General features: G+C 23.4%; 51 protein-coding genes, 3 tRNA genes and 1 pseudogene (2 of these 55 cut by a window edge). 36 read left to right on the forward strand and 19 right to left on the reverse strand.

Going from position 1 to position 57,671, the window contains the following annotated elements; genetic code table 11:
- On the forward strand, positions 1–1,416 hold the 3' portion of the coding sequence (gene aspS / locus D9V59_RS01585; RefSeq protein ID WP_158364452.1) for an aspartate--tRNA ligase. The gene continues 351 nt to the left of window position 1, outside the view; 1,416 of the gene's 1,767 nt are visible here — the last part of the coding sequence; its start codon lies off the left edge, out of view; it ends in the stop codon at positions 1,414–1,416.
- A gap of 10 nt (positions 1,417–1,426) precedes the next feature.
- On the opposite strand, the gene znuB is transcribed toward aspS, so the two are convergent.
- From znuB to pyk, 3 genes are all read right to left on the reverse strand, one after another.
- Positions 1,427–2,218 (reverse strand): zinc ABC transporter permease subunit ZnuB, encoded by a 792-nt coding sequence (znuB, locus tag D9V59_RS01590; protein ID WP_158364455.1) that lies wholly within the window; start codon positions 2,216–2,218, stop codon positions 1,427–1,429.
- Between the two features lie 34 nt (positions 2,219–2,252).
- Positions 2,253–2,969, reverse strand: coding sequence for a zinc ABC transporter ATP-binding protein ZnuC (znuC, locus tag D9V59_RS01595; protein WP_158364457.1), 717 nt, complete (start codon positions 2,967–2,969; stop codon positions 2,253–2,255).
- A gap of 1,104 nt (positions 2,970–4,073) precedes the next feature.
- Positions 4,074–5,516 (reverse strand): pyruvate kinase, encoded by a 1,443-nt coding sequence (gene pyk, locus D9V59_RS01600; protein ID WP_158364459.1) that lies wholly within the window; start codon positions 5,514–5,516, stop codon positions 4,074–4,076.
- Positions 5,517–5,752: 236 nt separating this feature from the next.
- Here pyk and zwf point away from each other — a divergent pair, with 236 nt between their 5' ends.
- The 4 genes from zwf (at position 5,753) to tsaB (ending at position 11,161) form a co-directional block, all read left to right on the forward strand.
- The gene (gene zwf / locus D9V59_RS01605) at positions 5,753–7,228 is read left to right on the forward strand and encodes a glucose-6-phosphate dehydrogenase (protein ID WP_158364461.1); all 1,476 of its coding nucleotides are present in this window, start codon (positions 5,753–5,755) and stop codon (positions 7,226–7,228) included.
- 195 nt (positions 7,229–7,423) lie between these two features.
- A complete protein-coding gene (gene htpX / locus D9V59_RS01610; RefSeq protein ID WP_158364463.1) occupies positions 7,424–8,305 on the forward strand; it encodes a protease HtpX in 882 nt (293 codons plus the stop codon).
- Between the two features lie 559 nt (positions 8,306–8,864).
- Positions 8,865–10,436, forward strand: a complete 1,572-nt coding sequence (locus D9V59_RS01615; RefSeq protein ID WP_158364465.1) for a TerC family protein — start codon at positions 8,865–8,867, stop codon at positions 10,434–10,436.
- 59 nt (positions 10,437–10,495) lie between these two features.
- A complete protein-coding gene (tsaB, locus tag D9V59_RS01620) occupies positions 10,496–11,161 on the forward strand; it encodes a tRNA (adenosine(37)-N6)-threonylcarbamoyltransferase complex dimerization subunit type 1 TsaB (protein ID WP_158364467.1) in 666 nt (221 codons plus the stop codon).
- A 180-nt stretch (positions 11,162–11,341) separates the two neighbouring features.
- Here tsaB and minE read toward each other — a convergent pair whose 3' ends face one another.
- Genes minE through minC form a run of 3 tightly spaced genes read right to left on the reverse strand, consistent with a single transcriptional unit; the run spans position 11,342 to position 13,148 of the window.
- Positions 11,342–11,593, reverse strand: coding sequence for a cell division topological specificity factor MinE (gene minE, locus D9V59_RS01625; RefSeq protein WP_158364469.1), 252 nt, complete (start codon positions 11,591–11,593; stop codon positions 11,342–11,344).
- A gap of 2 nt (positions 11,594–11,595) precedes the next feature.
- Positions 11,596–12,408, reverse strand: a complete 813-nt coding sequence (gene minD, locus D9V59_RS01630) for a septum site-determining protein MinD (RefSeq protein WP_158364472.1) — start codon at positions 12,406–12,408, stop codon at positions 11,596–11,598.
- Between the two features lie 26 nt (positions 12,409–12,434).
- On the reverse strand, positions 12,435–13,148 hold the full coding sequence (minC, locus tag D9V59_RS01635; protein WP_158364474.1) for a septum site-determining protein MinC: 714 nt from the start codon (positions 13,146–13,148) through the stop codon (positions 12,435–12,437).
- Positions 13,149–13,507: 359 nt separating this feature from the next.
- Here minC and D9V59_RS03155 point away from each other — a divergent pair, with 359 nt between their 5' ends.
- The 3 genes from D9V59_RS03155 to D9V59_RS03165 are packed head-to-tail and all read left to right on the forward strand — an operon-like array spanning position 13,508 to position 14,377.
- Positions 13,508–13,753: a hypothetical protein gene (locus tag D9V59_RS03155; RefSeq protein ID WP_315984423.1), complete on the forward strand. Its 246-nt coding sequence runs from the start codon at positions 13,508–13,510 to the stop codon at positions 13,751–13,753.
- Between the two features lie 36 nt (positions 13,754–13,789).
- Complete coding sequence (locus D9V59_RS03160) at positions 13,790–13,981, forward strand: hypothetical protein (RefSeq protein WP_158364480.1); 192 nt, start codon at positions 13,790–13,792, stop codon at positions 13,979–13,981.
- Between the two features lie 21 nt (positions 13,982–14,002).
- Complete coding sequence (locus tag D9V59_RS03165; protein WP_158364482.1) at positions 14,003–14,377, forward strand: methyltransferase; 375 nt, start codon at positions 14,003–14,005, stop codon at positions 14,375–14,377.
- Positions 14,378–14,382: 5 nt separating this feature from the next.
- On the opposite strand, the gene D9V59_RS01660 is transcribed toward D9V59_RS03165, so the two are convergent.
- Together D9V59_RS01660 and D9V59_RS01665 are read right to left on the reverse strand one after the other, a co-directional pair.
- Positions 14,383–14,469: transfer RNA gene (locus D9V59_RS01660), tRNA-Leu, on the reverse strand.
- A gap of 15 nt (positions 14,470–14,484) precedes the next feature.
- A tRNA-Cys gene (locus D9V59_RS01665) sits at positions 14,485–14,555 on the reverse strand.
- Positions 14,556–14,717: 162 nt separating this feature from the next.
- Here D9V59_RS01665 and D9V59_RS01670 point away from each other — a divergent pair.
- Positions 14,718–14,802, forward strand: a tRNA-Ser gene (locus D9V59_RS01670).
- Positions 14,803–14,894: 92 nt separating this feature from the next.
- On the opposite strand, the gene D9V59_RS01675 is transcribed toward D9V59_RS01670, so the two are convergent.
- Together D9V59_RS01675 and murJ are read right to left on the reverse strand one after the other, a co-directional pair.
- Positions 14,895–15,938: an OmpA family protein gene (locus tag D9V59_RS01675; RefSeq protein WP_158364484.1), complete on the reverse strand. Its 1,044-nt coding sequence runs from the start codon at positions 15,936–15,938 to the stop codon at positions 14,895–14,897.
- A 185-nt stretch (positions 15,939–16,123) separates the two neighbouring features.
- Positions 16,124–17,665 (reverse strand): murein biosynthesis integral membrane protein MurJ, encoded by a 1,542-nt coding sequence (murJ, locus tag D9V59_RS01680; protein WP_158364487.1) that lies wholly within the window; start codon positions 17,663–17,665, stop codon positions 16,124–16,126.
- Positions 17,666–17,813: 148 nt separating this feature from the next.
- Here murJ and pyrC point away from each other — a divergent pair, with 148 nt between their 5' ends.
- Positions 17,814–18,863, forward strand: coding sequence for a dihydroorotase (gene pyrC, locus D9V59_RS01685; protein ID WP_158364489.1), 1,050 nt, complete (start codon positions 17,814–17,816; stop codon positions 18,861–18,863).
- A gap of 15 nt (positions 18,864–18,878) precedes the next feature.
- Here pyrC and flgN read toward each other — a convergent pair whose 3' ends face one another.
- Both flgN and flgA read right to left on the reverse strand, forming a co-directional pair.
- On the reverse strand, positions 18,879–19,280 hold the full coding sequence (gene flgN, locus D9V59_RS01690; protein ID WP_158364491.1) for a flagellar export chaperone FlgN: 402 nt from the start codon (positions 19,278–19,280) through the stop codon (positions 18,879–18,881).
- Positions 19,281–19,358: 78 nt separating this feature from the next.
- Complete coding sequence (gene flgA / locus D9V59_RS01695) at positions 19,359–20,018, reverse strand: flagellar basal body P-ring formation chaperone FlgA (protein ID WP_261979382.1); 660 nt, start codon at positions 20,016–20,018, stop codon at positions 19,359–19,361.
- Between the two features lie 196 nt (positions 20,019–20,214).
- Between flgA and flgB the strand changes: the two genes are divergently transcribed.
- The 10 genes from flgB (at position 20,215) to D9V59_RS01745 (ending at position 28,675) form a co-directional block, all read left to right on the forward strand.
- Entirely contained in the window at positions 20,215–20,613 is a 399-nt protein-coding gene (gene flgB / locus D9V59_RS01700) for a flagellar basal body rod protein FlgB (RefSeq protein ID WP_158364493.1), read from the forward strand.
- A gap of 8 nt (positions 20,614–20,621) precedes the next feature.
- Positions 20,622–21,035: a flagellar basal body rod protein FlgC gene (gene flgC / locus D9V59_RS01705; protein WP_158364495.1), complete on the forward strand. Its 414-nt coding sequence runs from the start codon at positions 20,622–20,624 to the stop codon at positions 21,033–21,035.
- Between the two features lie 17 nt (positions 21,036–21,052).
- The gene (locus D9V59_RS01710) at positions 21,053–21,727 is read left to right on the forward strand and encodes a flagellar hook assembly protein FlgD (RefSeq protein ID WP_158364497.1); all 675 of its coding nucleotides are present in this window, start codon (positions 21,053–21,055) and stop codon (positions 21,725–21,727) included.
- Positions 21,728–21,764: 37 nt separating this feature from the next.
- Entirely contained in the window at positions 21,765–22,976 is a 1,212-nt protein-coding gene (locus D9V59_RS01715; RefSeq protein WP_158364499.1) for a flagellar hook protein FlgE, read from the forward strand.
- Between the two features lie 18 nt (positions 22,977–22,994).
- Complete coding sequence (gene flgF, locus D9V59_RS01720) at positions 22,995–23,735, forward strand: flagellar basal-body rod protein FlgF (protein WP_158364501.1); 741 nt, start codon at positions 22,995–22,997, stop codon at positions 23,733–23,735.
- A gap of 23 nt (positions 23,736–23,758) precedes the next feature.
- Complete coding sequence (gene flgG / locus D9V59_RS01725; protein ID WP_158364503.1) at positions 23,759–24,541, forward strand: flagellar basal-body rod protein FlgG; 783 nt, start codon at positions 23,759–23,761, stop codon at positions 24,539–24,541.
- Positions 24,542–24,620: 79 nt separating this feature from the next.
- The gene (locus tag D9V59_RS01730) at positions 24,621–25,337 is read left to right on the forward strand and encodes a flagellar basal body L-ring protein FlgH (RefSeq protein WP_158364505.1); all 717 of its coding nucleotides are present in this window, start codon (positions 24,621–24,623) and stop codon (positions 25,335–25,337) included.
- 168 nt (positions 25,338–25,505) lie between these two features.
- Positions 25,506–26,621 carry a flagellar basal body P-ring protein FlgI gene (locus D9V59_RS01735; RefSeq protein WP_158364507.1) on the forward strand — a complete coding sequence of 372 codons (1,116 nt, stop codon included), beginning with the start codon at positions 25,506–25,508 and terminating at the stop codon, positions 26,619–26,621.
- On the forward strand, positions 26,621–26,932 hold the full coding sequence (locus D9V59_RS01740; RefSeq protein ID WP_158364509.1) for a rod-binding protein: 312 nt from the start codon (positions 26,621–26,623) through the stop codon (positions 26,930–26,932). The genes D9V59_RS01735 and D9V59_RS01740 overlap by 1 nt, the downstream gene beginning before the upstream one ends.
- A gap of 111 nt (positions 26,933–27,043) precedes the next feature.
- Positions 27,044–28,675, forward strand: a complete 1,632-nt coding sequence (locus D9V59_RS01745) for a FlgK family flagellar hook-associated protein (protein ID WP_158364511.1) — start codon at positions 27,044–27,046, stop codon at positions 28,673–28,675.
- Positions 28,676–28,799: 124 nt separating this feature from the next.
- On the opposite strand, the gene rne is transcribed toward D9V59_RS01745, so the two are convergent.
- Complete coding sequence (gene rne / locus D9V59_RS01750; RefSeq protein WP_158364513.1) at positions 28,800–31,694, reverse strand: ribonuclease E; 2,895 nt, start codon at positions 31,692–31,694, stop codon at positions 28,800–28,802.
- A gap of 338 nt (positions 31,695–32,032) precedes the next feature.
- On the opposite strand from rne, the gene rluC reads away from it, so the two are divergent.
- The 11 genes from rluC to D9V59_RS01805 all read left to right on the forward strand — a co-directional run bounded on the left by rluC (position 32,033) and on the right by D9V59_RS01805 (position 39,837).
- Positions 32,033–32,983 carry a 23S rRNA pseudouridine(955/2504/2580) synthase RluC gene (rluC, locus tag D9V59_RS01755; RefSeq protein WP_158364515.1) on the forward strand — a complete coding sequence of 317 codons (951 nt, stop codon included), beginning with the start codon at positions 32,033–32,035 and terminating at the stop codon, positions 32,981–32,983.
- A gap of 78 nt (positions 32,984–33,061) precedes the next feature.
- Positions 33,062–33,226, forward strand: coding sequence for a 50S ribosomal protein L32 (gene rpmF / locus D9V59_RS01760; protein WP_158364517.1), 165 nt, complete (start codon positions 33,062–33,064; stop codon positions 33,224–33,226).
- 129 nt (positions 33,227–33,355) lie between these two features.
- Positions 33,356–33,826 carry an ACP S-malonyltransferase gene (locus D9V59_RS01765; protein WP_158364519.1) on the forward strand — a complete coding sequence of 157 codons (471 nt, stop codon included), beginning with the start codon at positions 33,356–33,358 and terminating at the stop codon, positions 33,824–33,826.
- Entirely contained in the window at positions 33,796–34,311 is a 516-nt protein-coding gene (locus tag D9V59_RS01770; protein WP_158364521.1) for an acyltransferase domain-containing protein, read from the forward strand. The genes D9V59_RS01765 and D9V59_RS01770 overlap by 31 nt, the downstream gene beginning before the upstream one ends.
- Positions 34,301–35,035 (forward strand): 3-oxoacyl-[acyl-carrier-protein] reductase, encoded by a 735-nt coding sequence (gene fabG, locus D9V59_RS01775; RefSeq protein ID WP_158364523.1) that lies wholly within the window; start codon positions 34,301–34,303, stop codon positions 35,033–35,035. Before D9V59_RS01770 ends, fabG begins: the two co-directional genes overlap by 11 nt.
- A gap of 90 nt (positions 35,036–35,125) precedes the next feature.
- Positions 35,126–35,368 (forward strand): acyl carrier protein, encoded by a 243-nt coding sequence (gene acpP, locus D9V59_RS01780; protein ID WP_158364525.1) that lies wholly within the window; start codon positions 35,126–35,128, stop codon positions 35,366–35,368.
- Between the two features lie 34 nt (positions 35,369–35,402).
- Positions 35,403–36,041 (forward strand): dTMP kinase, encoded by a 639-nt coding sequence (gene tmk, locus D9V59_RS01785; RefSeq protein WP_158364527.1) that lies wholly within the window; start codon positions 35,403–35,405, stop codon positions 36,039–36,041.
- On the forward strand, positions 36,038–37,027 hold the full coding sequence (locus D9V59_RS01790; RefSeq protein ID WP_158364529.1) for a DNA polymerase III subunit delta' C-terminal domain-containing protein: 990 nt from the start codon (positions 36,038–36,040) through the stop codon (positions 37,025–37,027). Before tmk ends, D9V59_RS01790 begins: the two co-directional genes overlap by 4 nt.
- A 20-nt stretch (positions 37,028–37,047) precedes the next feature.
- Entirely contained in the window at positions 37,048–37,830 is a 783-nt protein-coding gene (locus tag D9V59_RS01795) for a TatD family hydrolase (RefSeq protein WP_158364531.1), read from the forward strand.
- 156 nt (positions 37,831–37,986) lie between these two features.
- Positions 37,987–39,420, forward strand: a complete 1,434-nt coding sequence (ptsG, locus tag D9V59_RS01800; protein WP_158364533.1) for a PTS glucose transporter subunit IIBC — start codon at positions 37,987–37,989, stop codon at positions 39,418–39,420.
- 72 nt (positions 39,421–39,492) lie between these two features.
- The gene (locus D9V59_RS01805; protein WP_158364992.1) at positions 39,493–39,837 is read left to right on the forward strand and encodes a histidine triad nucleotide-binding protein; all 345 of its coding nucleotides are present in this window, start codon (positions 39,493–39,495) and stop codon (positions 39,835–39,837) included.
- A gap of 772 nt (positions 39,838–40,609) precedes the next feature.
- Here D9V59_RS01805 and D9V59_RS01810 read toward each other — a convergent pair.
- The 3 genes from D9V59_RS01810 to pncB form a co-directional block, all read right to left on the reverse strand.
- On the reverse strand, positions 40,610–41,752 hold the full coding sequence (locus D9V59_RS01810) for a porin (protein WP_158364535.1): 1,143 nt from the start codon (positions 41,750–41,752) through the stop codon (positions 40,610–40,612).
- 134 nt (positions 41,753–41,886) lie between these two features.
- Complete coding sequence (gene asnS, locus D9V59_RS01815; protein WP_158364537.1) at positions 41,887–43,287, reverse strand: asparagine--tRNA ligase; 1,401 nt, start codon at positions 43,285–43,287, stop codon at positions 41,887–41,889.
- A 97-nt stretch (positions 43,288–43,384) separates the two neighbouring features.
- Positions 43,385–44,584 carry a nicotinate phosphoribosyltransferase gene (gene pncB / locus D9V59_RS01820; protein WP_158364539.1) on the reverse strand — a complete coding sequence of 400 codons (1,200 nt, stop codon included), beginning with the start codon at positions 44,582–44,584 and terminating at the stop codon, positions 43,385–43,387.
- A gap of 242 nt (positions 44,585–44,826) precedes the next feature.
- Here pncB and pyrD point away from each other — a divergent pair.
- The 3 genes and pseudogenes from pyrD to D9V59_RS01840 all read left to right on the forward strand — a co-directional run bounded on the left by pyrD (position 44,827) and on the right by D9V59_RS01840 (position 49,855).
- Positions 44,827–45,839 (forward strand): annotated as a pseudogene (pyrD, locus tag D9V59_RS01830) (quinone-dependent dihydroorotate dehydrogenase).
- A gap of 83 nt (positions 45,840–45,922) precedes the next feature.
- Positions 45,923–48,025 carry a bifunctional 23S rRNA (guanine(2069)-N(7))-methyltransferase RlmK/23S rRNA (guanine(2445)-N(2))-methyltransferase RlmL gene (gene rlmKL, locus D9V59_RS01835; RefSeq protein ID WP_158364545.1) on the forward strand — a complete coding sequence of 701 codons (2,103 nt, stop codon included), beginning with the start codon at positions 45,923–45,925 and terminating at the stop codon, positions 48,023–48,025.
- A 39-nt stretch (positions 48,026–48,064) separates the two neighbouring features.
- On the forward strand, positions 48,065–49,855 hold the full coding sequence (locus D9V59_RS01840) for an ATP-binding cassette domain-containing protein (protein WP_158364547.1): 1,791 nt from the start codon (positions 48,065–48,067) through the stop codon (positions 49,853–49,855).
- A 42-nt stretch (positions 49,856–49,897) separates the two neighbouring features.
- On the opposite strand, the gene D9V59_RS01845 is transcribed toward D9V59_RS01840, so the two are convergent.
- From D9V59_RS01845 to D9V59_RS01855, 3 genes are all read right to left on the reverse strand, one after another.
- A complete protein-coding gene (locus D9V59_RS01845) occupies positions 49,898–50,836 on the reverse strand; it encodes a rhodanese-related sulfurtransferase (protein ID WP_158364549.1) in 939 nt (312 codons plus the stop codon).
- Positions 50,837–50,902: 66 nt separating this feature from the next.
- Positions 50,903–53,764 (reverse strand): valine--tRNA ligase, encoded by a 2,862-nt coding sequence (locus D9V59_RS01850; RefSeq protein ID WP_158364551.1) that lies wholly within the window; start codon positions 53,762–53,764, stop codon positions 50,903–50,905.
- A gap of 96 nt (positions 53,765–53,860) precedes the next feature.
- Positions 53,861–55,369, reverse strand: a complete 1,509-nt coding sequence (locus tag D9V59_RS01855; RefSeq protein ID WP_158364553.1) for a leucyl aminopeptidase — start codon at positions 55,367–55,369, stop codon at positions 53,861–53,863.
- Positions 55,370–55,613: 244 nt separating this feature from the next.
- Here D9V59_RS01855 and argF point away from each other — a divergent pair, with 244 nt between their 5' ends.
- Both argF and pyrB read left to right on the forward strand, forming a co-directional pair.
- Positions 55,614–56,630, forward strand: coding sequence for an ornithine carbamoyltransferase (gene argF, locus D9V59_RS01860; protein WP_158364555.1), 1,017 nt, complete (start codon positions 55,614–55,616; stop codon positions 56,628–56,630).
- Between the two features lie 140 nt (positions 56,631–56,770).
- Positions 56,771–57,671, forward strand: partial view of an aspartate carbamoyltransferase gene (gene pyrB, locus D9V59_RS01865; protein ID WP_158364557.1) — the 5' portion only. Its footprint extends 32 nt past the window's final position; 901 of the gene's 933 nt are visible here — the first part of the coding sequence; the start codon lies at positions 56,771–56,773; its stop codon lies beyond the right edge, outside the window.

Consider the following 57,671-nt stretch of genomic DNA (forward strand, 5'->3'; position numbering starts at 1 on the left):
GATGATTCGAGATTAAAGTATCGATATTTAGATTTACGTCGTTTCAATATTTTAAAAAATCTCAAAGTAAGAAATCAAGTAACTTATTTAATAAGAAAATTTATGACAAAAAAAAATTTTCTAGATATTGAAACACCTATTTTGACAAAATCTACACCGGAAGGTGCAAGAGATTATATAGTACCTAGTCGTAATTATCATGGAAAATTTTATGCATTACCTCAATCTCCACAATTGTTTAAACAAATATTAATGATTTCTGGTGTTGATAGATATTATCAAATAGTCAAATGTTTTCGTGATGAAGATTTACGTTCAGATCGACAACCAGAATTTACGCAAATTGATATTGAAGCTTCTTTTATGAACGCTAACAAAATTCGAAATTTAACAGAAACATTAATAAAAAAAATTTGGTCAAAAATTTCTAATGTCAAGTTAAATAAATTTCCTATAATATCTTTTGATGAATCTATAAAAAAATATGGATCAGATAAACCGGATTTAAGAAATCCAATAGAAATTATTGATGTATCTAAAATATTTCAAAATAAAGAATTTATTTCATATTTTGATATGAATTGTAACGAAAATAATAGAGTAGGATTACTATGCATTCCAAAAGGAGCAAAAATAAGTCGGAAAAACATTAAAGTTTACAATGAATATGTAAAACAATATAATTCTAAAAAACTATTTTACATAAAAATAATTGAGTCAAATAATAATATATATAATACATATAGCTCAATAAAAAATATTTTAAGTAAAAAAATTATAGAGCAAGTAATTAAAAAAAGTAATGCTAAAGAAGGAGATATACTTTTTTTAATTGCCGATCAAGAACATATTGTTAATAAATCTCTTGGTATGCTTAGAATAAAAATAGGAAATGATCTAAATATTACTGAAAAAAACAATTGGAAACCTATATGGATAATTAATTTCCCTATGTTCAAACAAGATATAAATGGAAATTTTTCTTCTGTTCATCATCCATTTACTTCTATGAAGAAAAATCATGAAAAAAAATTTCAAAAGTCACCTGCACTTGCTATTTCAGAAAGCTATGATCTTGTAATCAATGGTTATGAAATTGGAGGAGGTTCTGTACGAATTAATAACGCTGATATACAAAAAAAAGTATTTGATATTATTGGAATAGAGAAATCAATACAAAATGAAAAATTCGGTTTTTTAATAGAAGCATTAGAATATGGCGCTCCCCCACATGCAGGAATAGCTTTAGGATTAGATAGAATAGTAATGCTTTTAACTAAAAGTGATAATATTAGAGATGTTATTGCTTTTCCTAAAACAACGTCTGCAACTTGTTTAATGACAAATACTCCGAGTACATTAGACTCAGAAACATTAAAGGAACTGGGTATAAAAAATATAAAAAATAATAAATAAAATATTTTATTTATGAAAATATATGGTTTTTAATATTGCTTAATATACAGAGACAAGAAGCACACAATACAATAGATGGACTAGCTGGTGTACTAAATAAAATAGACATAAATATTCCTCCTGTAACAGATATAATACTAATAATTATAGCAATGATAATCATTTTTTCTGGAGAACCTGAAAAATGTTGTGCAGTTGCAGGTGGAATAATAAGTAAAGAAGTTATTAATAGCGCCCCTACAAATTTAATGGCTATAGAAATAGTTAGGGCACTCATTAACATAATAGTTAAACGAGCATAAAAAATATTTACACCATCTATTTTAGCTAATTCTTCATTAATAGTTGCTAATAAAATATTTTCCCAATGAAAAAACAAAATAGTTAACACAAGTATACTGCTTATTGCCATAATAATTAGATCAGATTTTTTTACAGATAACAAATCGCCAAATAAATAATTAGTAATATGTACTTGATCATTAGAAGACATCAAACTTATAACAATTATTCCTAAGGATAATGCACTATGTGATGTTATACTTAAAATAGTATTCAATGAACAAGGTAATAATTCTTCCAACCATGCTATAACTATTGCAAGAAAGCTCATTAAACAAAAGAGAACATAAAAAGAATTAATATTAAATATTGTAGATATAGCTATTCCTAATAAAGAAGAATGTGATAAAGTATCACCAAAAGATGACATTCGACGCCAAACTATAAATGAACCTAGTGGACCAGTGGTAAAAGCTATTATGATGCCTGCTAACCATCCTGAAAAAATTGTTTCAAACATAAAATTTACTCTATCGTTTTATTTTAATATATTTTTAAAAATGGTGAGTATGATTATGACGATGATGATAAATAGCCATATCTTGTACACGTTCTAATCCAAACATAGAAATAAATTCTGAATTGTTACAAACAGTTTCTGGAGTTCCAGAACAACAAATATGGTTATTTAAACAAATTACATCATCTGTTTTAGCCATAACAAAATTCAAATCATGAGAAACTATTAAAATAGAACATTTTAGTTCATGTTGAATTTGATTGATTAATTTATATAAATCCAATTGTCCTATTACGTCAACTCCTTGTGTTGGTTCATCTAAAATAAGCAGATTAGGATTATTTAACAATGCTTTAGCCAAAAGAATTCTTTGCATTTCTCCACCAGATAACTTTTGTAATTGACAATCTTTTAAAGATTCTGCTTTTACACGTTTTAATATTTCTAATATTTTGGCATTATTATTTCTTTTAGACAATTTTATAAATCTTTCTACTGTGATTGGTAATAGTGTATTAAGTGATAATTTTTGAGGTACATAACCAATAGATAATTTATAAAAACGTATAATTGTTCCAGAACTAGGTTTTATTAAACCTAAAATAATACGGACTAAAGTAGACTTGCCAGCTCCATTAGGTCCAATTAACGTAAGAACACGATTAGGAATTAAAGATAATGATATATTAGAAAGGATAGAACGATTAGATAAATTTACAAAAACATTTTTTAACTGAATAAGTTTTGACATAAATTGATAAATAATTTTTATTAATTATAATATATAAAATTTGTTTTTATATAATGATTATATAGCAATCAATTATAAAGTGAAATTGTAAATTATTTTTTAAAATTATACAAGATTAGTTTATTGAAAAAAATTTTATTTTTTTAAATTTTTCTATATAAAAATATATATATTTTTATATTGTTAGATTCTTGAAATGTTTAAAACATATTAAGAAAAATTTATTTCAAAATATTTTTAAAATAATATTTTTATATTATCGCGATATACTTCTTTTTAATAAATTTATTTTCTTACTACTTTATAGTACTATATAATATGCTTATTTGTCACTTTGCTGCTTTTTTTTAAAATTTTGATAACATAATAACATAATAATAAAATTTAAATAATACATAAAATTATAAATAATAAAAATAAAAATATAAAAAATCATAATAATTTAATTAATAAACAAAATTATTATCTATTTTTATCTTCAAAAATAAATAAAACTAGTTAACTATTAACATTAATACGAAATATTTCTAATTACCATAAAAAAAATATTTTAAAAATAATCACTTTTTAAGTAAAAAAACATTAATTCAAAAAAACTCTATTTTTTTTAAAGCTCATTACAATCAAGATTAAATTAATATAACTTAATGACAAGTAGATTTTTAAAAACTAAATAACAAAGTAGTTTTACTTTAGCTTTTTTTATATATTTTATTAAATAATAAAAATGTATTACTAGGTATAAGATTTAATAACTTTAAAAAAAATTATTTTATACTTTATTTTAATAATAATTTTTACAATATTTATAGATTTAATATACATAATAAATTTATTAAGTGTTTATTTCTTAAAAAGATTTTAGTTAAAATAGGGTATATTATAAAGATAGGACAAAGAATTACTTTATTAGGAAATACAGGTTGTACTACTAGTTGACATCTACGTTATTAAATTTAAATAAAATAATTAAACAATTAATCCTTTAAGATTAAAATCTTGTTAAGATCTGAAAAGAAACAACGAAACAAAAAAATAATAAAATATTTAAAATAAAATACATTCACTATAATACATATAATTTTTATTTATAATTTATAAAGACTATGTTACTGTTAAAATTCTACTAGTATTAGTTTTTCCTATTTTTCCCATAATATCACCTTGAGTTATAATAACTAAATCACCAGAAGATAAAAAACCTTTTGCACATAAAAGAATAATTGCTTCATTAGCAGCTTCAAATCCATTTTTTGTGCTATTAAAATATATAGGAATAACGCCTCTATAAAGAGTTGCTAAATTTAACGTTTTCTTATGTTTTGATAAAGCAAAAATAGGCAATCCAGATGTAATTCTAGATGTCATTAAAGCTGTGTTTCCTGACTCTGTCATTGTAATAATTGCTGTAATACCTTTTAAATGATTAGCAACATACATAGCTGACATAGCAATTGCTTCTTCAATATTGTTAAATTTTACATTAAGACGATGTCTAGATACATTAATACTTGGTACTTTTTCTGCTCCTTGACAAATTTTTGCCATTTTTACAATAGTTTCAGATGGATATTTACCGGATGCAGTTTCAGCTGAAAGCATAACTGCATCACTGCCATCTAAAACAGCATTAGCTACGTCCATTACTTCTGCACGAGTAGGTAAGGGATTTAAAATCATTGATTCCATCATTTGTGTTGCAGTAATAACTACTCTATTTAACTGTCTAGCAGTTCTTATTAATTTTTTTTGAATACCTGCCAGTTCAGAATCTCCAATTTCTACACCTAAATCTCCTCTTGCTATCATGATCGCATCAGATGCCAAGATGATATCTTCTATAATATTTTGATTCATAACAGCTTCAGCACGTTCTATTTTAGCAATAATTTTAGCATTGCTACCAGATTCTTGTGCTAATATTCTAGCTTTGTTTATATCATTACTACATCTTGGAAATGAAACTGCTAAATAATCCACCTCAATTTCAGCTGCAAGTATAATATCTCTTTTGTCTTTTTCGGTTAATGCATTAGCAGATAAACCTCCTCCTAGTTTATTAATGCCTTTATTGTTAGACAGAATACCTCCTATAATTACTTTAGTAAATATTTCATTATGAGTTACTTTTAAAACTCTTAATTGTATTCTTCCATCATCTAATAATAATATATCATTAACTTTTAGATCATATGGTAATTTCTTATAATCTATACCTACTCTATTTTGATCGCCATCATTTTCTTCTAAAATTGAATCTAATATAAAAAAATCATCTTTATTTAAAAAAATACTATTCTTTTTGAATTTAGCTATTCGAATTTTAGGCCCTTGTAAATCACCAAGCAAAGCGATATGGTAATTTAAATAATTCATTATTTCTTTTGCTTTTTTTGCTCTTAATTTATGTTCTTTTTCTGTACCATGAGAAAAATTCAATCGTAAAACATTAGCTCCAGAACGAATTATTTTTTCTAAATTATTATCAATATCTGTAGAAGGACCTAAAGTAGCTACAATTTTTGTTCTTCTTAATCTATTTAACATGAAGTATACCTTTTTAGAAATTTACATAAAATTATTTTTTTGAATCTTGCAAATAAATATCAACAATAAAAAATATTTGTTTGTATTTATTTAGTTATTTAGTAAAATTAGTAAAATTTTTACTAATATAAATAGTATATTATAAAAAATAATAATCTAAAAATAATAGTATAATTTTTATCAAAATTTTTATAGTAAAATTTTTCTATATAAATCTAAAAGAAAAAGAGATAATTATGATTATAGAAACGAATCAAGCTTGCGATTTAGTAATTTTTGGTGCTAAAGGAGATTTAACAAAAAGAAAATTATTACCTGCTTTATATAGATTAGAAAAACATAAAAAAATACATAAAAATACACGTATAATTGGTTCAGGTCGAGCTAATTGGAATAAAAAAGATTACGTAAAAATAGTAAAAACAGCAATAAAAAACTTTTTAAATGAAGAAATGGATCAAAATGTTTGGGAAAAACTTAGCTCTCGTTTGACATTTTGTAATATTGATGTCTATGAACCACTGCATTTTTTAGAACTAAAAAAAATATTACAACATAAAAAAAATGTAATTATTTATTATTGTGCTGTTCCTCCTGATACATTGAATTCTATTTTTATAGGTTTAGGAAATGCTAATTTAAATCTCATTCCAGCACGCATAGTTTTAGAAAAACCATTAGGAATCTCTTTAGAAACATCAAAAAAAATTAATAATCAAATTTCTAAATATTTTTTAGAATCTCAAATTTTCCGTATTGATCATTATTTAGGAAAAGAATCTATACTTAATCTTTTTGCTTTACGATTTTCTAATTCATATTTTTTTCAAAATTGGAATAGTCATACGATTGATCATGTTCAGATTACAGTTTCTGAAGAAGTAGGAATTGAAGGTCGATGGAATTATTTTGATGCTATGGGACAAATGAAAGATATGGTTCAAAATCATCTTTTACAGATATTAACAATTCTTACTATGGACGCACCTAAAAATATTACTTCTAAAAGCATTCAATACGAAAAAGTTAAAATACTACGTTCTCTAAAACCTATTGACATCAACAATATAAACAAAAGAACAGTACGAGGACAATATTGTTCTGGAACAATTAAAGGGAAAAAAGTTCTTTCTTATTTAAACGAATATGGTGCTAATGAAAATAGTCAAACTGAAACTTTTGTTGCCATTAAAGTTCATCTTAATAATGATAAATGGTTAGGTGTTCCATTTTATTTAAGAACAGGAAAACGATTAGCACAAAAATATTCTGAAATAGTAGTAGTTTTTAAAAAAAATATAGTAAATTTATTTCAAAATTTAAAGTTAGAATCTTCACAAAATAAATTGATTTTACGTTTAGAACCAGATACAAACATTAAATTTAATTTTATTCATAAAACACCAGGATTAGATCAAGAATATAAACTAGATAATTCTTACTTAGAATCTATTGATTTACATCAAAAATATTCAGAAAATTTAATTGACGCTTATGAAAGATTATTATTAGAAAGTATGAGAGGAATTCAATCTTTATTTGTATGTCGAGATGAAGTAGAAGAAGCATGGCGATGGATTGATCCAATTATAGATGCATGGAAAAAAACAAAAAAAAATACTCTTCAAAAATATACATCCGGTACTTGGGGGCCAAAAAATTCAGATTTACTGCTTATTCGTGATAATCGCTATTGGCATTCCTTTAATTAAAATGATTATAAAAATTTATCTGTCTTGACTTAATTAAGTTAATTATGTTAGCTTAAAATTTAATTTTTTAATATTGATATAAATATAATTATATTATATTAGTCAAATTATATATTAAAAAATTTTAATTTTATAAATATTTATGTTATTTATTTTATAAACATTTATTTTGCTAATCGAGGAAGATAATATCTTATGATACGTATTATTCTTTTCTTATTAACTAATTTAGCAGTTATGTTAATATTTAGTCTCATTCTGAGCTTAACAGGCATTCATTCTAATAGTATATATGGTTTATTAATCATATCGAGTTTATTTGGTTTTAGTGGTTCTATATTATCTTTAATTCTATCAAAATGGATTGCATTGCGATCTGTCAATGGGAAAATTATTACTCATCCTAGTAATGAAATGGAAAATTGGTTAATTAATACTATTCGTGAACAGTCTATTAAAAAAGGCATCATCATGCCTCAAATAGCAATATATGATGCAATTGATATTAATGCATTTGCAACAGGTGCACGTCGTAATTCGGCTTTAATTGCTATTTCTACAGGATTATTAAAAAACATGACTCGTCATGAAGCAGAAGCTGTAATCGCTCATGAAATTAGTCATATTTCTAATGGTGATATGATCACCATGACATTGGTTCAAGGTGTAGTCAATACTTTTGTAATTTTTATATCTCGTATTCTTTCACAAATAATTAGTAGTATACTACTATCTAATCGAAATGAAGAGAACAATACAGCAGAACGAAATCCATTTGTATATTTTTTAATTTCTACATTTTTAGAATTAATTTTTGGTGTTTTAGCTAGCATTATTACTATGTGGTTTTCTAGACATCGTGAGTTTTATGCTGATGCTAGTTCTGCAAAATTAGTAGGTAGTGAAAAAATGATTGCTGCATTAAATCGTTTAAAAACTAGCCAAGAACCTCAAGAATCTGATAGTATGATTGCATTATGTATTAATGGAAAATCGAATTCTTTTTTAAAATTATTTTCATCTCATCCTTCCTTAGAACAACGAATTCAAGCTTTACATAATAAAGAATATATATAATTAAATATACTTCTCTTAATAGAAAATATCTACTCTTTCTATTAAGAGAGATAAATATTTTAATATAACAAAAAATATTTTTATATAATCAATTAAACTTGATTTTTATATATAAATACTTTACTATAATAAAGTATTATAAACTTCATTAAGTTGTTGCTATTTATCAAAATAAATACAAATTTAAATAAATCTAAAACTTATATCTCAAAAAATAATATATCTTTTTAATACATTAATTTATAATGCAATATAGAAAAAAACTTTTAATATAATGATCTTTTTTATTTAAAAAATAATTCTAATTAAGGAAAAATTTTTAAAAGCTATTTTCAATCAAGAAACTTAAAAAAAATTATTTTTTACAAAACTAAAACAATAAATTACTAATTATTTATAATGTAAAATAGTAACTTCAAAAATGAATTCTCTCAAAATCTTTTCATTCGAATGGTCTTTTATCTAAAAAAACTGTTTTAATTCTTTAGATATAATCTATTATATATCTTATACTTATCAAACATTATGCTGTCCTATTTTTTTTTATGGAGTTTTTCTGATGGAGTTTTTTTTAGACCCGTCAACCTGGGCCGGCTTATTAACACTAGTTATCCTAGAAGTAGTATTAGGAATTGATAATTTAATATTTGTAGCAATTTTATCAGAAAAATTACCTCCTCATCAAAGAGATAAAGCACGTTTAATTGGTTTAGGATTAGCCCTAATAATGCGTTTAGCATTGTTAACATTAATATCTTGGGTTGTAACACTCACTTCTCCGATTATTCATAATAAATTTTTTTCTTTATCAATACGTGATGTTATTCTTTTATTTGGCGGTTTTTTTTTATTATTTAAAACTACAATGGAACTACATGAAAGATTAGAAAATAATTATCATGAAAATTCAGAAAATAAAAATTATGCTGGATTTTGGGCTGTAGTAATTCAAATAGTTGTATTAGATGCAGTGTTTTCATTAGATGCAATAATAACTGCTGTTGGAATGGTTAATCAATTATTAATTATGATGATAGCTGTTGTGCTAGCAACTATATTGATGTTGTTAGCATCAAAAAAATTAACTAATTTTATTAATTTACATCAAACAGTAGTAGTACTGTGTCTTAGTTTTTTATTGATGATTGGTTTTAGCCTAGTAACAGAAGCATTACAATTTCGTATTCCAAAAGGATATTTATATGCTGCAATAGGATTTTCTATTTTAATTGAAATTTTTAATCAAATAGCTCGTCATAATTTTATGAAAAATCAATCTAGACGACCTATGAGACAAAGAGCAGCTGAAGCTATTTTACGCATGATGATAGGAGAAAAAAACAAAAAAAAACAAACAAAAAAAATAGAAAATAATAATAAAAAAACAGAATCTATTGAATCTTCTACAGAAATAGAAACGTTTAAAGATGAAGAAAGATATATGATTAACGGTGTTTTAACTTTAGCTGGACGATCTATCAGAAGCATTATGACGCCACGAGGAAATATTTCTTGGGTAAATACAGAAAAAAATACTGATGAAATCCGTATGCAATTATTAGACACTCCGCATAGTTTATTTCCAGTATGTAAAGGCGAATTAGATGAAATAATAGGAATAGTACGTGCTAAAGAATTACTCGTTGCTATTGAAAAAAAAATAGATGTATCAAATTTTGCAAGTAAAATATCACCAATTATTATACCAGACACTTTAGATCCTATTAATCTTCTTGGTGTACTTCGTCGCGCCCAAGGCAGTTTTGTAATTGTTAGCAATGAATTTGGGGTAGTACAAGGATTAATTACTCCATTAGATGTTTTAGAAGCAATAGCAGGAGAATTTCCAGATGCTGATGAAACACCTGATATTATACAAGAAAATAATAGTTGGTTGGTAAAAGGTGAAACTGATCTGCATTCTTTACAACAATTGCTTAATACTGAACAATTAATTAAAGAAAAAAATTACGCTTCTTTAGGCGGTTTGTTAATTGCTCAAAAAGGCCAACTCCCTCTTCCAGGAGAAATTATCGATATTGATCCTTTTCATTTTCACATTATACAGGCAACAAAATATCGTATTGATTTAGTAAGAATTACAAAAAATCAAGATGAAAATTTTAAATAATATTTTATTAAAAAAATAAAATATTTTTTTAAATTATAAAATTAGTTACTGAGAAAAGCATGTCTAAAATAATTTTAGCAATTGATAGTTCAATAGACTGTTGTTCAGTTGCTTTATATAAAAATAAAAAAATTTTTTCTATATCAGAAATATGTAAAAAAAAACACACAATACAAATATTACCAATGATTCAAAAAATATTAAATCAAAATCAAATAACATGTAAAGAATTAAATTATATATCTTTTTCTAAAGGACCTGGAAATTTTACAGGAATACGTATTGCAGCTAGTGTTGCACATAGCTTATCTATAAGTTTAAAAATTCCTATAATTGCTATATCTACTTTAGCAATTATGGCTGAAAAAGCATGGCGAAAATATAAAAAAAAATATATTATAGTTGCAATTAATGCAAAAAAAACAGAAGTATATTGGGCTAAATATATAAGAACTAGTCAATCTACTTGGATAGGAGAAGATACAGAATCTTTAATAAATATAAATCTGATTAAAAACCAGATTAATAATTTAAAAAAAAATTGGACTTTTATTGGAAATGGATGGGAAAATATTAAAAATCAAAATATTTTAGATATAAATAAATTTAAATTTTTTTTTCCTAATGCAAAAGATATTATTCCCTTTGTTTTATTAAAAATAAAAACGCTTCAAATATCTTGTTTGAAAAATAGTCAAATAAATTATTTATATAATAATTTTTAGAAAATTTAAACATTTCTAAAAACTATAAAACAATCTATACTGAAATATTAAATATACTTCAGTATTGATTGTGCTTAATTAGTATAAAAATATAAAATATATATTAAAATATTAATTTTTTAAAAATCAAATAATTAATTTAATTTTATATATTTAAATTTAAAATATTTATTTAGTAATTTAATCAGGTAAAATAATATTTAATTCTAATATAGAAATATCTTCTTTTTTTTGTTCTAATTGTACTGTTACCATATTTGGCTCTATATTAATATATTTACAAATTACAGATAATATTTCTCGTTTTAATTGAGGAAAATAATCTGGTTCGCCTTTATATTTTCTTTGTTCTGCAACAATTATTTGCAATCTTTCTTTTGCAACATTAGCTGTATTTTTGTTCCGGGATAAAAAAAAATCTAATAAAGCCATATCTATCTCCCGAATAAACGTTGTAAAAAACTTTTTTTTGTTTCTTCGATAAAACGAAACTTACATTCTTGGCCTAATAATCTACTAACAGTATCATGATAAGCACAACCGGCATAAGAATTAATATCTAATATAATAGATTCTCCTTGATTAGAAGCGCGAAGAACAGATGCATCTTCAGGAATTACACCTATAATAGGTATACGAAGAATATCTAAAACATCTGTCATACTTAACATTTCTCCCTTTTTAACACGTGCAGGATTATATCGAGTTAATAAAAGATGTTCTTTTATAGGAGTTTTGTTCTGTTCAGCTCTTTTTGACTTAGATGCAATAATTCCTAGTATTCGATCAGAATCTCGAACTGAAGAAACTTCAGGATTAGTAGTAATAATAGCTTCATCTGCAAAATATATTGCTAAAATAGCACCAGTTTCAATTCCTGCTGGTGAATCACAAATAATAAAGTCGAATTCCATTTCTTCAAGTTTTTTTAACACTTTCTCAACTCCAATATGTGTTAAAGAATCTTTATCTCTAGTTTGCGATGCAGGAAGAATGAATAAATTTTTTGTTTGTTTATCTTTTATTAATGCTTGATTAAGTGTTGCATCACCTTGTATGACATTAATAAAATCATATACAACTCTACGTTCACATCCCATTATTAAATCTAAATTTCTTAATCCTATATCAAAATCTATAACAATGGTTTTTTTACCTTTTTGTGCTAAACCAGTCGCAATAGCTGCACTTGAAGTAGTTTTGCCTACACCTCCCTTCCCTGAAGTTACTACAATAATCCGTGTCATATAAAAATATCCTTAAAAAAATATACTTAACTGAGAGAATTTATAGTTAAAAATTTATTTTTTAAGTAAATTTGAGCTGATTTTCCAATAAATTTTTCTGGAATTTGATCTGATAACCAATATTCTCCAGATATAGAAACTAATTCAGCAAAAAGAACTGTACAAAATATTTTTCTTGTTGTATCCCCATCAGCGCCAGCAAGAACTCTGCCACGAACTATGCCATATACATGAATATTACCATCTGCTACTAATTCAGCTCCGGCACTAACGTTATTAACAACTATCAGATCAGCATGTTTTGCGTAAATTTTTTGACCTGAACGTACAGGTAAATCTATAATATGAGTTTTTTCAATTTTTTTTATTATATCTTTTTTTGTATTTTCTTGAGAAATATTAAAAATATCATCAATAATGTTTTTATTCTTTCTTTGACTTTCTGATAAAACAGGCACACCTGAATTAATAATAATTTTTTTTAATTTTTTATCTTTACAACCACTAACTCCTACCACAAAAAAACCATAAGAAATAATAATTTCTTGTATTTTTTTCCAGTCTGCTTTATTACATAAACTTGATATATTAACAATAACAGGTGCATTTTTAAAAAATTTTGGACATTCTTGAATTTTTTTATATATTGATTCACTAATTAAATTTATATCATGATCATACAAATACATTACTAGTAGTGTAAAATTACTACCTTTTAGTTCAATAGATGTTTTTGACATATTGATTACTCAATAATATATATTTATATGTATATCAAAAATATATAATTTTATATTTTTTTGAACATTTAAAATTTTAAAAAAATACATATAATTAAATTATAGTATAAATACTATTCGATAACAAATTCTATTTATTATTAAAAATAAAAAATATTTTTATAATTTTAAAAAAAATTAAATCATTTTATAGGAAAAACATTATTTTGTTATTCTCTCAAAATAGTAAACTTATATTACGTCAAAACGAAATATTTAAAACAAAAAAAGTATTTTTTTTAGGAAATATAAATAATGATTTTCCTTTATATCTTTCTACTATTAGTACAAAAATAAATTTATAAAAATATAATATATATATAAATTTTAAAAAACATATCAAAAATAGAAAAAATATTTATATTTATAATAATTTATTAATTTCAAAAGAAATGATTAAAAATTGCAATACAATAATTTTTTATTGGCCTAAAAATAAATCTGAAGCGCAATTTCAATTTTTTAATCTTATTGCAAATGCATCCATTCAAACTACAATATTTATTGTAGGAGAAAATTCTAGTGGAGTAAAAAGTCCACCATTAATGTTAACAAATTGGATTTAATTAGAAAAATTAGACAATGCCAAACATTCTATATTAATGTCAGGTTTGTTAACAAAACAAAAAAAATTTATATTAAAAGATTTTTTTAAAACACATTGTTGGAAAAATTTTTCTATTAAGTCTTTGCCAGGTGTTTTTGATCATAAAAAAATAGACGAAGGCAGTAAAGTTACTTGCATCTACTTTTTCAAAAAATATAACTGGAAGAGTTTTAGATGTAGGTTGTAGAACAGGTTTTTATCAGTATCAGTGCTTTATAGATCTCCTAAAGCAAAAATTACACTCATAGATAATGACATAGCTGCATTGAATTGTAGTCAATATATATTAAATAAAAACTCATTAAAAGGAACATTAATATTAAGTAATGTTTATTCAAACGTATTTCAAAAATTTGATTTAATTATTTCTAATCCACCTTTTCATGATAATTTATACATTAATTTTAGCATAATAAAAGAGATAATCTATAATTCTAAAAAATATTTAACGTCACAAGGAGAATTAAGATTTGTAGTTAATACTTGCTTTAATTATAATTTTTTATTATCTAAGACATTTAAAAAATATGGCATACTAAAAAAAACAGAAAAATATAAAATTTATCAAGATTTTCTAAAATAAATCAATGGTACCCGGAGCGGGACTTGAACCCGCAAAGCTCTAAAGCCGAGGGATTTTAAGTCCCTTGTGTCTACCAATTTCACCATCCGGGCTAAAATATTTTTTAGAGGCGTATCCCGGAATCGAACCGGGTTATACGGATTTGCAATCCGCTACATATCCAATCTGTCAATACGCCTTTCATATACATTATAGAAAAAAAAAATAAAAATTACAAATAAAAAAAAATTTTTTTAAAATTAATTTATAAAAGCAAAATTATCTTTGCAATAAATAAAATAATGATTTATCATTAAAATTATTTTAATTTTTTATTTTTTAATTTATTATTATTATTATTGGAGAGGTGGCCGAGTGGTTTAAGGCAGCGGTCTTGAAAACCGCCGACGAGTAATCGTCCGAGAGTTCGAATCTCTCTCTCTCCGAAAACTAAAAAATTAAAATATACATAAAAATTCAATCATTAAATCTTCCTTATGTAAAAAAATTAGTAACATAGTTAATATTACAAAAAATTTTACTGAATATCAGATAAAACTTCAATTTCTACACGACGATCTGGAGCCAAACAACTAATTAATAGAGATCGATTTTCTATATCTTTACATACTTGATTAGTTAATGGATAAGAATCTCCCATACCTTGAACAGTGATATTTTCTCGAGAAAAACCACGAGATGCTAAATAATTTTTAATACTATAAGCTCGATCTTCAGATAGTTTTTGATTGTATTCTTTATTGCCTATCTTATCTGCATGTCCTAAAAGAATAATAGAAACGTTTTTCAATTTCATTTTCTTAATATCAGCATCTAATTGATCAAGTTTATCATAAGAATTTGGTTTTAATTCTGAACTATTAAAAGAAAAATTAATATTTTCATTTAGAATGCTATACTTAGTATTGGATTCTTCAGAATCATAAGTTGCAAAAGCATCATCTAAATAAGGTTTTCCAAATTTCCACCCAAAAGACAGAACAGCATCTCCTAAAGAAGGCTTAATAGATGAATCAATCATATTTTTAATGCTATTATTCCAAGTATAGTCTAATCTAGTAATAAATTTTTCATTAAAAATATATTCAGCACCCAAAGAAAAGCTAGGTAATAATGGGCTTTCTTTGTTAAAAATGTTTTTTAAATCATTTTTAGAAACAAGTTTTTCCCAAGATAATATTCCACCTAACTTTGTATAAAGATGAAAATCATCTGTTATTGGATATGATAATTTTGTTACTAATTGCAAATTATTATGCTGTTCTTCTTTGCTATCTTTTTGGAACATTAAATGAGGAGAAAAACCATTAGTATAATTTTCTATTTCTAGACTAAAATAAGGATTGAATTCATATCCTAAAAATAACCCTAAAATTGGTGCGCTAAATTTTTCTTGTAAATTATCATTTTGAGTTTTTTTATTATTAGTGATATGTTTTAAAGGATCAAATTGAGACCATCCCATTTTTGTACCTAGATACCATCCATTTTTCTCTTCAGCTTGCACAGACGCAACTAAACTTGCTAATAAAAAAGCGATAGCAAGAGCTCGTTTTTTCATTTGAAACCCCATGATTTTAGATGAATGATAAATTATATAAAAAAATTATATTATACATATAATATAATTCAAAAAATAACTAATTAACTTTAAATGTTGTTTATGTAAAAATATTATATAATAAATATTATACTAATCATATAACAATGATTATAAAACATTTATATATCTTTGATATAATATTATTATGCACGATAATTTTTATAAGAAAAATTTAATACATGTATTCCTAAAAAATGCAACATAAATAAATATCCAATTCCGGATATAAATAAAACAAAAAATAAACGAAGTATTTTATAAAAAAAAGATCCTATATTCCAAAAAGGCATAAAATATAGTATACAAAATAAAATTAACATCATAAATAATGTTGATAAAATAATATTTATAATAAAAATTAACTTTTTATATTGAAAATATATAACTTTTTTTTGATTTAACTTTCGATAAAGTAGTAAAAAATTTATCCAACTAGATATACTAATAGATAAAGCAAGACCAGTATGTTTAAAATAAAATATTAAAAATGGATTCATCAGTTGAGTTAAAAAAATTGTAAACAATGAAATTTTCATAGGAATATAAATTTCTTCAGAAGCATAAAAAGCAGTAGCCAAAATTTTTACTAAAATAAATGAAATTAAACCTAAAGCATATATTTCTAATGTTTTTTCTGTCATTAAAACATCTAAATCCGTAAATTTTCCATATTGAAAAAGAACTATAATAATCGGTTTTGCAAGAAAAAAAAACAAAAAAGAAAGTGGCAAAGATATTATTAAACTAATACTCAAGGACCAATGAATTAATTTTTTATATTCTGATTTTGCATCCGTTTTATAACTTTTTGCAAGAGATGTAAATAAAATAGTACTTAATGAAGAACCCAATATTCCTACTGGAAATTCTATTAATCGATCAGCATAATAAATCCAAGATATCGATCCTGCGTTTAATAAAGAACTGAAAATAGTATTAATTATTAATGAAATTTGATTTGCAGAAATTCCTAAAATACTAAGACCCATTTTTTTTAGAATTCTTAACAAACCAATATTCTTCCATTTTATATTTGGTATTACTAGCATATGTATTTTATATAAATATGGCAATTGATAAACTAACTGTATTATACCACCTATGATGACTGCCCATGCTAATGCAATAATAGAAGGATAAAAAAAAGAGCTAAAAAATAAAGAAAAAACAATAATACTAATATTTAAAAATATTGGCGATAAAGCTGGAATAAAAAAATAATTCCAACTATTTAAAATTAATGAAAATAATGAAGATAAAGAAATTAATAAAATGTAAGGAAACATTATAGTTAATAAATTTATAGATAATATTAATTTTTCAGGTGTTTCTAAAAAACCTGGTGCACTAATTAAAATAAAAAAACGAGAAAAAAATATGCCTAGTATTGTTAATAGAAATAAAAAAAAGATCATAAAACCAAAAATAGAAGAAATAAAATTTTGTACATACTTTTCACTTTTATAAACTCTATATTCCATTAATATAGGAATAAAAGCTTGAGAAAAGGAATTATCAAAAAAAATACGACGTAATAAATTAATAATTTTAAAAGCTATAAAAAAAGCATCTGTAAAAATAGAAGCTCCAAATGTACTAGCAATTAGAATATCTCTAATAAAGCCTAAAATACGAGATATTAAAGTAATAAAACTTACTGATATTAAAGATTTCAAAGGATTCATTCTAAATCAATCCATACTATATAAAAAGACTTATTAATAATTTTAATAAGATATACATGTTATATGTTAAAAATTTAATAAAATTTTTTTAAGCTACATTTATATCTTTTTAATAATTATTACTAAACTAACTAAAAAATAAAAAAATATGTCTAAATTTATAAAAAAAATAACTATTATAAAACCTGATGACTGGCATGTTCATTTAAGAGATGAAAAAATTTTAAAAAAAGTTATTCATTATACTGGAAAATTTTACCAAAGAGCCTTGATCATGCCAAATCTTGATAATCCTATTACAAATTGCTTAAAAAGTATTCATTATAAAAAGAGAATATTAAATTCAATGAAATTGAAATATAAATTTCAACCATTAATGACTTGTTATTTAACTAGATTTACAAAATCTAAAGAATTAAGAAATGGTTTTTTAAAAAAAATATTTATAGCAGCTAAATTATATCCTAATGATTCCACTACCAATTCTCGAACAGGAATAAAAAACATCAATTGTATTACTTCTGTTCTAGAGTGTATGGAAAAAATAGGGATGCCATTGTTAGTTCATGGTGAAGAGATTAATAAGAACATTGATATCTATGATAGAGAATTAAAATTTATAGAAAATACTTTAGAACCTTTAAGAAAAAAATTTCCGAAATTAAAAATCGTACTAGAACATATTACAACTAAAGATTCTGTAGAATATGTGAAAAAGAGTAATCCTAAATATTTATCTGCTACTATTACGCCACATCATTTAATGCTTGATCGAAATGATATGTTTATTGGCGGAATTCAACCTCATCTTTATTGTTTACCTATTTTAAAAAAAAATACTGATAAGGAAGCTTTAAGAGAAGTTATAGCTAGAGGAGATAAACACTTTTTCTTAGGAAGTGATACAGCTCCTCATCTATGCAAAAACAAAATTAATTTTTTTGGATCTGCTGGTATATTTAATGCCCCTTGTTCTTTGTTATGTTATATGCATGTCTTTGAAGAAATGAATGCTTTAAAATATTTTCAATCTTTTTGTTCTGAAAATGGTCCTAAATTTTACAATCTTCCTATTAATAAAGAAACTATAACACTTATTAAAAAACCATGTACAATTATTAAAAAAGTTAATATCGATAAAAAAAATATAATTATTCCTTTTTTATCAGGTCAAAATTTAAATTGGTCTCTTGAATAAAAATAATAATGTTTATTAGTTTTGCAAGTTCCCTTCAGCATCATAACTAACAGATGCAGTATAATTAGGCAGTAATTCTAAAAACTTTTGATTTAAGTAAAATTTTTTATTGATAAGGATTTTATTTCTAATATTTAATTTTTTTAATAGATAACATTTTTTTACTATTTTTGTCCAATTTTTATATAATATATAATGATTTTTATAAGGTAAAAATATGCCGTATTCTTTTTCAAATAAGATTCTATCTTCATTAAGTTTAGAATATTTTTTTAATAATACTTTTTTTTTCATAAAATCTAATATATTTTCATTGTTATTAAAGTCTGATAAATTTTTATATTCTTGATTTGTTATAGTTTCTAAAGAACATAAAATGTTTTCTATTTTTTTTAGAGTATCTATTAAATTTTGCATTATTTTTTTATATAAAATTTATTTATAAAATATTATTTTTACATAAAATGTATTATGATATCAACAAAAATTTATTGCTCATAAAAAAACTATTACTTCTCCACTTTTATTGATAGTTCCAGTAATAATTTTTCCAGTTTTTGTTTTAATGCGTATTGTGTCATTTTCAGATCCGTTACTTAATGATTTTGCTTTAGAAAAAATAGTAAAATTATTACTATGGATAATAACAGTTACTTGTTGATGAATTTTCACTATCCAAAATGGACGCGTTATTAAAGATGTTATTACTTGAAAAGGCAAAATATCACGTAAATTAACTCTATTTATTACATCTTGTTTTCTTCGATAAGTATAACTAGGTAATAAATCTATGCGTCCTATTAAAACTTTTAAATCTGATTCTTTTATTTTAGTTCCACGAGGAATATTTCTATTAGCTACAATATATTCTCCTTTAGCATGAATTTCTATTTTTAGATAATAATGTTTTTTAATGCAAGTTAATAGTACATCTTTTAAACCTATATAATTAATATTATTTAAAATAGAAAAAACAGGTTTTTCACAATATATATTTTTTTTTAATGGAGTCCGTATTATTATACTTATAATATCTTTTTTAAAAGGATATTCTTTTTTTAAAAAATTATTTAATTGATTAGTTAACGTAATAGCATTAACGTGAAATGTTAAAAAAAGTAGAAAAAAATAAATTATTATTTTCAATACAATCATTCTATTCCTTTTATATTAATTAAAACTGTTAATTAAAACTGAAACGTATAAACAGAAAATAATTTCTTAAAATCATTTTCTTGATAAAAAATATTCAATAAAAGTATAATAAAAAAATTATAAAAAAATAAATTTTCTAAAAAATAAAGTAAAATATAATTTTTTCAATAAAATATTCCATTTACAAGGATTAAAAATGTTCGATAAAATAAATAAAATTTTTGATTTTAGTCAAAATAAATTAAATCTTTATGCAAAAAGACAAGAAATTCTATCTTCTAACATTGCTAATGCTGATACTCCAGGATATAAAGCAAGAGATGTTGATTTTAAAAATGAATTCAACAAAATATTAAATCAAAAAGACAATAGCATTCCTTTGAAGAAAACATCTTTTAAACATTTAAATGGAAAAAATAATTTTATTTTAATAAAAACGATACCAATTGACAAAAATCAAATTAAATTAGATGGGAATACTGTGAATATGGATAGAGAAAGAATTGCATTTATGGATAATAGTTTAAAATATCAATCAATTTTAGTATATATGAAAAATGAAATTAAAAATATCATGCGTATTTTAAAAGGATAATATCAATCATGTCTCTTCTAAATATATTTAATATTGCTGGCTCAGCAATGAATGCACAGTCACAAAAAATCAATACAAGTGCTAGTAATTTAGCTAATATAGATAGTATTATATATAAAAATGGAAAATTTTATCCGTATATTGCAAAACAAGTAATTTTAGAATTTGATGCTTTAAATAAAAATTCTAAAATAGGTGGAGTAAAAGTTTCTAAAATAGTTGATGATCCAAGTCCTATGCATTTAATTTATGATCCACATCATCCTATGGCTGATAATAAAGGTTATATTTTAAAGTCTAATGTTAATCCTATTACAGAAATGGTAAGTAATATTTCAGCTTCAAGAAATTATCAAGCAAACATAGAAGTTTTAAAAACAGCTAAATCTATAATACTTAAAACTCTAACAATTGACGAATAAATAATAATGGAGTAAATATGACTACTATTAACGTTAATTCTCCTATAGAGAATACATTTATTAAAAAAAATAATAATATACAAAATGAATTAAATCCATTAGATTTACAAAAAAATTTTTTAACTTTATTAATTGCGCAAATTAAAAATCAAGATCCTACAGATCCTATTAAAAACACTGAATTAACATCACAATTAGCGCAAATTAATACAGCAAGTGGAATTGAAAAATTAAATAATACTGTAGGAAATTTTTCTAGTCAAATTAACAATAATAAAAATATTCAAGTTTCTTCATTAATTGGACATCATGTAATGATACCTAATAATGAATTAGTTCATACTGAAAATACTAAAACAAAATTTGGAATAGAATTAATTGGCAAAGCCTCTTTAGTAGAAGTGCAAATTATAGATAAGAATAATCAAATTTTACATAAAAAAATAATAAAAAATGTAAAACCTGGTATATATAGTTTTATATGGGATGGAAAAGATTTAAATAATAAAAATGTCATAACTGGAAAATATACTATTTTAGTAACAGCGAAAAATAAAGAACAAAATGTTCCTGTACAAAGTTTAAGTACGGCTTTAGTTAATAGTATTATCACTTCTTCTAATGATCCTATTATCGATCTAGGAGCATCAGGTAATACAAAACTTTCAGAAATTCGTGAAATTTTTAAATAAAAATTTTTAAATCTAATAACTTTAAAGGATAAAATATATGTCTATTATGGGGGCTATAAGTGGTTTACTTGCGAGTAATGAACATATGGATACTATATCTAACAACATAGCAAATGCATCTACTATAGGATATAAATCTAGTAAACCAGTATTTTTTGATATGTTCTCTTGCTCTCGTGAATCTAATAGTATAAATGGAAATGGTGTTGGTGTCTCTAATATTATACAAAATTTTAACAATGGAATGTTAGTTGAAACTGGTAGAGATTTAGACTTAGGAATCGTACAAGATGGGTTTTTTCGTATTGTAGATGCCAAAGGCAATGTACATTATACTAGAAATGGCCAATTTTCACTTGATAAAAATAAAAATATTATTACTATGGAAGGAATGTATCTTACTGGAAAAAATAAATCTTACCCTCAAAATACATCAAATAATTCATATGGTTTAGAAACTCTTAATTTAAGACACGGTAATATATTGCAAGAAAAAGCTACTTCTTCAATTACATTAACAGCAGTTTTAAATAGCAATACTAATTCTATTAATGATAAAATTGATATATCTGATAAAAACATGCCTCAACCAGAAGACTACAGAACTTATATTAACATATATAATAAAAATGGCGAAAAAGAACAAATAAATATTTCTTTTTATAAAATAAAGAAAAATACATGGAAAGTAGATGTTGAATCTAATGAAAATAGCATTAATGATAGTTTTCAAATAGAATTTAATTCTAATGGAGAATTAATTTCTGATGCAAATTTAAAAATTAAACCCAAAAATGCAAAATATGAAGATATTACTCTTAATTTAAGCAATACCATAGAACAAGAAAATTCTGAAAATGGTAATGAAAAATTTTCTCAAGATGGATATCCAAAAGGTTATCTAAAAACATTTGAAATCTCTCAAGATGGTGAAATTGTTGGAATATATTCTAATAAACAAGTTCAAGTAATCGGACAAATATTACTATCAAAATTTATCAATCCTGAAAAATTACGACCTGAAAGCGGTAATGCATGGTCTGCTACTGAAAAATCAGGAACAGAAATTATAGGAATACCAGGTGATACTGGTTTTGGTTTTTTAAGTAAAAAAACTTTAGAAACATCAAATGTTGATTTAAATAAAGAATTAATAAATATGATTGTAGCTCAGCGTAACTATCAATCAAATGCTCAATCTTTTAAAATAGAAGATAAAATAATTAGCACAATAATTAATTTAATATAAATAGGATAAAATAATACAATGGAGAATTCGATATATAATTCAATGATTGCGGCTAATCAATTGTTAGAAAAACAAACTGTCATTTCTAATAATTTAGCGAATATTTCAACAACTGGTTTTAAAGAAAAGTTTAATTTTACACTTAAAAACCAATATATGGAAAATTTTTATAATAAAGATAATAAGATTACAAAAGAATATTACAACTTTTTTCCAGGAATATTAAACTATACTAAAAGAGATTTGGATTTATTTATAAAAGATAATGGATGGTTAGCAGTTAAAGATAAAAATGGTAATGAAGCATATACAAAGAATGGTCATTTAAAAATAAATTCAAAGAGAATGCTAACAATACAAAATAATGAAGTACTAGGAAATAAATGTATTATTAGAATACCTAGAAATGTCATATTAAAAATTTTATCTAATGGAATTATTACTGCAATAGAAAAAAAGAAAAACAGTTTTTCTGAAACTAAAATAGGTAGTTTAAAATTAGTACATCTTCCTTTACAAGATCTCATACAAAAAGAAAATGGATTGTTTTATCTTAAAAAAAATAGTCTACTTAATAAGAATATAAATCATAATAATAAAATAACTGTGCAATCTGGTGCATTAGAAGAAAGTAACGTCAATCCTTCTAAAAATATGATAGAGATGATATCTAATGCTAGACAATTTGATATTCAAATGAAAATAATTTCTATGTGTGAAAAAAATTCTGAATATGCAAATCAGTTATTTAATATTTAAAAAATAACATAGGATAAAAAATTATGATTCCTTCTTTATGGATTTCTAAAACAGGTCTTGATGCTCAACAAATTAATATGAATATTATTTCTAATAATTTAGCAAATGTTAGTACAAATGGTTTTAAACGTTCTCGAGCAGTTTTTGAAGATTTAATGTATCAAACAATACGTCAAGCAGGAACTAATTCATCTATTGATACAACTTTACCGTCAGGATTACAGTTAGGAACTGGAGTAAGACCAGTAGCTACTGAACGTATTTATAGTCAAGGAAATCTTTCAAAAACAGATTCTTCAAAAGACGTAGCTATTAATGGTCAAGGATTTTTTCAAGTGCAATTGCCAGATGGTAATATTGCATATACACGAGATGGTTCTTTTCAATTAAATCAAAATGGTGAATTAGTAACAAATAGTGGTTTTCCTATTGTACCAGAAATAACTATTCCTCCGAATGCTACTAATATCAATATAGCAAGAGATGGAGTTGTGAGTGTTTCTATTCAAGGACAAACGCAACCTGTTTTTATAGGACAGTTAAATTTAATTAATTTTGTTAATCATTCTGGATTAGAAAGTTTAGGAGAAAACTTATATCAAGAAACTCAAGCCTCAGGTTCTCCAATTGACACTGTTCCAGGTTTAAACGGTACAGGATTGTTGTATCAAGGATATGTTGAAACTTCTAACGTCAATGTTGCTGAAGAATTAGTAAATATGATTCAAACTCAAAGAGCATATGAAATTAATAGTAAATCCATTAGTACATCAGATCAAATGTTACAAAAGTTATCACAATTGTAGTTTAATTTTATTAATATGTTTTTTAAAAATATACAAAAATATTAATATATAAAATTTTTATTATTAAAGGTGATTTTTTGTGATAAAGTTTTTTATTTTTAAAACTAAATACTATTTAGCTGCTATTTTTTTATTATTACTGCAGAGCTGTTCTAATGTTGAGTATACACCTATAGTTTCAGGTATTACCACTGCTACAGCTCCTAATATTTTACCCAAAGCAATGAATAGTTCTTTATTTCAAGAAAAAATAGCATCAAACTATGGCTATGAAGCATTATTTGAAGATCATCGTCCACATAATGTTGGAGATATAGTAACTGTTGTATTACAAGAGAATATAAGTGCTAGTAATAGCTCTTCTTCCAATGCCAGTCGAGATGGAAGCACTAATTTAGGAATAACAATAGCTCCTGGTCAATTAAATCCTATGCTAGATGTTGAATCAAAAAATAATATAACTGGATTGAATAGCATAGGAAAAAATAATTTTTCTGGAAAGGGCAGTAATTCAGCAAAAAATAAATTTACTGGACTAATTACCGTTACTGTTCAAGAAGTGCTTCCTAATAATAATTTAAAAGTAATTGGAGAAAAACAAGTTGCTATTAATGAAGGAATAGAATTTATTCGATTTTCAGGTGTAATTAACCCTAATAACATTAATAAAAATAACTTAATTTCATCAACCCAAATTGCTGATGCACGTATTGAATATTTTAGTCATGGACGTATGAATGATGTTCAAAAAATGGGATGGTTGCAAAGATTTTTAATGAAGATTTCTCCTATATAAATATATATTATAAAACAATAAATATTTTAAATTAAATCTCATAGAGAACACTTTTTGTTCTTTATGAGATATTAAATATTTAAAAAAATTTTTGTATTAAAATTCATCAAAAAAAATATATCTATATATTATAATACTTTTAAATAAAAGAATTTATAAAGGTTTTTTATGTCTAAGAAAATATTTTTATTGATAATAAAAACAATGATTTTTATTTTTATAAGTTTTTCATTTCCTTTGTGTGCTGAAAAAATACGTGATTTAACTAGTATTCAAGGAATTCGTAATAATCAACTTATTGGTTATGGACTAATAGTAGGTTTAGATGGTACAGGCGATCAATTAACTCAAACTCCATTTACAAAACAATCATTAAATAATATGCTTTTACAATTAGGTGTTAACATTCCTACAGATACTAATATGAATTTAAAAAATGTAGCAGCAGTAATGGTAACAGCTAATTTACCACCTTTTAGTCATGCAGGAGAACAAATAGATGTTATTGTTTCATCTATAGGAAATTCTAAAAGTCTTAAAGGTGGAACGTTATTAATGACTCCTTTAAAAGGAGCAGACAATCAAATTTATGCTATTGCTCAAGGTAATATATTAATATCTGAAAAAAATAGTTTTCAAAAAAGAATAAATTTTAATCAAGTTAATTCTGGCATAATTAATAACGGTGCAACAATCGAACGTGAAATAAATACTAATTTTGGAAAACAAAAAACAATTAATTTGCAATTAAATCAAGAAAATTTTATTACAGCACAACGTATTAGCGATATGATTAATATTAAATATCCAGATACAGCTACACCTATTGATTCTAAAACAGTACAAATAAATACTGTAGCTAATAATAATGTACAGGTTCACATGCTTGCTAATATTCAAGACATAGATATTTCCATTCCTTCACAAGGAGCTAAAGTTGTTGTTGATCGTCGAACTGGTTCAGTTGTTATTAATCAAGAAGTAAAATTAAGATCATGTGTAGTATCAGATGGAAGTTTATCTATAATAATACCTAAAATTATAGATCTAAAAAACAATTTATATTTTTTAAAATCATTCATAAAAAAAGATGAAAAAAAATATAATTTATCAGATGATATAATGAATAAAAATTATATAGATAATATTGTTTTTAATAAGAGTAATTTAAATGATATAGTTAAAGCTTTAAATATATTAGGTACTAAACCTGATGAATTAGTTTCTATTTTAGAGTTAATGAAACGTGCTGGTTGTCTTAATGCTACATTGGAAATTATTTGATGAACGATAATTCATTATTAAATATTACAAATTATAATACACAATTTATTCATGAACTTAAATATCAAGTGCATAATAATCCTAAAAAATATGCATTACAAACTGCTAAATCAGTAGAAAGTATATTTATTCAAATTTTACTTAAAAGCATGAGAAATTCTTTATCAAATAACACGTTATTAGATAATAATCAAAGTCGTCTTTATACCGATATATATGATCAAAAAATATCAGAGGAAATAAGTAAAAAGGGAATAGGACTCACTAATATTATTCTTAAACAATTAGAAATAAAAAAAAATATTGAATAAAATAAAATTGTATTAAATATAATTCATATGTATTATTCTAAATTCATATGTATTATTCTAAATTAGAATATTTTTCAAAATCATACATTTGATATAAATTGAGGAAAAAAAATGGGTTCTATATTAGAGACTGCCATTTCTGGCATAAATGCTATGATGATACTGATTGATAAAAATAATAAAAAAATCAATAAAACTCCTTCAAAAAATGCAGAAAAACGCGTTTTTCTAGAAAATACTGTACAAGAGTCAAATGTTAATACTGTCGTAAAAGTAAAAGAAATATACGATAATTATAATGATTTTATTGTAGAAGAAAAAAGAAAAACAAATGCACAAGTTAAAAATGAACAAACTAGAGTTGAACAACTATTCAAATTAGAAGATTTATTATGTGAAAAATCTAATATTTTTAATAACTTAATGAGCGATTTATATCTACAAATAGATAAAGATATTCTAGTAGATAAAAAAAACATTTTTAATGAACGAATAAAAGCGAAATTAAGTAATATAATGTTTTCTTTAAAAGATTTTGATAGAAAGTTAAATTTTTTAGAAAAAGATATAAAAGAATTAGTAATAAATAATTTACAAAAAGTTAATGATTTAATTAATGAAATTCATGATATTAACATTAATATAAATTATATTCCTATGTTTAAAGTTCCTAATCGAATGGAAAATCTTATTGAAAAAAGAGAAAATTTAGTAGATGAATTAAATGATCTAATTGGAGTTAAAGTTGTTAAAAAAGACAATAATTATCAAGTATTTTTAAATAATGGAATAGCTCTTATCGACAACAATCAAAAACAAAATTTAATTCCACTAACTTCAGAATCTGATGATAGATATATTAGCATAGGATATGTAGATGAAAGAGAACGAACAATAAAAAAAATAGAAAACATGATACCGGGCGCTTATTTAGGAGCTCTTTTAAAATTCAAGAGAGTAGAATTAGCCAATACAAGAAATAAAATTGGACAATTAGCAGTTAATTTTGCCGATAACCTTAACTCGCATCATATATTAGGACATGACATGTTCGGACATGTAGGTAAACAAATTTTTAATATCAGTAATCCTGAAATTATAGCGAGTTCAAGTAATCGTTCTGATCCTACAATATCAGTGCAATGGCGTTCTATAAGTGATGCAAAAGATACTGATTATCTTTTATATTTTAAAAATAATAATTGGATAGTAACAAGATTGGCAGATCGAACTGTAATACAACCTAGTATACGTGAAGACAACAATAAAACATTGATAAATTTTGATGGCATTGAATTTACAATAACAGGATATAATGCTGATAATAATATTTTTATGATTAAGCCATATTCTCAAACATTAAATAAACTAGAACTATTAATTGAAGAAAATGAACCATTTTCATTTTTCTCGACTAATGATGTAAAGAATTTTAGCAAACATCATGCTATAACAATAGATAAATTTCGTAAAGAATTTTTAGTAAATCATGAAGACACTCTTGATGAAGCATATCAAAAATTTTCTAAATCTATAGCTTATAAAGCTAACGAACTCGAGGAAGAAATTCCTTTTAAAAAAAATATGATTAGAATACTGCATGATAAAACATTATCTATGTCTAAAGATGCTGAAAAAGATTATCAAGATATCAATTATCAACAAGAATGTTATCTTGCAAATGTAAAAGTTTTAGAAATGGCAGGAAAAATATTTAATGAAATAATTGATTGCTATAGTTAATTATTAATTATAAATTTTTAAAAAATAAAAACTTACTTTATAAGTAAGTTTTTATTTTTTTAGAAAACTAGATTATTGAATTATATAGTACATCTATAATTTATTGATATTAAATTAAAAAATTTTATTTAGGTTTAGAAATAGGAGAACTAGCAAAATTTTTTGCAGAATGCGCTCCTGCAGCATTTTTTATGCTAATGTTTGATTTTATATTAGATGCATTAGAATTCATCGGATTTTTAATATTATTTATATATAAATTTTCAGATATTTTTGTTATAGGTGCACTTGATTGACACTTTTTGTTCTTTTTACTAGTTTTTAAAAAACTATTATTTTTATTTGAAGATAACAAATCTCTTTTTTTAGAAGCTAGTGAATATTTAGATATTATACTTGTATTAATTGCAGTATCGTGTTGTAAATATTTCTTACATTCTCGAATTTCTTTTTGTAATTTTTTAAATCTTAACAAATTATTCTTTTTAATTACTCTACAATCTGTTTTTTTTTCTAAAAATTTCTTATTATTAATAATATTTTTTTTTTCAAAAATCAAAAATTGATATAATTTAGTTTTATTAATTTTTTTTTGGTTTTTTATTTTTTTTAATGGTAATAAAGGATATTTAATGCAAACTTTAGCTAATAATAATTCTAATGAACAAACTGAAGAAATAATAAACTCAGAAAAGTTAATAGACTTTTTACTTAAAAAATTATACTTAATATTTTTTTTATCTAATTTTTTAAAATAATTAAAATATTGATAAAACATAGTATTTATGAAAATTCTATTAGAATAATATTTATCAATCAAATTGCTTTTAGAAGAAATTTTTTTATTCTTATCTTTTTTTTTCTGAATAACATCGTTTATATTCTTTTGTTTCTTATTTGCAATTAAAATGTTGTTTAAATTGTTTTCTGTATTATAAAAAAAATTGTATTTGCTAGGAAAATATATATTTTTATTTTTTAAAAATTCTGATTTATATTTTTCAAAAAAACTATTAGATTTTTTTAAAGAAAAATAATAATCATTTTGAACTGTTTTTAAATTATTTTTTTCTAAAGATAAATTTTTAATATTATCAAAAGAATAAGATTTATTTTTAAAATGTTTTTTTCTAAATAATTGTGATAAAATCAATTCATCTTTATTGTTAAATTTATCTTCATTTAAAGGAATTTGTTTTTTTTTAAAAAAAAGATTATTTTTGTTTTGAATAGCGTTATTTTTAAAAATTTCACTTGTAACAAAAATATTTCTTATTAAAAAAGCACTTTTAATCCAAGTTATCATTTTAAATATAAAACTTGTATTATTTAAATTTTTTTTTAAAGGCTTTTTATAATTATTTTTTTTTAAAATATTCTCTTTTTCTTTGTGAAGATTATTAATCTTATTTTGATATATATTATATTTAGTTAAATCTAATTTTTTTTTCTTTTTTCTTTCTATAATATTTTCTTTTAAAAAACTTGTAATTTTATTTTTTTGAATATTATAAAGAGAATAACTAATTGCATTGATCTTTTCTCCTTTTCGAATTCTAGAAACAGAATAATGCGGAGTTTTCATTTTTTTACTAGGAATAATAATAGTTTTTCCACCATCTTGACGTTTTTCAATAGCATGTACTGCAGCTCTTTTTTCATTTAATAAATAGCAAGCAATTTCTATAGGAACAATTGCATGAACTTCACGTGTATTTTCTTTTAAAGCTTCTTCTTCAATTAAACGTAAAATAGATAAAGATAAGGATTCATTATCTCTAATAGTTCCTGTCCCTGTACATCTTGGACAAACATGATGACTAGATTCACCTAAAGATGAACTTAATCTTTGTCGAGACATTTCTAACAAACCAAATCTCGAAATATGACCAATTTGAATACGTGCTCTATCTTCACGGGCGATTTCTCTTAATCTATTTTCAATTGTTTTCTGATGATTAATAGATATCATATCTATAAAATCAATTACTATTAACCCCCCTAAATCACGTAAACGTAATTGACGAGAAATCTCATCAACTGCTTCAAGATTAGTGTTGAATGCAGTAGATTCAATATCTGAATTACTTGTAGATCGTGCAGAATTAATATCAATAGCAGTTAATGCTTCTGTAGTATCTATCATGATAGAACCACCAGAAGGAAGTCTTACTTTTCTTTGAAATGCTGAATCTATTTGCGTTTCAATTTGAAAATAACTAAAAAGTGGTATATCTCCAGAATACAACTTAATTTTATTAATAAAATCTGGACGTCCTAAAAAAGTAATATGCTGACGTGCTAAATCTAATATGTTAGGATTATCAATTAAGATTTCTCCAATATCTTTACGTAAATAATCTCTAAAAGCTCGAACAATAATATTGCTTTCTTGATGAATTAAAAATGGTGCTATTTTATTTTTTGATATTATTTTAATTGTATCCCAATGTTTTAATCTGAGCGATAAATCCCATTGTAATGATTCTATAGATTTCCCTGCTCCAGCAGTTCTAATAATTATACTCATGTTTTCAGGTAATTCTAACAAAGATAATAATTCTTTCAATACTATTCTATCGTGTCCTTCAATTCTTCTTGATATTCCGCTTGATTTAGGATTATTTGGCATAAGAACTAAATAACTACCAGCTAAACTAATAAAAGTTGTTAAAGCAGCACCTTTAGTTCCTCGTTCTTCTTTAGTTATTTGAACGATAATTTCTTGGCCTTCTTTTAAAATATCTTTAATACTATAATTTAAATTATGAACATTCTTATCTAATAAATAATTTTCAGAAATTTCTTTAAATGGTAAAAAACCATGTTTTTCCTCACCATAGTCTATAAAAACAGCTTCTAAACTTGGTTCTATACGAGTAATTTTTCCTTTATAAATATTTGATTTTTTTTGTTCTGATCCAGAATTTTCTATATCAAGATCGTATAAACGCTGACCATCAACAAGAGCTATACGCAATTCTTCCTGTTGAGTTGCATTAATTAACATTCTTTTCATTATAACTTTTTCTCTCTTATTTTTATAAATAAGTAAATACATCAACAGGAAATATAAATTATTAAAAATCAATTTTTATCATTAAATATGATTTTTATTTAAAATACCTATAAAAATAAGTTTTCTTATTTAAAAATAAATAAAAATATCAAATATAAATATATAAGAATTAATATATATAAAATAATATTAAATATATTTATTTTTTAAATCATATAAAATTTTTTTTATACTAATTCAATTAAAGACAAAACAACTTATTTAATATATTTAAATTAATAATTATATTATAATAAATAAAAATTAAAAAAATTATTTTAAAAATAGAGATTTTTTTAATGAAAAATCAAATATTGCCTATGTCTATCATATATATTAATCAAGATATGATAAATCAACGAATAGATAATTTTATGCATAAAAGATTTAAAAATATACCAAAAAGCATGATTTATCGTATTATAAGAACAGGAAAAGTTCGCGTTAATAAAAAAAGAGTAAAACCATATTATAAATTAAATATTGGAGATATAGTAAAAACTCCACCAATAAAAACTTCACACAATTCAAAAAATAATTCTATTCCTGTAAATTATCTTAACAGTTTATTAAAAAATATTTTATATGAAGACAATCATTTATTAATAATTAACAAACCTTCAGGTATTGCAGTACATGGAGGTAGTGGATTAAATTTTGGTATCATAGAATGTTTTCGAAAGTTACGACCATTAAATAAATTTCTTGAACTTATGCATCGAATTGATCGTGAAACATCAGGAGTTTTAATATTAGTAAAAAAACGCATGTCTTTATTATGTCTTCATAAACAACTAAGAGAAAAAAAAATCAAAAAAGAATACGTAGCACTAGTTCATGGTTTATGGCCTAATAATATAAAAAAAATTTCGCAACCTTTATTAAAAATAAAATTACACAACAAACAAAAAAAAGTTTTAATTGACATTAATGGGAAAGCTTCAGAAACGCATTTTATAATAAAAAAAAAATTTTCTTCTTCAACTCTATTATCAATCATTCCAAAAACTGGTAGAACACATCAAATTCGTGTACATTCTTTATATGCAGGACATCCAATATTATTTGATAAACGTTATGGTGATAGTAAATTAGATTCTAATATAAAAACTAAAAATCAAAACAACATTAACAGACTTTTACTTCATGCTTCTGCAATTCACTTCATACATCCTAAAAATGGCAATAAAATTTGTATCAAAGCACCCTTAGATTTAGATTTTAAAAATTATTTACATACTATGATGTAGTGCATATTTAATATAATTTCATATAAAAATGTTGTTTTACAATTAAATTACAACTAGTTATAAAGAGAGATATATAACATGGCTGTTCAAAAAAATAAACCTACTCGTTCTAAAAGAGGCATGAGACGTTCTCATGATTCTTTATTAAAACCAACCTTATCTATAGACAAATGTTCTGGAGAAATCCATGTTAGACACCATATTACATTTAATGGATACTATAAAGGAAAAAAAATAATTTAAAAAATCTCAAATGGTACTTCAAAGAAGTGCCATTTTACAAAAAATTTATATATTGTTTTATATAAAAATTATTAAAAAAATAAAATTTAATTATATAAAAATATAAATTTAAAGAAATAGGTAATTATTATGACATTATTCGCAATGTTATTTCCTGGACAAGGTTCACAATATTTAGGCATGTTGTCTTCTTTTTTTTCTGAAAAAAATAATATTTTTAAAAATACTTTTGATGAAGCATCTGACTGTATCAAATATGATTTGTTTAAATTAATAAAAAAAGGACCAGAAGAAAAATTAAATCAAAGTAGGTATACACAAGTCATAGTATTATCTTCATCAGTTGCAATATATCGTTTATGGCAATATAAAAATGGAAACAATCCATCATTAATGTCTGGACACAGCTTAGGAGAATATTCTGCTTTAGTATGTTCGAATGCAATTAAATTTTTTGATGCATTAAAACTAGTTTTTTTTCGCGGAAAATTAATGGAAGAAATAACCATAAATCGACCTTCCTTGATGCAAGCAATTATTGGTATAGAAAAAAAAACAGTAGAAACTGTATGTTCGTCGATAGTACTAAAAAAAAAATAGTATCTCTAGCAAGTATAAATTCTCATGATCAAATAGTAATTTCAGGAGATAAATCTGCTGTATGCGAGGCAAGTTTTAATTGCAAAAAACTTGGTGCTAAGTATATATTGAACATAAACAGTAATATACCTGCTCATTCTGTAATATTAAAACCAATATCTAAGAAACTAAAAAAAAAGTTAAAAAATATTACTATAAATTCACCAATTATTCCTGTGATCAATAATGTTGATGTAAAATCTGAAAAAACTAGTAAAAATATTAAAGATGCTTTAATAAGACAAATCTATAGTACTGTAAGATGGCAAGAAATTATAGAACTAATAAAGTCAAAAAAATATTTTACTATGTTAGAAATTGGACCTAATAATATACTTACCAACTTAAATAAAAAACACAAAAATATCATTCCATTTAGTACAAATAACTTAAAAAATTTTTTAATAGCATTTCAAAAAATTAATAAAGAAAAAAATGAATTCTAACAAAAAAACCGCTTTAATTACAGGTGCAAATCGTGGAATAGGAAAAGCTATTGCAAAAAAACTAATACGAAAAGGAATTCGAGTAATAGGTACTTCTACTACTCAAGAAGGAGTAAATGTTATTAATAATTATTTAAAAGAAAACGGATTCGGAATTGTTTTGAATTTAAGCAATATTGATTCTATTGCGGAAAAAATACATGAAATTTATAAAAAAAAATATTCTATTGATATATTAATTAATAATGCAGGCATTAAAGAAGATAATTTATTAATAAACATGAAAGATAAAGAATGGAATAATGTAATAACAGTTAATTTATCAGCAATTTTTTATCTTACTAAATCTATTATTAGATCAATGATAAAAAAACGACAAGGAAGAATTATTACTATTGGCTCTGTCATTGCACATATAGGAAATAATGGACAAGCTAATTATAGCTGTTCTAAATCAGGATTAATAGGATTTCATAAATCTTTAGCCTTAGAAGTAGCATCAAAAGGTATTACTGTAAATATTGTTTCACCAGGTTTAATTAAAACAGATTTTACCAAAACGTTAAATTCAAAACAATATCTAAAATATTTATCTAAAATTCCTATGAAACGATTAGGATGTCCAGAAGAAGTAGCAGATGCAGTTGCTTTTTTAGTTTCAGAAAAATCATCGTACATTACTGGACATACATTACATATAAATGGAGGTATGTATATGATATAATGTTAATAACTATATTTTAGATTATAAAATCATATTTTTATATATAAATAAAATGAAAATCAATATCAATGTCTAAAGGAAAAAATAAACATGAAAAATCTTGAAAAACGTATTAAAAAAATAATACAAGATAAATTAGATGTTCCTAAAGAAAAAATATTAAACTATTCTTCTTTTAAAGAAGATCTTGGTGCAGATTCTCTTGATATAGTAGAATTAATTATGGCTTTTGAAGAAGAATTTAATATTGAAATATCAGATAAAGAAGCAGAAAAAATTAATACAATAGAACAATTCATTGAGTATATGGAAAAATATAAAAATAAATTATAAATCACTGATTTATATAATAAATAATTTTAAAATAATGATAAAAAACAAATTTATTGTAGTTGAAGGACTAGAAGGTGCAGGTAAAACTCATGCTTGTATATGTATTAAAAATATATTAAATCAATGTAACATTAAAAATATACTATTAGTACGTCAACCAGGAAGCACTCCAATTGCAGAAGAAATAAGAAAATTAACAAAAAAAAACTTTAATAATGATTATCTTACTAAAGAAACTGAATTATTACTAATGTATGCGGCAAGAATACAATTAGTTAAAAAAATAATAAAACCAGCATTAGATAGTGGAAAATGGGTCATCTCAGATCGTCATAATTTGTCTTCTTTAGCATATCAAGGTGGCGGATTGGGTATTAAAAAAAATATAATAACTCAATTGCAAACTTTATTTTTCCAAAATTTAATACCCGATTTAACTATTTACTTAGATGTATCTCCAGAAATTGGTTTAGAAAGAGCAAAAAAAAGAAATACGTTAGATCAAATAGAAAAAAGATCTTTGCAATTTTTTAAAAAAACTAGAAAAAGCTATCTAAAAAATATAAAAAAAAACAAAAACACTATAATAATAAATGCTAATTCAAAAATTAATATTGTAACTCACAATATCACAAAAAAAATATTAAATTGGATTAATAAGAAAATTATATGAAATTATATCCATGGCTAATTAAACCATATAATAATATTATTACACAATATAAAATAAATAAAGCTCATCATGCTATTTTAATAAAAATTCAAAGAGGGATGGGAGTATCTCTATTAATTTGGTTTATTAGTAGATGGTTATTATGTCTTAAACCAATCGGAATGAATTTTTGCAATCAATGTCATGGATGTAAATTAATGTCTGTAAAAAATCATCCAGACTGGCATAGTTTAATATCTCAAAAAAATGATATATTTAATGTAAATAATATAAGGATAATTAATGAAAAAATTTTTCAATCTTCTCAGCAAGGAGGAAATAAAGTTATTTATATATCAGATATTGAAAAATTAACAGAATCTGCAATTAGCGCTTTTTTAAAAACGTTAGAAGAACCACCAAAAAAAACTTGGTTTTTTCTTATTAGTTATACAAATATAAATTTGTATTCTACATTAAGTAGCCGTTGTCTTATATATAAAATACTTCCTCCAATAGAACAAGATAGTTTAAATTGGTTAAAAAAAAATACTATTAAAGAAAATAGATCATATTTAACTGCACTGCGGATTAATCAAGGATCACCTATATCTGCAAAAAATTTTATTAATGGAGATATTTGGATAGATAGAATAAATTTTTATAAAAATTTATACGATGCTTTTAAAAATGAAAATTTATTAAAAATATTAAAAATATTAAATGAAAAAAATACTATAGTTAAAATTGATTGGATATATTTTTTACTTATAGATTGTATTAGATTTAATCTTAATAATATGAATCATGTCATCAATTGTGATCAAATAAAACTAATTAAAATAATTTCTAATAAATATCATAATATTGTTTTAGATCTTAGTATTCGTACTTGGATGAGATGTAGATACAGATTATTAAATATATCTGGAATTAATTATGAATTAATATTATTAGAACAATTACTTATGTGGGAAAAAATTTTAAATTTTTCATTTACAATTTAATTATAAATAGAGAAAAAATTATGTTTTTAATTGATTCACACTGTCATCTTGATCAATTGAATTATAATTTATTACATCAAAACATAGAAGATGTATTAGAAAAATCTGATAAAAATTATGTAAAAAAATTTTTAACAGTATCAACTTCTATTGATAATTTTTATATAATAAAAAAATTATTTAAAAAATATAATTCTATATTTTATTCTTGTGGTATACATCCTCTAAATTGTGTACAAGAAGAAAAAAATTTTAATATGATAGAAAAACTGTCTAATATAAAACGCGTCATAGCTATAGGCGAAACTGGCTTAGATTATCATTATTCACCTAACACAAAAAATATTCAAAAAGATTTTTTTCGTGAACATATTAGAATCGGCATAAAATTGAAAAAACCAATTATAGTACATTCTCGTAATTCTATTAATGATACTATAAAAATATTAAAAGAAAACAGTTCAAAACTATGCAGAGGAGTATTGCATTCATTTAATGAAAGTCATCATGCTGCATATCAACTTTTAGATTTAGGTTTTTATATTTCTTTATCAGGAATAGTAACGTTTAAAAATTCAATTGAATTATGTAAGACAATAAAAAAGATACCATTAGAATCTCTATTAATAGAAACAGATTCACCTTATTTATCACCAACACCATATCGAGGAAAAGAAAATCAACCTGCATATTTGTTTAATATCGCAAAAAAAATTTCCACATTAAAAAAAGTAAAGATTGAAAGTTTAGCGCAAATTACAACAAATAATTTTCATCAATTATTTAATACATTAAACATGTAATTTCTATTTTGCGAAAATATTATAAAACAAACAAATTGTTCTCTTATATTTTTAATAATTCTATTATTTAAAAAATGAAACTTATTAAAAAATAAATAAAATATACTTTATTATACTTCATTAATTATTTTATATGAATTTAGGAATCTTTTTAATATGTTTAAAAACGTATTTTCAAATCTTCAAAAAATAGGTAAATCACTTATGTTACCTGTTTCAGTATTACCAATTGCAGGAATACTTTTAGGAATAGGATCTGCTCATTTTAATTTATTACCAGAAATCATTTCTCAAATTATGGCTCAAACAGGAGGTTCTGTTTTTAGTAATATGCCTTTAATTTTTTCCATTGGAGTTGCTCTTGGTTTTACTAATAACGATGGTGTTGCAGCTTTAGCTGCTGTTGTAGCATATGGAATATTAATTCAAACGTTAACTACAGTTGAACCAATTATTTTACATACAACTGTAAATATTATACAAGAACAACATCTTGCTGATACAGGTATATTAGGAGGAATTATCGCTGGCGCAATTGCAGCATATATGTTCAATAAATTTTATCGCATTCAATTACCTGAATATCTAGGTTTTTTTGCTGGAAAAAGATTTGTACCTATTATTTCAGGATTATCTGCAATATTAATCGGCTTAATATTATCGATAATTTGGCCTCCTATTGGTCATAGTATTAAAATTTTTTCAAAATGGGCTGCTTATCAAAATCCAATTCTTGCTTTTACTTTATATGGTTTAGTTGAAAGAGCATTAGTACCATTTGGTCTTCATCACATATGGAATGTTCCATTTCAAATGCAGATTGGAGAATACACTAATTCTATAGGACAAGTTTTTCATGGAGATATTGCACGATATATGGCAGGCGATTCTACAGCTGGAAATTTATCTGGAGGATTTATTTTTAAAATGTACGGTCTTCCTGGTGCAGCCTTAGCAATTTGGCATGCAGCTAAAAAAGAAAATAAATCTAAAATAGGAAGTATTATGATTTCGGCAGCTTTAACTGCTTTTTTAACAGGAATTACTGAACCAATTGAATTTTCATTTATTATAGTAGCTCCAATTTTATATGTTATTCACGCAATTTTAGCAGGATTATCTTTTCCATTGTGTATTTTTTTAAATATGCGAGCAGGTACTAGTTTTTCTCATGGTTTTATTGATTTTTTAGTATTAAGTGGAAATAGTAATCATATATTTCTTTTTCCAATAATAGGAGTACTCTATGGATTTCTATACTATAGTATATTTTACTTATTAATTATAACTTTAGATTTAAATACTCCTGGACGAGAAATAAATAAAAATAATATAATGACAAAAAGTAATGCTGAAATTGCACCATATATTATACAAGCATTAGGTGGTAAAAATAATATTAAAAATTTAGATGCATGTATTACTAGATTAAGAATTACAGTTTTAGAAATATCAAAGGTAAATCAAAAAAATTTAAATAATCTTGGTGCTGCTGGAATAATTATTTCAGGATCAGGAATACAAATTGTTTTTGGAACCAGATCAGAAAATATTAAAACAGCAATAGATGAAAGTATTAATTATACATAAAATAAAATTAATATAATATAAATTTATTAATTATTTTATACATCATCTTTTTAAAAATAAGGAATTGTCATGATTCAAAATAATTCAATTTTTGAAAAAATTATTAATAAACAAATACCAGCAAATATTATTCATCAAGATAACAAAATAACTGCATTTAAAGATATAAACCCACAAGCACCTATACATATATTAATCGTTCCTAATTTTTTTATTGCATCATTAAACGATATTAATCAAGAAAACAAAGATATTGTATCACATATGTTTTATACTGCAGTTAATATTGCAAAACAAAAAAATATTAGTCAAGAAGGATATAGAATAATTTTTAATTGCAATAAAAATGGAGGACAAGAAATAAACTATCTGCACATGCATTTATTAGGTGGGATAAAGATGAATAAATTATTTTAATAATTAATATCTTAAATAAAATTAATTATAAAATTTAACAATCAAATTTAATAAAATATTTGCTTGTTATATTTTTTATTACTATTTTAATAAGCAATTATTTTTTATTAAAATATAGAAAATAATTTTCAAACAAAAAATCAAAATTTATTTTTTTAAATCAATTTTTATTTTACAAAATTTTTTTTAGAAATATTAAAAAATAATAATCTATTAATTTTTAATAACATATTTTATCAATATTTTAGATAACAAAACAAACTTTCTCATAAAGATTAAAAAAATTAATAGATTTAATAAAAAAATTAAAATTTATCAATATATAAAAAAATTTATTTTCTTAATGAAAGAATAGTTAATAAAAATAAAATTAAGAATATCAAAAATAAACAATCATTAATTATTAGCATACTTGTATACTGTTATCTCAAAATACTATTTACATAATTGCATTTATAGAAGAAATAATCCTTATCTTTTAATGTTAGTAAAAAAAAGGAAAATAATATTTAAAAAAATTGCGTTAATAAAAAATAAATAGAACTAGTCATTTTAATGAGATACAAAAATAATTTTATTTTATTTAAGAAAATTAATTATTTTTTAATAACTATATGCAAACATATAAATTTTTCTTAATTAAGAAAAAAATAAATTTTTTTATTTATACTAAGAGTAGTACTTTCTACTGACATTTAGTTAAATAATTAATTATTTAAAAATATGAACAGTAGAAAGACCTAACTCTTAATTATTATAAAATTTAAAATAATTAGAATTGATAAACTATTCCAGCACCAATAATATTGTCTTTAGAAAGATGATTATTTATAGTAAAGGCATTATTTTTTAATAAATTAATTTTATAATTCATATATGTTGAAATATTTTTATTAAACTCATAACGAGTAGAAATATTAATTTCTTTTGTTAGTTCCACACTGTTTTTGTTAGATAAATCTTTAATGTTTGAATTTTGTCCTTTAGAATCTAAATAACTTAAAGAAGGATGAAAACCGGAATGAAAATTATATTCTGCGATAGCTTCAATATTTTGTGTTTTATTAATAAACGGTTGTTCATCAGAGACATCAGATTGATTAATAACATTCAGAGTTGTTTTTAAATTATGACCTTCACCATAAAAAGCTGCAATATAAAGATCATTAGCATCATATTTAATGCCTAATCCATATGCATCTACAGAAGATGATTTTTTATCATTAGATAATGATTTATCGTCAAGTGTTTTAGAAGAAAAACAAGAACCTACAGCTGTTAATCCTACATTATTTTCATATTTTACTGAAGCACCCCAACCAAAATCATTTTGTTTACTATTAACTCTGTTTTTAGATGCATCTTGATATTGCAATGCAAAACTAACACCGTCAATTAAACCAAAAAAGTTATTATTTCTATAAGTAAGTAAACTATTATTTCTTCCTATCATGTAATTATCATTAGAAGAAAATACACTTTTAGTATTAATGTAGGGAGAACGTTCTGTTAATGATTTTGCATCGTGAAAAACACCATAATTTCGACCATAATCTATTGAACCCCAATCACCATATTTAAAACCAGCATACCCTAAACGTATAGTATTTGACTGTTGCTTATTTGATAATAATTCTGGTATAAAAAAATCACTTTTATATTCAACAGAACCATACCCTAAAAGATCATCAGTAATACGCATTTCTCCTGATAAACCTAAAATCGCATTTGTATCATCATCATCAGATATAATCTTTGTTGATAAAAAATCATGAGAAAACTTGTGATTAGGATTGATACTACCATACAATTCTAGTTTTTTACCGTTTTTATTAAAAATATCTACAGCATTAACTCCATTGCTAGCAGCCAATAATATAGGTATTATCACTGCTAAAGTTTTTTGATTTTTCATGAATTTATGCTACCTTTTGCTAAAAATAGTTTTAATTTATATTCATACTATAAAATAGTACTTATTTTCTTTTTTTAAAATAGCAGCATTACTAGTATAAAATTTTTATTTAAGAAATATATAAAATATTTTAATTAAAAATTTGAACTATTCACAGTTCTTGGAAATGGTATTATATCTCGAATGTTAGAAATTCCAGTAATATAAGAAATTAATCTTTCAAAACCCATTCCAAAACCTGAATGCGGAACTGTTCCATACCTACGAAGATCTCGATACCACCAATAATCTTCTTTTTTTAATTTTAATTCTAATAAACGTTCATCTAGTATTGAAATACGTTCTTCTCGTTGAGAACCACCTATTAATTCTCCAATATTTGGGACTAATAAATCCATTGCAGCAACAGTTTTCTTATCATCATTTAATCTCATGTAAAACGCTTTTAATTCTTTTGGATAATTTTTTATTATCACAGGTATTTTAAAATGTTGTTCCACAAGAAAACGCTCATGTTCAGAAGATAAATCTGCTCCTAAAAAAATAGAATTTTTAAATTTCTTTTTATATTTTATTAAGATGTTTACAGCATCTATGTAATCTATTCGTATAAAATTTACTAATAATAATTTATTTAAACGTTTAATTATATCAGCATCAATATAATTTTTAAGAAAATTAATATCTGAGATACAATCTTTTAAAACAGATTTAAAAATATATTTTAACATACACTCAGCAAGATCGGATATATTATTTAAATTCGTAAAAGCTGATTCTACTTCAAGCATCCAAAATTCTGCTAAATGACGGCTAGTATTAGAATTTTCAGCACGAAATGTAGGTCCAAAACTATAAACTCTTGATAAAGCACAAGCATATGTTTCGATATTTAATTGACCCGAAACAGTTAAAAAAGATTCTTTTCCAAAAAAATCTTTTTTAAAATCAACGGTTCCATTCTTATTTTTAGGAATATTCTTCATATCTAAAGTTGAAACACGAAACATTTCTCCAGCACCTTCGGTATTTAGTCCGGTAATAATAGGAGTTGGAATCCAATAATAACCTCTTTTATAAAAAAAAAGATGTAATTTTTGTAATACATGATTTCTTATTCTAGCTATAACACCTATTAAATTTGTTCTAGATCTTAGATGAGCCACTTCTCTTAAATATTCTATACTATGATTTTTAGCGGAAATAGGATATGTACTAGGATTTTCAACCCATCCTATAACTTTAATTATTTTAGCCTGAATTTCATATTTTTGTTTACTACCGATAGAATGTATTAACATTCCAGTAATCATAACAGAACAACCGATAGTTAAATGTAATATTTCTTTATCATAGTTAGATAAAGAATTATTAGCAATAACTTGAACAGCATCAAAACATGAACCATCATAGGTTGTAATAAATGAAAACCCTAATTTAGAATCTCGACGACTGCGAACCCATCCGCATACGGTAATTACAGTATTAACTATAATATTATCCTTATATATATCTAATATTGATACTCTGTTCATTAAATATTTTCCCTTATGATTATTTTAAAATATATTTTATAAATATAAGATAATAAAATAGAAAAATTTTCTTTAAAATTATTAAAAATATCAATGATTAATATTTTTTTACTGGCAACTTAAAAGCTTCATATAACTCTTTTAAAAATTTTTTATCTAAACAAAATGTTTTTCCTGGACTATCAGAAATTTTAGCAACAGGTTTACCGTTACATGTTACTAATTTAATTACAATATTTAATGGTTCTACATATGGAATATCACAAGTTAATTTTGTTCCTATTCCAAATATAACATTAATTCTATTATGAAACTTTTTATAAAGAGATATAATTTTTTCAAAATTTAGATTATCTGAAAAAACTAATGTTTTAGTAAAAGGGTCTATTCCTAATTTTTCATAATGTCTTAAAGCTTTTTCACCCCATTGAACTGGATCTCCTGAATCATGCCTGATTCCTTTATATAAAGAACTAAAATGTAAATTAAAATCATTTAAAAATGCATCCATTGTAATAGAATCTGTTAGAGCAATGCTTAGATGACTTTGATATTGATTTAACCATGTTTGCAATGCCATTATTTGACTATTTTTTAAATTAGAACTAATTTGTTGATGTGCTTGAAACCATTCATGCGCTTGTGTTCCAAATGGTTTTAATTTTAATATACGTGCTATATGATAATTACTTGAACCAATTAAAAAGGGAAATGTTTCTTTTAATCTTTTAATAACAGAATATTGTACATCATAAGAAAATCTTCTTCTTGTGCCAAAATCAATAATTTTTAAATCAGATAAATCTATATTTTTAGTATATTTAAAAAATTTTATTAATTTATAATCTAAATATTTAACAGCATTTTGAGAACTAATTTTTGGATGAAAATTACTATGAAAAATTTCACTAATTAAAGATAGAATCGGAACTTCCCATAATATTACTTCTTTCCATAAGCCCGTTATATGAATATGTAATTGATTATGATAGTTATTTATTTTTACTTGTGAAATATTATAACGAAATTTTTTTAACCAATGTAAATATTCTTTTTTAAAAAAAGGTAAAGAATTCATATAAAGATATTCTTCATGACTTAAAGTCAAAGACTTCATCATACTAATTTGTTTATATAAAATATTAGAATAACATCCTAAAAAATTTTTTCCTCTACAAATAAATTTAGCTGCTACATATACATTTTTATAATGATAAAAAATAGCTTGTTGCATATGAAGTTTATATGCATCAGTATCAAGAAATGTTTTTACAATTAAATGATTATTTTGTTTCATAGTATATTTGATGTTATATATTTTTTACTAATATATAATAACTATTATATATAATTTTATGTTTATCTAATAAGTTTATCTAGTAATAATAAACAACATTATTTTGAACATTGACATAAAATATAACATAAATAAAAAAGTTATCAATTTTCAATAAATAATATCTTTTAAAAAAAGATATAATACATTAAAATGATTTTATTTATAATTCAAATTTTACTTTACATCAAAAAGGAATTATAATGTTTTATTATTTAATTCGTAAATTTTTGTTTTCAATAGAACCTGAAAAAGCTCATTTTTTAGCATTACAATATTTAAAAATTAAAAAAAATAAATTATTTAATTTTTTTTTTCTAAATCTATAAAACCATCAAAAAACATTCAGTGTATGGGTTTAACTTTTAAAAATCCTTTAGGAACTGCAGCCGGAATAGATAAAAATGGAGAATATATAAATGCTTTATCGAGAATAGGATTTGGTTTTATTGAAGTAGGAACAGTGACTCCTTTGCCTCAAATAGGTAATCCTAAACCTAGAATGTTTAGAATTATTCCTGTAGAAGGAATAATTAATAGAATGGGTTTTAATAATCTTGGAATAGATAATTTAATTAAAAACATAAAAACATCTAATTTTAAAGGAATAATAGGAGTAAATATTGGAAAAAATGAAAACACTAGTATAAAAAATGCAATTAATGATTATTTAATATGTATTGAAAAGATTTATACCTATGCTAGCTACATTGCTATTAATATTTCTTCACCTAATACTACAAGTTTAAGAACATTACAATATGGAAAAATTTTTCAAAATTTATTATATCATGTAAAAAATAAACAAAAAGAACTACAAAAAAAATATTTAAAATATGTTCCTATTGCTATTAAAATCTCACCAGATCTTTCAAAAGAAGAACTAGTTCAAATTTCTAAACAGTTAATTAAATACAAAATAGATGCAGTAATTGCAACTAACACAACTATAGATCATTTAGTAGTACCAGGATTAAAAAATAATTTAGAAAAAGGAGGAATCAGTGGATTACCTTTACAAAAAAAAAGCACTAATGTAATTTCAATATTATCAAAAAATTTAAATAAAAAAATTCCAATTATTGGAGTAGGTGGAATTAATTCTATTGATTCAGCAAAAGAAAAAATTAAATCAGGTGCTACATTAATACAAATTTATTCTGGAATGGTATATCATGGACCGAAATTAATTGAAAGAATTATTGATCAAATATAAAATTTATCAAATTATTATTTATAATTCAAATATCTATTAAGCTGTCAAAAAATAATTTTCTATTTAATTAAATAAGTATAAACATGAAATATTTATTTGCAAGCGCAAATTTTGGTACAGAAATATTATTGGAAAAAGAACTATTATTTTTAGGAGCTAAAAATTTAAATATAAAAAATGGAGGAATTTATTACGAAGGTGATGAATTTTTATTATATAATAGTTTAATGTGGAGTAGAATTGCATCACGTATTTTTTTATGCATAAAAAAATTTAATATAAATAATATTACAGATCTTTATCATAATATATATTCCATTAATTGGACTAAAATTTTTGATGTAAATTATACTTTTTTAGTTAATTTTAAAGGTACAAACAGTATTATTCGTAATAGTTTATTTGGATCCTTAATTATAAAAGATGCTATTGTTGATCAATTTAAAAAAAAATTATCTTGCCGTCCGAATATTAATCTTAATAAACCAGATATTCGAATCAAATCATTATTATTAAACAATACTATACATATTATGCTTGATTTAAGTGGAGAATCTTTAAATAAAAGAGAATACCGCAAATTTCATCACATAACCCCCATTAAAGAAAATTTAGCTGCAGCAATCGTACTAAATTCAGGATGGAATCAAAAAATTCCAATGATAGACCCTATGTGTGGATCAGGCACTTTATTAATTGAAGCAGCTATGATAGCTTCTGATAGAGCTCCTGGATTAACAAGATCAAAATGGGGATTTCAATCATGGAAACAGCATAATAAAAAATTATGGGATAATATTGTTAAAACAGCTCAAGAAAGATTTAAAATAGGAAAGAAAAAATGCTTTAAAAATTATTTTATTGGTTATGATTACAACCCTGAAATTATAAAAAAAGCTCAGATAAATGCATCGAATGCAGGTTTATCAAAAATAATTCATTTTTTTACACAAGACTTAAATGATTTAAAAAATACTTATAATAAAAAAGAAAAAGGAATATTATTGTGTAATCCACCTTATGGAGAAAGATATAAATCCGAAAATCAATTATTAGGATTATATGTACAATTAGGAATAACAGCAAAAAAATATTTTAGCAATTGGAAGTTATCAATTTTTAGTTCATCTATATTTTTGTTAAAATTTTTACAAATGCAATCATATAAAGAATTTTTATTAAAAAATGGTTCATTAAGTTGCATTCAAAAAAATTATGAAATTTTTTTTAAAAATATAGATATTAAAAATACTGAATATCAAGATAGATTAAGAAAAAACTTTAAAAAGTTAAAAAAATGGGCTGATTTAGAAAAAATACAATGTTTTCGAGTATACAATGCTGATTTACCAAACTACAATATAGTAGTAGATGTTTATGATCAATGGGTAGTGATTCAGGAATATAAAGCACCAAAATTAATCCATGATAAAAAATCATTTAAAAGATTATGTCATGCTATTTATTATACTAAAAAAATATTATCTATTTCTATAAATAGAATAATATTAAAAATTAGAAAAAAAAACAAAAATAAAACACAATATAATAAACTATTTAATAGTAATACTTTTATTTTAATTCAAGAATATTATGCAAAGTTCTTAGTTAACTTAGTAGATTATTTAGATACTGGATTGTTTTCAGATAAAAGATTAATAAGAAAATTATTAGGAAGCATGTCTAAAGGAAAAGATTTTTTAAACTTATTTTCATATACAGGAACTGCAACTGTTTATGCTGGATTAGGAGAAGCAAAAAGTACAACTAGTGTAGATATATCCAATACTTATATTCGATGGTCTAAACGTAATATGTCTATTAATAATTTAACAAATTCTAAAAATATTTTTATTCAATCTGATTGTATAAATTGGGTCAAAAAAAACAAAAAAAAATTTGATCTAATATTTATAAATCCACCTACTTTTTCAAACTCTAAAAAAATGCATCAATCATTTGATTTAAAAAGAGATTATCTTGATTTAATGACTGATTTAAAAAAAATTTTAAATAATAAAGGCTATATTATTTTTTCAAGCTCTACAAAAAATTTTACAATTGATATTAATCATTTAAATAAGATAAAATTACATGTAAAAAATATTACAAAAAAAACTCAATCTAAAGATTATTTAAAAAATTCAAAAATTTACCATTCTTGGTTAATAACACATAGTCAATGAAACTTCAAGGATAGAAAAAATTAAGGATAGAAAAAATTTATGCCTTTAATTAATATTCAGAATGCTTATTTATCATTTAGTAATATAGAAATTTTAAAAAATAGCACATTACATATTAACAATAATGAAAGAGTGTGTTTAATTGGTAAAAATGGAACTGGAAAATCTACTCTTTTAAAAGTTATTAATAAAAAACAAGAATTAGACAAAGGACGTATTATTTACAAAAAAAATATAAATATTAATTATTTAAAACAAGAAAATCCTAGAAATATAAACATATCTATATATGATTTTATTCATTTAAGTTTAATTAGAAACCAAGATAATAAAAAAAAAAATACAAATAGTACAATAGAAGTAGAAAAAATAATTAATTTAATTCAATTAAATAAAAATACTTTATTATCTAAATTATCAGGAGGACTATTAAGAAAAGTTGCATTAGGTCGTGTATTAATAGGAAATCCTGATTTATTATTATTAGACGAACCTACAAATCATTTAGATATGAAAACAGTTTCATGGCTTGAAAAGTTTTTAAAAAAATTTTCCGGTAGTATATTATTCGTCTCACATGATAGACATTTTATTCAAAATATATCTACACGTATTATAGATCTTGATCGTGGAAAATTAGTTTCTTGGCCAGGAGATTACAAAAACTTTATAAAATTAAAAAATGATAGTTATCGAATTGAAAAAATACAAAAAAAATTATTTGATAAAAATTTAGAAAAAGAAGAAAAATGGATTAGAAAGGGAATAAAAGCACGTTCAACTCGTAATGAAGGAAGATTTAAAAACTTAAAAAAATTACGAATAGAACATAAAGAATATAAAAAAATAGAACAATTAAATAATATAAAAATTAATCAATCTGAAAATACTTTAGGAAAAATAATTTTTAAATTAAAAAATATAGATTTTCTAATTAATAAAGAATATATTATTAAAAACTTTTCATCAACTATTCAACATGGTGATAAATTAGGAATAATTGGTAAAAATGGATGCGGGAAAAGTACTATAATAAAAATTCTTACAGGAGAAAAAAAACCTCAAAAAGGAGAAGTTTATACAGGTACAGGATTAAGAATAGCATATTTTGATCAAAATAGATCCATATTGAATCCTAATAAATCTATTATTGATAATATATCTTATGGAACAGATAAAATTATATTCAATGGAAAAGAAAAACATATTATAGGATATCTAAAAAGTTTTAATTTTCAACCTAATCAATTAAAAATTCTAGTTAAAACATTATCTGGTGGCGAATGTAATAGATTACTTTTAGCTTTATTATTTTTGCAGCCAAGCAATGTTTTAATCCTTGATGAACCTACAAACGATCTAGATTTAGATACATTGCAATTATTAGAAAATATTATCATAGATTATAAAGGCACTGTTATAATAGTTAGTCATGATAAAACATTTATTCAAAATACAGTAAATAAATTTTGGTATTTTAAAAAAAATGGATCAATTAGCACTCATTTAGGAAATTATGAATCTTTTAAAGAAGAAAAAAACAATTTTAAAAAATTAAAAATAAAAACACATCAATCACATTTTTCTATAAAAAATAAAAAAAATAATCACTTTAATAAAAAGCTTCGTCAAGTATTGTGTTCTATAGAAAAAATAGAAGATAATATTAAAAAACTTCAAAATGAAGCTAACGGACCATATTTTTTACAAAAAAAATTAAAAGAACGATTATTAATCTTAACAAAATTAACCCAAGAAGAGAAAATATTAGAGAAAAAATTTTTATATTGGGAATTGTTAGAACAAAGTTTATATAAAAAAAATAAATAATTTTATTAATATATATTATATATATATTACAATAGAGTATTTTTATTTATTCATTTTTTCCATGCATTTTAAAGAACAGCAATTATTAAAAGTAATAGAACATTTTGGACATTGAATAAAAAGAAGATGACATAAATCATAGTGACAATTAATATATCTATCAGAAGATTGATTGCATTGTTGACAATACGATATAATTTCATCTGATATTTTTTCACTCATTCGATGATCAAAAACAAAATTTTTTCCTTTAAAAAGAATTGGTAATCCATGTTTTTTAGCATTGTGAACATAACCAATAATGCCACCTTCTAAATGATAAATATATTTAAAACCATTAAATTTCATCCAAGCGGTAGCTTTTTCACATCGAATACCACCAGTACAATACATAACAATTTTTTTATTTTTCGCATAATCAAATAATTTTATTATTTTTTTTAATTGTTCTCTAAAAGTTGTACTTTTAATTTCTATTGCTTTTTTAAAATGACCAATAGCATATTCGTAAGAATTTCTCATATCAATAAAAATAATTTTTGGATCATTTAACATTAAATTAAATTTTTTTGCTTTAATATAAGTTCCAACATTATTAGGATTAAAAAAAGGTATTGTAATGCCATCTTGTACAATTTTTTTTTTGACTTTCACAGATAAAACCCAAAAAGATTTTTTATCATCTAATGATTTATTAATTCTTAAATTGTTTAGTTCTAAATTAGATTGATATAAAAAATCTTTTAAAAAAAAATAATTTTTTACTGGAACGCTTATTTGTGCATTAATGCCTTCTTCAGCTATATAAACTCTTCCTAAAACATTATATTTATAAAATTTTTTATAAATTTTATCTCGATAATCCTGAGGATTAGTAATATTGAAATATTTATAAAAAGATAGTGTAAAACGATTTTCTTGTTTTAATAACATTAATTTTTTTAGTTCTTTTTTTGAAGCAACATTATGTAAAATTCGCATTTAAAACAACCTTTAATTATTAAATTAAAACAATATATAGAAATTGACTATAAAAATTATTTTTAATTAATGAGTTAAATTTTTAAAAAATTTTATTTTTTTAGATATTTTTTTATATATTTCATTCAATTTAGATAGATTATCTTTTTGTTCAATGACTATATTTTTTGGGGCATACTCTAAAAATTTTTTATTTAAAACTTTTTTTTGAATTTTTAATATATTTAATTTTATTTTTTTTTCTTCTTTTATTAATCTCTGCAACTCTATTTCTTTATCTACTAATTTAAGAATAGGTACAACTACTTCTACTCCATCAATTATTTCTTGAACACATAAATCTCTATCATATTTTTCAAATAGTATAATAATATTATCTAAAAAAGATATTTTTTTGAGTAATAAAGAATTTTCTTTAATAATTTTTTCTTGTTCAATAGTAAGATTATATAAAAATAATGGTATTAATTTAGTTGCATTAATATTCATGTTAACTCTAATATTTCTTAAAAAAACAACAATTTTTTGTATAAAATTCATATTGTATAAAACTTTTTTATCGTACAATTCATCATTATACTCTGGAAATAATTGCAACATAATTGTTTTATCTGTAATATTTCGAATTAATTTTACACGCTGCCAAATTGCTTCAGTAATAAATGGAATAATAGGATGCGCTAATCTTAAAAGTGATTCAAGAATATATATTAAAATATTTTTAGTAAAATATTCTTCTTTAGAAGAACCTTGTTTAATTATTATTTTTACAAATTCTAAATACCAATCACAAAATACATTCCAAACAAAATCATATAAAACATTAGCAGCAACGTCAAAACGATAAGTATCTAAAGATTTTCGATATAATTTAACTGTATTATTGAATTCTATTAAAATCCATTTATTTATTAATGACATACTATCTTTTACGCAAAAATTTAAAAAACTATGATTCTTTATATTTAAAATGACAAATCTACTAGCATTCCAAAGTTTATTACAAAAATTACGATATCCTTTTAATCTGCTCATATCCCATTGTATATCACGAGTACTTGATGCTAAAGCAGAAAAAGTAAAACGCAGTGCATCCGTACCAGTTGATTCAATTCCTTTAGGAAATTGTTTTGTAGTACGTTGTATGATTTTATCATGCAATTTAGATTGTAATAGATTATTCGTTCTTTTTTCAATTAATTTATTCAATGAGATGCCATCTATCATATCAATAGGATCAATTACGTTGCCTTTCGATTTAGACATTTTTTTTCCATCTTCATCTCGAATTAAACCTGTTATATATACATTTTTAAAAGGAACTTGAGATAATCCTCGTTTATCTTTAATAAAGTACATTGTTAACATAATCATTCTAGAGATCCAAAAAAAAATAATATCAAAACCACTAACTAAAACATTAGTAGGATGAAATAATTTTAAAAATTCAGTTTTTTTAGGCCATCCTAAAGTAGAAAAAGTCCATAATCCAGAAGAAAACCAAGTATCTAAAACATCATTTTCTTGTTTTAGATGAATATTATTTGATAAAGAATATTCTTTGCGTATTTCTTCTTCATTATGTCCAACATATATATTTTTATCATCATCGTACCAAATTGGAATACGGTGTCCCCACCATAACTGGCGAGAAATACACCAATCTTCAATATTTTTCATCCAAGATGAGTACATGGTTTCATATTGTTGGGGTATAAAATTTATTTTTTTATCTTTAACAGCTTTTAAAGCAACTTGTGCTAATTTAGATGTTTGTAAGTACCATTGATTAGTTATCATTGGTTGAATTATAGAACCACTTCTATCACTACAAGGAATGACAATATTACATTCTTCAACTTTTTCTAAAAGTCCTAATTTTTTTAATTTTTCAATAACTTTAATACGTGCAGATAAAATGTCTAATTTTTGAAATTGATAGGGAATAAATGTACTATGTTCTGTGGATGCATTACCTTGATAATCATAAACTTCAGCAACAGATTTTATTCGTCCATCAAAAGTAAAAATATTAATCATTGGCAATTTATGACTAAATCCTACTTTATAATCATTAAAATCATGTGCTGGTGTAATTTTTACACAACCTGTTCCTTTTTCTATATCTGCATATTTATCTTTAATAATAGGAATAACTCTATTAATTATAGGACATTTTACATATTGACCAATAAAACTATTGTATTTATGGTTTTCAGGATGAATAGCAATAGCTGTATCTCCAAACAAGGTTTCAGGTCTTGTTGTTGAAATCACTAAATATTGTATTTTATCATCTAAAACAGAATTTTTTTGAATAATTGGATATCGAATAAACCACTTTTTTCCTTTTATTAAACGATGATCTACTTCTAAATCTGAAATTACAGTTTCTAATTTTGAGTCCCAGTGCACTAATCTTTTTTTTTGATAAATAAAATTTTTTTTATATAATAAAATAAAGGCTTCTCTAACAGCTATAGAGATACCAGGATCTAAAGTAAATTTTTCATGATCCCAATCAACAGAAATCCCTAAACGTCTCATTTGCTTAGTAATAATACTATTAGATTCTTTTTTCCATTTCCAAATTTTTTTTACAAAATCATTTCTATTAAAATTTTTTTTAGTTTTATTTTCTTCTAAAAATATTTTGTTTTCAACTAATATTTGTGTTGCTATTCCAGCATGATCTGTTCCTACTTGCCAAAATGTATTTTTTCCTTGCATTCTGTGATAACGAATTAAAATATCCATAATTGTCTGTTGAAAAGCATGTCCCATATGCAAACTACCTGTAATATTTGGAGGTGGCATCATAATGCAAAAAGTTTCTTGCTTAGTATTATCAGGTTTAAAATATCCATTTTTTTCCCAAAAACTATAAAAAAATTCTTCAATATGTTTAGGATTATAAATTTTTTCCATTATATTTAACTATTAATTAATAAAAGAGGCGATAGTGCCATGTAAAAAAGATAGTATCTTAATTAATAAAAATTAGCAGTATATTATTTAAGTTACTTAAGAATAAGTATAGTTTGATTGATTTAATAAAAATTGAGATAAAAGTTCGACAGGACGACCTGTTGCTCCTTTATTTTTACCAGATTTCCATGCAGTTCCAGCAATATCTAAATGCGCCCAATTATATTTCCGTGTAAAATAAGAAAGAAAAAACGCAGCAGTTATAGCACCAGCTTTTCCTTTTCCAATATTAGATAAATCTGCAATATCAGAACTAAGTTGTTTTTGATATTCTAAAAATAATGGCAAACGCCATATTTTATCATCTGTTTGCTGAGAAGCTCGATTTAATTCTTTTGCAAGATCTTCACTATTAGTAAAGAGACCACTTACAGATTCTCCTAATGCTGTAACACATGCTCCAGTTAATGTTGCAATATCAATAACTATATTTGGAGAAAAACGTTCTACATATGTTAAAGCATCAGATAATACCAAACGTCCTTCAGCATCAGTATTCAATACTTCCACTGTTCGACCAGACATAGTAGTTAAAACATCTCCTGGTCTAAAAGAATTACTTCCAATCATATTTTCACAACTAGCTATGATTCCTATTATTGTTAAAGGTAGCTGTAATTCAGCAGCCATAATTAAAATACCATATACTGCTGCAGCACCACACATATCATATTTCATTTCATCCATATTTAAAGAAGGTTTTATAGATATTCCTCCAGAATCAAAAGTTAAACCTTTTCCTACTAAGGCAATTACTTTTTTATTAATTATATTATTACCAGAATATTTTATTACAGACATAAATGGTTTATTTTTTGCACCATCTCCAACTGCTAGATAAGCATTCATTTTTAAATTTTTCATTTCTATAAAATCAATAATATCGACAGTAATATTTTTTTTATATTTTTTAAAAATTTTTTGAGCTTGATGGGATAAATACAAAGGATTACAAATATTAGGAGGTAAATTGCTAAGATTTTTTGCATAAGAAATTCCACGATCAATTGCTAATGCATGTTTTAAAGATGTTTGAGCGATAAAAAAATCATTTTCTTTTAAAATATTTAATGTAATTAAATTTAAATTTAAATGATTGCTATCTTTTTTATTTATTTTTATAATTTTATAAAGATTTTCCCTTATAGCAAGAACAGTCACTCTAATCAGCCAATATATGTTGTATTGATCGCTAATATTTATATCAATCAAAGAACAAATAATATTTTTTACAGAAATTTTTTTTAAAATATTTATTGTATTTTTTAGTATTTTTTTAAATATCAATATATTTATATTATTTTTATCACCACAACCTATTAACAATATTCTTTTAGAAAAAATTTGAGGAACGTTATATAACATAAGTGTCTCTCCTATTTCCCCTTTTATGTCTCCTAATTTTATTATATTTTTGATATACCCATTACTGCATTTATCTAAGTGTTTGGCAGAAACAGAAAGTTGATAAAAATTAAAAATACCCACTACTATACAATCAGTTTTTTCTTTATCTAAAGAACAATTCTTTATAAAAAAATTCATGATATTTCTCTATTCAAAATGTTTTATATTCTAATTTAAAAAAATATTTTTCTAAAAAATTATATTTTACTATACTTTAAATTATTTTTTAAATAAAAAGCATATTCAATACATAAATCTATTTTTGATGCAATTAAAATTATGATGTTTTTAATTTAATAAAAATATTATATACTATAAAAATAATTTTTCTTCAATTGCAATTTTATTAAAAAACAATTTTTCTTCAATATGAGATTTTAATATGAATAATCTTTATAAACGTGATTGTTTGAGACTTTTAGATTTTACTTCTTTAGAAATCAATAATATTATATTATTAGCTGAAAAACTAAAAAAAGATAAAAAAAATAATAAAGAAATTCCATTGCTTAAAACAAAAAATATTGCTTTAATTTTTGAAAAAGAATCAACTCGTACTAGATGTTCATTTGAAGTTGCTGCTTTTGATCAAGGTGCTAATGTTACATATCTTGGACCAGGAAGTACTCATCTCGGAGTAAAAGAATCAATAGAAGATACTGCCAAAATACTTGGACGTTTATATGATGGAATTCAATATCGAGGTCATGATCATAAAATAATAGAAATTTTATCAAAATACTCAAAAGCACCTGTATGGAACGGTTTAACTGAAAAATTTCATCCGACACAATTACTTGCTGATTTATTAACTATAAAAGAAAATTTCCCAGAAAAAAAATTTTGTAACATAAAATGTGCTTATGTTGGAGATGCACATAATAATATAGGTAACAGTTTCTTAGAAGCAGCATTATTAGTTGGATTAGATCTACGCTTAGTTGCTCCTAAAGAATGTTGGCCAGAAAAAAAATTATTTAAATTTTGCCAAGAAGAAGCTAAGAAGAAAAAAAGAAATATAATATGCACTGAGAATGTTGCAGAAGGTGTAAAAAATGTAGATTTTATATATACTGACGTATGGGTATCTATGGGAGAACGCAAAGAAATATGGGAAAAAAGAATTAAATTATTAAGACCTTATCAAGTTAATCGCAATATGTTAAATATGACTTATAATTCTCAAGTGAAAATCTTACATTGCCTGCCAGCATTACATGATCAAAAAACTGACATGGGAAAATCGATACTAAAAAAATATGGTTTTCAAAACGGAATGGAAATAACAGATGATATCTTTAAAGAAAATCAAAAAATTATTTTTGAACAGGCAGAAAATCGATTACATACTATAAAAGCTCTTCTTGTATCTAGTCTTTTAAAAAAAAATAATTTATAATAGACACATTAAAAAAATAAAAGTAAAATTTACTATAATAAATTATTTAAATGTTATAAAATTAATATTTATTATAATTTTTTATATATCGTAGATCATCTCATGCTATTTTTATTTTAAATATCAAGGATAAATAAATTTTGAGAAATTCTCTATATAAAAAAAGTATAATTTCAATTAATGATCTAAAACGTAAAGAATTAGAATTAGTTTTAAATAAATCATTTTCTCTTAAAAAAAAACCTGAACCTAATTTATTAAAAAATAAAATTATTGCAAGTTGTTTTTTTGAAGCTTCCACTCGTACTCGTCTATCATTTGAAACTGCAATTTATAGATTAGGAGCTACAATGGTAGGTTTTTCAGATGGTAATAATATTTCTTTAAAAAAAAAAGGAGAAACATTAGCTGATACAATTTCAGTTATTAGTTCTTATGTAGACGGAATTATTATTCGACATCCTCAAGAAGGATCTGCACGATTAGCTGTAGAGTTTTCTAATAAAATACCTATTTTTAATGCAGGAGATGGAGCTAATCAACATCCAACACAAACTCTCTTAGATCTTTTTACTATTCAAGAAACTCAAAATAGACTAACGCATTTAAATATTGCCATGGTAGGAGATCTTAAATATGGAAGAACTGTTCATTCACTAACACAAGCATTAGCTAAATTTAACAATAATAAATTTTTTTTCATCTCACCTGATGCTTTAATAATGCCGAATCATATTAATGATATGCTTGATAAAAAAGAAATTTATTGGAAAAGATACAAAAATATTGAAGAAGTAATTTCTGAAATAGATATTTTATATATGACTCGTATTCAAAAAGAAAGATTAGACTCTACTGAATATACAAATGAAAAATCAAAATTTGTATTACATACTCAAACTTTAAAAAATGCACGTGATAATTTAAAAATATTACATCCTCTTCCTCGCATAGATGAAATAGATCGTGATGTCGATAATACACCTTATGCATGGTATTTTAAACAAGCTGCCAATGGGATTTATGCACGTCAAGCAATTT

Origin of the sequence: Buchnera aphidicola (Artemisaphis artemisicola), assembly GCF_005082365.1 — a bacterium.
GTDB lineage: Bacteria > Pseudomonadota > Gammaproteobacteria > Enterobacterales > Enterobacteriaceae > Buchnera > Buchnera aphidicola_AR.

What these genes read in the sequence shown, in the direction of transcription:
- D9V59_RS01675 (WP_158364484.1), bottom strand. Translation starts at nt 15,938, where the DNA reads ATGAAAAAACGAGCTCTTGCTATCGCTTTTTTATTAGCAAGTTTAGTT.
- D9V59_RS01840 (WP_158364547.1), top strand. Translation starts at nt 48,065, where the DNA reads ATGCCTTTAATTAATATTCAGAATGCTTATTTATCATTTAGTAATATA.
- pyrC (WP_158364489.1), top strand. Translation starts at nt 17,814, where the DNA reads ATGTCTAAATTTATAAAAAAAATAACTATTATAAAACCTGATGACTGG.
- D9V59_RS01855 (WP_158364553.1), bottom strand. Translation starts at nt 55,369, where the DNA reads ATGAATTTTTTTATAAAGAATTGTTCTTTAGATAAAGAAAAAACTGAT.
- D9V59_RS01790 (WP_158364529.1), top strand. Translation starts at nt 36,038, where the DNA reads ATGAAATTATATCCATGGCTAATTAAACCATATAATAATATTATTACA.
- flgA (WP_261979382.1), bottom strand. Translation starts at nt 20,018, where the DNA reads ATGATTGTATTGAAAATAATAATTTATTTTTTTCTACTTTTTTTAACA.
- rpmF (WP_158364517.1), top strand. Translation starts at nt 33,062, where the DNA reads ATGGCTGTTCAAAAAAATAAACCTACTCGTTCTAAAAGAGGCATGAGA.
- asnS (WP_158364537.1), bottom strand. Translation starts at nt 43,287, where the DNA reads ATGAACAGAGTATCAATATTAGATATATATAAGGATAATATTATAGTT.
- argF (WP_158364555.1), top strand. Translation starts at nt 55,614, where the DNA reads ATGAATAATCTTTATAAACGTGATTGTTTGAGACTTTTAGATTTTACT.
- D9V59_RS01735 (WP_158364507.1), top strand. Translation starts at nt 25,506, where the DNA reads ATGTCTAAGAAAATATTTTTATTGATAATAAAAACAATGATTTTTATT.
- D9V59_RS01810 (WP_158364535.1), bottom strand. Translation starts at nt 41,752, where the DNA reads ATGAAAAATCAAAAAACTTTAGCAGTGATAATACCTATATTATTGGCT.
- flgG (WP_158364503.1), top strand. Translation starts at nt 23,759, where the DNA reads ATGATTCCTTCTTTATGGATTTCTAAAACAGGTCTTGATGCTCAACAA.
- D9V59_RS01745 (WP_158364511.1), top strand. Translation starts at nt 27,044, where the DNA reads ATGGGTTCTATATTAGAGACTGCCATTTCTGGCATAAATGCTATGATG.
- minD (WP_158364472.1), bottom strand. Translation starts at nt 12,408, where the DNA reads ATGACACGGATTATTGTAGTAACTTCAGGGAAGGGAGGTGTAGGCAAA.
- acpP (WP_158364525.1), top strand. Translation starts at nt 35,126, where the DNA reads ATGAAAAATCTTGAAAAACGTATTAAAAAAATAATACAAGATAAATTA.
- D9V59_RS01770 (WP_158364521.1), top strand. Translation starts at nt 33,796, where the DNA reads ATGTTCGTCGATAGTACTAAAAAAAAAATAGTATCTCTAGCAAGTATA.
- D9V59_RS01845 (WP_158364549.1), bottom strand. Translation starts at nt 50,836, where the DNA reads ATGCGAATTTTACATAATGTTGCTTCAAAAAAAGAACTAAAAAAATTA.
- D9V59_RS01795 (WP_158364531.1), top strand. Translation starts at nt 37,048, where the DNA reads ATGTTTTTAATTGATTCACACTGTCATCTTGATCAATTGAATTATAAT.
- minC (WP_158364474.1), bottom strand. Translation starts at nt 13,148, where the DNA reads ATGTCAAAAACATCTATTGAACTAAAAGGTAGTAATTTTACACTACTA.
- pncB (WP_158364539.1), bottom strand. Translation starts at nt 44,584, where the DNA reads ATGAAACAAAATAATCATTTAATTGTAAAAACATTTCTTGATACTGAT.
- D9V59_RS03160 (WP_158364480.1), top strand. Translation starts at nt 13,790, where the DNA reads ATGTCAGGTTTGTTAACAAAACAAAAAAAATTTATATTAAAAGATTTT.
- znuB (WP_158364455.1), bottom strand. Translation starts at nt 2,218, where the DNA reads ATGTTTGAAACAATTTTTTCAGGATGGTTAGCAGGCATCATAATAGCT.
- D9V59_RS01615 (WP_158364465.1), top strand. Translation starts at nt 8,865, where the DNA reads ATGGAGTTTTTTTTAGACCCGTCAACCTGGGCCGGCTTATTAACACTA.
- murJ (WP_158364487.1), bottom strand. Translation starts at nt 17,665, where the DNA reads ATGAATCCTTTGAAATCTTTAATATCAGTAAGTTTTATTACTTTAATA.
- tmk (WP_158364527.1), top strand. Translation starts at nt 35,403, where the DNA reads ATGATAAAAAACAAATTTATTGTAGTTGAAGGACTAGAAGGTGCAGGT.
- D9V59_RS01765 (WP_158364519.1), top strand. Translation starts at nt 33,356, where the DNA reads ATGACATTATTCGCAATGTTATTTCCTGGACAAGGTTCACAATATTTA.
- znuC (WP_158364457.1), bottom strand. Translation starts at nt 2,969, where the DNA reads ATGTCAAAACTTATTCAGTTAAAAAATGTTTTTGTAAATTTATCTAAT.
- rne (WP_158364513.1), bottom strand. Translation starts at nt 31,694, where the DNA reads ATGAAAAGAATGTTAATTAATGCAACTCAACAGGAAGAATTGCGTATA.
- rlmKL (WP_158364545.1), top strand. Translation starts at nt 45,923, where the DNA reads ATGAAATATTTATTTGCAAGCGCAAATTTTGGTACAGAAATATTATTG.
- flgC (WP_158364495.1), top strand. Translation starts at nt 20,622, where the DNA reads ATGTCTCTTCTAAATATATTTAATATTGCTGGCTCAGCAATGAATGCA.
- D9V59_RS01715 (WP_158364499.1), top strand. Translation starts at nt 21,765, where the DNA reads ATGTCTATTATGGGGGCTATAAGTGGTTTACTTGCGAGTAATGAACAT.
- D9V59_RS01850 (WP_158364551.1), bottom strand. Translation starts at nt 53,764, where the DNA reads ATGGAAAAAATTTATAATCCTAAACATATTGAAGAATTTTTTTATAGT.
- minE (WP_158364469.1), bottom strand. Translation starts at nt 11,593, where the DNA reads ATGGCTTTATTAGATTTTTTTTTATCCCGGAACAAAAATACAGCTAAT.
- tsaB (WP_158364467.1), top strand. Translation starts at nt 10,496, where the DNA reads ATGTCTAAAATAATTTTAGCAATTGATAGTTCAATAGACTGTTGTTCA.
- pyk (WP_158364459.1), bottom strand. Translation starts at nt 5,516, where the DNA reads ATGTTAAATAGATTAAGAAGAACAAAAATTGTAGCTACTTTAGGTCCT.
- D9V59_RS01710 (WP_158364497.1), top strand. Translation starts at nt 21,053, where the DNA reads ATGACTACTATTAACGTTAATTCTCCTATAGAGAATACATTTATTAAA.
- flgF (WP_158364501.1), top strand. Translation starts at nt 22,995, where the DNA reads ATGGAGAATTCGATATATAATTCAATGATTGCGGCTAATCAATTGTTA.
- zwf (WP_158364461.1), top strand. Translation starts at nt 5,753, where the DNA reads ATGATTATAGAAACGAATCAAGCTTGCGATTTAGTAATTTTTGGTGCT.
- fabG (WP_158364523.1), top strand. Translation starts at nt 34,301, where the DNA reads ATGAATTCTAACAAAAAAACCGCTTTAATTACAGGTGCAAATCGTGGA.
- flgB (WP_158364493.1), top strand. Translation starts at nt 20,215, where the DNA reads ATGTTCGATAAAATAAATAAAATTTTTGATTTTAGTCAAAATAAATTA.
- htpX (WP_158364463.1), top strand. Translation starts at nt 7,424, where the DNA reads ATGATACGTATTATTCTTTTCTTATTAACTAATTTAGCAGTTATGTTA.
- D9V59_RS01740 (WP_158364509.1), top strand. Translation starts at nt 26,621, where the DNA reads ATGAACGATAATTCATTATTAAATATTACAAATTATAATACACAATTT.
- rluC (WP_158364515.1), top strand. Translation starts at nt 32,033, where the DNA reads ATGAAAAATCAAATATTGCCTATGTCTATCATATATATTAATCAAGAT.
- flgN (WP_158364491.1), bottom strand. Translation starts at nt 19,280, where the DNA reads ATGCAAAATTTAATAGATACTCTAAAAAAAATAGAAAACATTTTATGT.
- ptsG (WP_158364533.1), top strand. Translation starts at nt 37,987, where the DNA reads ATGTTTAAAAACGTATTTTCAAATCTTCAAAAAATAGGTAAATCACTT.